Source organism: Polaromonas eurypsychrophila (assembly GCF_014641715.1).
Lineage (GTDB): Bacteria > Pseudomonadota > Gammaproteobacteria > Burkholderiales > Burkholderiaceae_C > Polaromonas > Polaromonas eurypsychrophila.
This window is the reverse complement of sequence record NZ_BMIG01000005.1, coordinates 225,105-276,392: the sequence shown is the minus strand read 5'-3', so window position 1 is coordinate 276,392 and position 51,288 is coordinate 225,105. Positions and strand designations below refer to the sequence as shown.

The 51,288-nt window shown below is 61.3% G+C and carries 46 protein-coding genes and 4 tRNA genes (1 of these 50 cut by a window edge); 31 read left to right on the top strand and 19 right to left on the bottom strand.

Annotated features, from left to right (window positions below; genetic code table 11):
- Nucleotides 1–187: 187 nt before the first annotated feature.
- Nucleotides 188–263: transfer RNA gene (locus tag IEX16_RS09605), tRNA-Thr, on the bottom strand.
- A 158-nt stretch (nt 264–421) separates the two neighbouring features.
- On the opposite strand from IEX16_RS09605, the gene IEX16_RS09600 reads away from it, so the two are divergent.
- From IEX16_RS09600 to IEX16_RS09585, 4 genes are read left to right on the top strand one after another with little or no spacing between them, the layout of a single operon-like run.
- Complete coding sequence (locus tag IEX16_RS09600; protein WP_188708179.1) at nt 422–1,873, top strand: phenylacetate--CoA ligase family protein; 1,452 nt, start codon at nt 422–424, stop codon at nt 1,871–1,873.
- A gap of 23 nt (nt 1,874–1,896) precedes the next feature.
- Nucleotides 1,897–2,751 (top strand): amidohydrolase family protein, encoded by an 855-nt coding sequence (locus IEX16_RS09595; protein ID WP_188708177.1) that lies wholly within the window; start codon nt 1,897–1,899, stop codon nt 2,749–2,751.
- Between the two features lie 45 nt (nt 2,752–2,796).
- Nucleotides 2,797–3,783 (top strand): Bug family tripartite tricarboxylate transporter substrate binding protein, encoded by a 987-nt coding sequence (locus IEX16_RS09590; protein ID WP_229676273.1) that lies wholly within the window; start codon nt 2,797–2,799, stop codon nt 3,781–3,783.
- A gap of 27 nt (nt 3,784–3,810) precedes the next feature.
- Complete coding sequence (locus IEX16_RS09585) at nt 3,811–4,725, top strand: LysR family transcriptional regulator (protein WP_188708175.1); 915 nt, start codon at nt 3,811–3,813, stop codon at nt 4,723–4,725.
- Between the two features lies 1 nt (nt 4,726).
- Here the strand turns inward: IEX16_RS09585 and IEX16_RS09580 are convergent, their stop codons facing one another.
- From IEX16_RS09580 to IEX16_RS09565, 4 genes are all read right to left on the bottom strand, one after another.
- Nucleotides 4,727–5,734 (bottom strand): class 1 fructose-bisphosphatase, encoded by a 1,008-nt coding sequence (locus tag IEX16_RS09580; protein ID WP_188708172.1) that lies wholly within the window; start codon nt 5,732–5,734, stop codon nt 4,727–4,729.
- Nucleotides 5,735–5,826: 92 nt separating this feature from the next.
- Nucleotides 5,827–8,547: an aminopeptidase N gene (gene pepN, locus IEX16_RS09575; RefSeq protein ID WP_373288309.1), complete on the bottom strand. Its 2,721-nt coding sequence runs from the start codon at nt 8,545–8,547 to the stop codon at nt 5,827–5,829.
- A gap of 66 nt (nt 8,548–8,613) precedes the next feature.
- Nucleotides 8,614–9,718, bottom strand: a protein-coding gene (gene prfB, locus IEX16_RS09570) for a peptide chain release factor 2 (protein ID WP_188708171.1) whose coding sequence is annotated in 2 segments (ribosomal slippage) — nt 8,614–9,636 and nt 9,638–9,718 — 1,104 coding nt in all. Because the reading frame shifts where the segments join, the coding sequence is not laid out codon by codon here.
- A 54-nt stretch (nt 9,719–9,772) separates the two neighbouring features.
- A complete protein-coding gene (locus IEX16_RS09565) occupies nt 9,773–10,822 on the bottom strand; it encodes a glycerophosphodiester phosphodiesterase (protein ID WP_229676272.1) in 1,050 nt (349 codons plus the stop codon).
- Between the two features lie 42 nt (nt 10,823–10,864).
- Between IEX16_RS09565 and IEX16_RS09560 the strand changes: the two genes are divergently transcribed.
- Entirely contained in the window at nt 10,865–11,215 is a 351-nt protein-coding gene (locus tag IEX16_RS09560; protein ID WP_188708169.1) for a DOPA 4,5-dioxygenase family protein, read from the top strand.
- Nucleotides 11,216–11,744: 529 nt separating this feature from the next.
- On the opposite strand, the gene IEX16_RS09555 is transcribed toward IEX16_RS09560, so the two are convergent.
- From IEX16_RS09555 to IEX16_RS09535, 5 genes are all read right to left on the bottom strand, one after another.
- Nucleotides 11,745–12,959 (bottom strand): hybrid sensor histidine kinase/response regulator, encoded by a 1,215-nt coding sequence (locus IEX16_RS09555; protein ID WP_188708167.1) that lies wholly within the window; start codon nt 12,957–12,959, stop codon nt 11,745–11,747.
- 237 nt (nt 12,960–13,196) lie between these two features.
- The gene (locus IEX16_RS09550) at nt 13,197–13,787 is read right to left on the bottom strand and encodes a chemotaxis protein CheB (RefSeq protein ID WP_188708165.1); all 591 of its coding nucleotides are present in this window, start codon (nt 13,785–13,787) and stop codon (nt 13,197–13,199) included.
- Nucleotides 13,788–13,792: 5 nt separating this feature from the next.
- Nucleotides 13,793–14,680 (bottom strand): CheR family methyltransferase, encoded by an 888-nt coding sequence (locus IEX16_RS09545; RefSeq protein WP_188708163.1) that lies wholly within the window; start codon nt 14,678–14,680, stop codon nt 13,793–13,795.
- 2 nt (nt 14,681–14,682) lie between these two features.
- Entirely contained in the window at nt 14,683–18,171 is a 3,489-nt protein-coding gene (locus IEX16_RS09540) for a response regulator (RefSeq protein ID WP_188708161.1), read from the bottom strand.
- Between the two features lie 76 nt (nt 18,172–18,247).
- Entirely contained in the window at nt 18,248–19,252 is a 1,005-nt protein-coding gene (locus IEX16_RS09535) for an alpha/beta fold hydrolase (RefSeq protein ID WP_188708160.1), read from the bottom strand.
- 85 nt (nt 19,253–19,337) lie between these two features.
- On the opposite strand from IEX16_RS09535, the gene IEX16_RS09530 reads away from it, so the two are divergent.
- A complete protein-coding gene (locus IEX16_RS09530) occupies nt 19,338–21,308 on the top strand; it encodes an acetate--CoA ligase (RefSeq protein ID WP_229676271.1) in 1,971 nt (656 codons plus the stop codon).
- Between the two features lie 500 nt (nt 21,309–21,808).
- Here IEX16_RS09530 and IEX16_RS09525 read toward each other — a convergent pair whose 3' ends face one another.
- Together IEX16_RS09525 and IEX16_RS09520 are read right to left on the bottom strand one after the other, a co-directional pair.
- A complete protein-coding gene (locus tag IEX16_RS09525) occupies nt 21,809–22,963 on the bottom strand; it encodes a sensor histidine kinase (RefSeq protein WP_188708156.1) in 1,155 nt (384 codons plus the stop codon).
- Nucleotides 22,964–23,187: 224 nt separating this feature from the next.
- Nucleotides 23,188–23,847: a YiaD family glycine zipper/OmpA-like lipoprotein gene (locus IEX16_RS09520; RefSeq protein ID WP_188708154.1), complete on the bottom strand. Its 660-nt coding sequence runs from the start codon at nt 23,845–23,847 to the stop codon at nt 23,188–23,190.
- A gap of 192 nt (nt 23,848–24,039) precedes the next feature.
- On the opposite strand from IEX16_RS09520, the gene IEX16_RS09515 reads away from it, so the two are divergent.
- From IEX16_RS09515 to plsY, 3 genes are all read left to right on the top strand, one after another.
- The gene (locus IEX16_RS09515) at nt 24,040–25,104 is read left to right on the top strand and encodes an aldo/keto reductase (protein ID WP_188708152.1); all 1,065 of its coding nucleotides are present in this window, start codon (nt 24,040–24,042) and stop codon (nt 25,102–25,104) included.
- Between the two features lie 106 nt (nt 25,105–25,210).
- Nucleotides 25,211–25,702: an aminoacyl-tRNA deacylase gene (locus IEX16_RS09510; protein WP_188708150.1), complete on the top strand. Its 492-nt coding sequence runs from the start codon at nt 25,211–25,213 to the stop codon at nt 25,700–25,702.
- Nucleotides 25,703–25,728: 26 nt separating this feature from the next.
- Entirely contained in the window at nt 25,729–26,361 is a 633-nt protein-coding gene (gene plsY / locus IEX16_RS09505) for a glycerol-3-phosphate 1-O-acyltransferase PlsY (RefSeq protein WP_188708148.1), read from the top strand.
- A 76-nt stretch (nt 26,362–26,437) separates the two neighbouring features.
- Here plsY and IEX16_RS09500 read toward each other — a convergent pair whose 3' ends face one another.
- Together IEX16_RS09500 and IEX16_RS09495 are read right to left on the bottom strand one after the other, a co-directional pair.
- Nucleotides 26,438–27,184, bottom strand: a complete 747-nt coding sequence (locus IEX16_RS09500) for a retropepsin-like aspartic protease family protein (protein WP_188708146.1) — start codon at nt 27,182–27,184, stop codon at nt 26,438–26,440.
- A gap of 2 nt (nt 27,185–27,186) precedes the next feature.
- Entirely contained in the window at nt 27,187–27,672 is a 486-nt protein-coding gene (locus tag IEX16_RS09495; RefSeq protein ID WP_188708144.1) for a YajQ family cyclic di-GMP-binding protein, read from the bottom strand.
- 53 nt (nt 27,673–27,725) lie between these two features.
- On the opposite strand from IEX16_RS09495, the gene murB reads away from it, so the two are divergent.
- The 7 genes from murB to IEX16_RS09465 all read left to right on the top strand — a co-directional run bounded on the left by murB (nt 27,726) and on the right by IEX16_RS09465 (nt 34,057).
- On the top strand, nt 27,726–28,778 hold the full coding sequence (gene murB, locus IEX16_RS09490) for a UDP-N-acetylmuramate dehydrogenase (protein ID WP_188708142.1): 1,053 nt from the start codon (nt 27,726–27,728) through the stop codon (nt 28,776–28,778).
- Between the two features lie 155 nt (nt 28,779–28,933).
- Nucleotides 28,934–30,091 (top strand): Fic family protein, encoded by a 1,158-nt coding sequence (locus tag IEX16_RS09485; protein ID WP_188708140.1) that lies wholly within the window; start codon nt 28,934–28,936, stop codon nt 30,089–30,091.
- Between the two features lie 69 nt (nt 30,092–30,160).
- Entirely contained in the window at nt 30,161–31,009 is an 849-nt protein-coding gene (rhuM, locus tag IEX16_RS20250; protein ID WP_268236609.1) for a RhuM family protein, read from the top strand.
- Nucleotides 31,010–31,034: 25 nt separating this feature from the next.
- Nucleotides 31,035–31,238, top strand: a complete 204-nt coding sequence (gene rhuM / locus IEX16_RS20245) for a RhuM family protein (protein WP_268236608.1) — start codon at nt 31,035–31,037, stop codon at nt 31,236–31,238.
- A gap of 95 nt (nt 31,239–31,333) precedes the next feature.
- Complete coding sequence (locus tag IEX16_RS09475; RefSeq protein ID WP_188708138.1) at nt 31,334–32,287, top strand: nuclease-related domain-containing protein; 954 nt, start codon at nt 31,334–31,336, stop codon at nt 32,285–32,287.
- A gap of 106 nt (nt 32,288–32,393) precedes the next feature.
- Complete coding sequence (locus IEX16_RS09470) at nt 32,394–32,951, top strand: hypothetical protein (RefSeq protein ID WP_229676270.1); 558 nt, start codon at nt 32,394–32,396, stop codon at nt 32,949–32,951.
- Nucleotides 32,948–34,057 (top strand): hypothetical protein, encoded by a 1,110-nt coding sequence (locus IEX16_RS09465; protein ID WP_188708136.1) that lies wholly within the window; start codon nt 32,948–32,950, stop codon nt 34,055–34,057. Before IEX16_RS09470 ends, IEX16_RS09465 begins: the two co-directional genes overlap by 4 nt.
- A gap of 152 nt (nt 34,058–34,209) precedes the next feature.
- Here the strand turns inward: IEX16_RS09465 and argG are convergent, their stop codons facing one another.
- Nucleotides 34,210–35,538, bottom strand: a complete 1,329-nt coding sequence (gene argG, locus IEX16_RS09460) for an argininosuccinate synthase (RefSeq protein WP_188708135.1) — start codon at nt 35,536–35,538, stop codon at nt 34,210–34,212.
- 168 nt (nt 35,539–35,706) lie between these two features.
- Complete coding sequence (ppnP, locus tag IEX16_RS09455) at nt 35,707–36,024, bottom strand: pyrimidine/purine nucleoside phosphorylase (protein ID WP_188708133.1); 318 nt, start codon at nt 36,022–36,024, stop codon at nt 35,707–35,709.
- Nucleotides 36,025–36,171: 147 nt separating this feature from the next.
- Between ppnP and IEX16_RS09450 the strand changes: the two genes are divergently transcribed.
- A complete protein-coding gene (locus IEX16_RS09450) occupies nt 36,172–36,747 on the top strand; it encodes an RNA polymerase sigma factor (RefSeq protein ID WP_188708131.1) in 576 nt (191 codons plus the stop codon).
- A gap of 70 nt (nt 36,748–36,817) precedes the next feature.
- Nucleotides 36,818–37,597, top strand: a complete 780-nt coding sequence (locus tag IEX16_RS09445; RefSeq protein ID WP_188708129.1) for an anti-sigma factor — start codon at nt 36,818–36,820, stop codon at nt 37,595–37,597.
- A gap of 88 nt (nt 37,598–37,685) precedes the next feature.
- On the opposite strand, the gene IEX16_RS09440 is transcribed toward IEX16_RS09445, so the two are convergent.
- Together IEX16_RS09440 and IEX16_RS09435 are read right to left on the bottom strand one after the other, a co-directional pair.
- A complete protein-coding gene (locus IEX16_RS09440; protein WP_188708127.1) occupies nt 37,686–38,477 on the bottom strand; it encodes a glycine zipper 2TM domain-containing protein in 792 nt (263 codons plus the stop codon).
- 160 nt (nt 38,478–38,637) lie between these two features.
- The gene (locus IEX16_RS09435; protein ID WP_188708126.1) at nt 38,638–38,985 is read right to left on the bottom strand and encodes an arsenate reductase; all 348 of its coding nucleotides are present in this window, start codon (nt 38,983–38,985) and stop codon (nt 38,638–38,640) included.
- A 160-nt stretch (nt 38,986–39,145) separates the two neighbouring features.
- On the opposite strand from IEX16_RS09435, the gene folC reads away from it, so the two are divergent.
- From folC to IEX16_RS09370, 13 genes are all read left to right on the top strand, one after another.
- Nucleotides 39,146–40,474: a bifunctional tetrahydrofolate synthase/dihydrofolate synthase gene (folC, locus tag IEX16_RS09430; protein ID WP_188708124.1), complete on the top strand. Its 1,329-nt coding sequence runs from the start codon at nt 39,146–39,148 to the stop codon at nt 40,472–40,474.
- Between the two features lie 17 nt (nt 40,475–40,491).
- Nucleotides 40,492–41,238, top strand: coding sequence for an SPOR domain-containing protein (locus IEX16_RS09425; protein ID WP_188708122.1), 747 nt, complete (start codon nt 40,492–40,494; stop codon nt 41,236–41,238).
- 13 nt (nt 41,239–41,251) lie between these two features.
- Nucleotides 41,252–41,737, top strand: a complete 486-nt coding sequence (locus tag IEX16_RS09420) for a CvpA family protein (RefSeq protein ID WP_188708121.1) — start codon at nt 41,252–41,254, stop codon at nt 41,735–41,737.
- A gap of 139 nt (nt 41,738–41,876) precedes the next feature.
- Entirely contained in the window at nt 41,877–43,394 is a 1,518-nt protein-coding gene (gene purF, locus IEX16_RS09415) for an amidophosphoribosyltransferase (protein WP_188708119.1), read from the top strand.
- Nucleotides 43,391–44,620 (top strand): O-succinylhomoserine sulfhydrylase, encoded by a 1,230-nt coding sequence (locus tag IEX16_RS09410; RefSeq protein ID WP_188708117.1) that lies wholly within the window; start codon nt 43,391–43,393, stop codon nt 44,618–44,620. Before purF ends, IEX16_RS09410 begins: the two co-directional genes overlap by 4 nt.
- Nucleotides 44,617–46,020, top strand: a complete 1,404-nt coding sequence (gene gltX, locus IEX16_RS09405; RefSeq protein WP_188708115.1) for a glutamate--tRNA ligase — start codon at nt 44,617–44,619, stop codon at nt 46,018–46,020. Before IEX16_RS09410 ends, gltX begins: the two co-directional genes overlap by 4 nt.
- Nucleotides 46,021–46,076: 56 nt before the next feature.
- Nucleotides 46,077–46,152: transfer RNA gene (locus IEX16_RS09400), tRNA-Ala, on the top strand.
- Nucleotides 46,153–46,236: 84 nt separating this feature from the next.
- A tRNA-Glu gene (locus IEX16_RS09395) sits at nt 46,237–46,312 on the top strand.
- A 76-nt stretch (nt 46,313–46,388) separates the two neighbouring features.
- Nucleotides 46,389–46,465, top strand: a tRNA-Asp gene (locus IEX16_RS09390).
- 296 nt (nt 46,466–46,761) lie between these two features.
- Complete coding sequence (locus IEX16_RS09385; protein WP_188708114.1) at nt 46,762–49,380, top strand: GAF domain-containing protein; 2,619 nt, start codon at nt 46,762–46,764, stop codon at nt 49,378–49,380.
- Nucleotides 49,377–50,000, top strand: a complete 624-nt coding sequence (locus IEX16_RS09380; RefSeq protein ID WP_188708112.1) for a response regulator — start codon at nt 49,377–49,379, stop codon at nt 49,998–50,000. The genes IEX16_RS09385 and IEX16_RS09380 overlap by 4 nt, the downstream gene beginning before the upstream one ends.
- A 113-nt stretch (nt 50,001–50,113) precedes the next feature.
- Nucleotides 50,114–50,623 (top strand): response regulator, encoded by a 510-nt coding sequence (locus IEX16_RS09375; RefSeq protein ID WP_188708111.1) that lies wholly within the window; start codon nt 50,114–50,116, stop codon nt 50,621–50,623.
- On the top strand, nt 50,616–50,810 hold the full coding sequence (locus IEX16_RS09370; RefSeq protein ID WP_188708109.1) for a hypothetical protein: 195 nt from the start codon (nt 50,616–50,618) through the stop codon (nt 50,808–50,810). Before IEX16_RS09375 ends, IEX16_RS09370 begins: the two co-directional genes overlap by 8 nt.
- A gap of 373 nt (nt 50,811–51,183) precedes the next feature.
- Here the strand turns inward: IEX16_RS09370 and IEX16_RS09365 are convergent, their stop codons facing one another.
- Nucleotides 51,184–51,288 carry the end of an ABC transporter ATP-binding protein gene (locus IEX16_RS09365; RefSeq protein ID WP_188708107.1) on the bottom strand. It continues 606 nt past the right edge of the window, so 105 of the gene's 711 nt are visible here — the last part of the coding sequence; the start codon falls outside the window, past its right edge; it ends in the stop codon at nt 51,184–51,186.

Here is a 51,288-nt window from a genome sequence, read left to right as displayed (position 1 = left end):
AGCAGCAAGACAGGAAGTCCGCATAATGGTCAGTCTATGGAGTGCGGGCAACAGGGGCAAGATCAAAGATCAGATGACGTCATCGAAAAAATGATTGCCAAAATCTGAGAGGCGCCACAATAGGAGCGGGTTACGCGTTAGTTAAATGAAAAAGCCCCCTAACCATGACAGCTAGGGGGCCTTCATTTGGTGCCGGAGAGATGAATCGAACACCCGACCTTCTCATTACGAATGAGCTGCTCTACCGACTGAGCTACACCGGCGAATCCTGACATACAGCCTACGAGTATAGCCGGGGCAAATTTGCAGTCGGCATGAGCAGGCAGGGCCTCATGAATCCTCTGCATATAGCTCCAAGCAATCCATCATCCACGCGGGGACGAGGACTCCTAGACTGAGGCATTCCATCAAGGATGCCCCGATGACACCTGATACCCAGCTCGCAGCGGCCCCGCCGCAGCAATTGTTGAAGACGGCCATTCCGCGCTATTACGAGTCGCTGGACTTTCCCGCGCTGTGGGACGAATTCCCGACTGCGCCCGACTATTTCGAGTCGACCTACCGGCTGCCGCCGGAAGGCATTGCCGCCCTGCAGGAGAAACGCCTGTTGCAGCAGGTAGCGCGTGGCTGGCAAATTCCGTTCTATCAGCGCCATTGGGGCGCGGGCGGGCTCAAGCCGGGCGACGTGTCTTGCCTGGCCGACCTGAAGGAGATACCGCCGTTTTCGGTGCACGACCTGCGCGAGAGCATTGAGCGCAATCCGCCCTGGGGTGACTTTCTGGGCATCGACCCGACGCGTGATGCGCCCATGCCCCTGGTGCTGCAGACCAGCGGCGGCACCACCGGCCTGCCGCGCGCCATGCTGTACACGCCGCGTGACCGCGAGGTGATGAACATCATCACCGGACGGCGCCTGTTCATGCAGGGGGTGCGGCCTTATGACCTGGTGCAGGTGGCTTTGTCCACAGGCCTGACCAATGGCGGCTTTCTCGCCCGTGAGGGCATCTGGAAGTACACCGGCGCGGTGCCGGTGATGACGGGTTCGGGCGCGCAGACGCCCACACGCCGGCAGGTGGAGATCCTGAAGGCGTGGAATGTGAATTTTCTGGTGGGTTTTTCGGCCTACCTGCGCAACATCGGGCTGGTGGCGCGTGACGACATGGGCATAGACCCGCGTTCGCTGGGCCTGCGCGGCCTGATTGCGCACCTGGGCATGGAAGACCGCGAAGCGCTCGAAGACCTGTGGGGCTGCGGCGTCTACGACACCTACGGCACCAACGAGTTCGGCTCCATTGCGTCCGATTGTGTCCACCGCACCGGCATGCATGTGTTCGAAGACGCCATGCATGTAGAGATTGTCGACCCCGAAACCGGCCAGGCGCGTGACAAGGGCGAACGCGGCGTCATGTACGTGACCAGCCTGTTCAAACATGCGGCGCCCATGATCCGTTTCAACAGCAACGACATTTCGTCCTGGGTGGAGGGCGCGCCCTGCGCCTGCGGCAGCCATCACCGGCGGCTCACCAAGCTGTTCGGACGCGCTGACAACATGGTCAAGCTGCGCGGCACCAACATCTTTCCGGAGGCAGTGGGCGCGCTGGTGGCCGAACACCCGGCGACCAATGGCGAATATGTCTGCATCCTGGAGCGTGATGCGGCGACGGGGCGTGAAGACATGCGGGTACGTTTCGAACTCAAGGACGCGAACCACCCCGCTACGCAGGTGGAGCAGGACCTGACGCTGCGCATCAAGGAAGCCTTGGGGGTCAAGCTGGTGCTGCAGGCCGCCGCACCCGGAGAACTCAGCCCTTTGACCGGACTCTCGTCCACGTCCAAGATCAAGCGACTCATCGACGCGCGCACCAAGGCGTGATCGCCTTGCCTACGGAGAACACTTTGAAAATCATCGACTGCCATTCGCACTGGGGCACCCAGCGCGGCTACATCTTCCGCACGCCCGAAGAACTCGCGCGCCAGGAGAAAATCTGGAAAACGCCGGTAAGTTATTTCACCGAGCAGGAACAGGCGGATTACTTCCGCGCGAACAATGTGCGGGCCGTCCTCGACCTGTCCATCACCAAGTTCATGGCAATCGACGAGATGCGTGCGTTGCATGACTACGCGATGGCGCAGCAGCGCCAGCACCCGGACGTAATCGCCGGCCACTGGCTGCAGTTCGACCCGCGCCGCGGCCAGGAGGCGATTGCCGAGTTCGAGCGCTGCCTGTCGGCCGGCGCCGGATTCGTGGGCATCGGTGTCAACGGCCAGGTCACGCGGGTGCCGGCCAGCGATCCGCTGTGGGACCCGTTCTACCAGCGTTCTGCCGATGCGGGCGTGCCGGTGATGATTCTCACCGGCCTGACCGGCATCGGGCAAGGCCTGCCGGGCGGCGCAGGCATCAAGCTGGACGACGGGCATCCGCGCCACATTGACGACGTCGCCTCGCGTTACCCGGATTTGCGCATTCTGGCTGCGCGGCCGGCTTACCCGTGGCAGGACGAAATGATCGCCATCCTGCTGCACAAGCCGAACGTGACCTACGAGTTGCACGGCTGGGGGCCGCGACAGTTCACACCGGCACTCAAAAAAGAAATCAGCGGCAGGCTGCAGGATCGCGTGATGTTCGGTTGCGACTTCCCGGTGCTGCGCTACGAAAAGGTGCTGGCCGACTGGCGCTCCGAGGGTTATTCCGACGCGGTGCTTCAGAAGGTGCTGCACGACAACGCACAGGCTTACCTCGGCCTTGGCTGAGGGGCTGCCCGGCCCCATTTTTCCAGAATCAACAGGAGACAAAACATGCCATCAAAACGATTTCTTCTCAAGTCAGCCACCGCCGTCGCCCTCTCTTCCATGCTTGCGCTGTCGGCGAGCGGCGCCGCTGCCCAGGAGCGCTTCCCCAGCAAACCGGTATCGCTGGTTGTGCCGTTTGCGGCCGGCGGCGCGACCGACGCCATTGCGCGGCTGATCGGGCAAAAGCTCGGCGAGCGCTGGGGGCAGCCGGTGGTGGTGGACAACCGTGCCGGCGCGACCGGCGCGATCGGGTCCACTTACGTCGCGCGTGCGCCGGCAGACGGCTACACCTTGCTGCTGGCCACGGCGTCCACCCATTCGGTAGCCCCGGCCGTCAATCCCAAACTCAGCTACAGCCAAAAGGACTTCAGCACGATTTCGCTAGTGGCCACCTTCCCCAACATGCTGGTGGTGCACCCGAGCGTGCCGGCACGCAACGTGGCGGAATTTGTCGCCCTGCTGAAGGCCGAACCGTCGAAGTACAACTTTGCGAGCACCGGCGCGGGCGGCTCCGTCCATCTGGCGGCCGAGCTGTTCAAGATCGCCACCGGGACCGAGATGGTGCATGTGCCGTTCAAGGGCAGCGGCGCTGCCTTGAGCGAGCTGCTGTCGGGTCGGGTACAGATCGCCTTCGACAACATCCCCGCGGTCTGGCCGCAGGTCCAGCAGGGCAAGCTGCGCGCGCTGGCCGTGACAGGGCTGGAGCGCAGCCCGGTCGCGCCCGAGGTTCCGACCCTGGCCGAAACCGTGCCGGGATTCAGCGCCACCACCTGGGTTGGGCTGATGGCACCGGCCGGTCTGCCGCCGGCCATCGCCGCGAAAATTGCCGCCGACACGCGCGAGGTCATGCAATTGCCGGAAGTGAAGAAAAAGCTGCTGGAGCAGGGTGCCAGCGCCGTAGGCAGCACGCCCGAGCAGTTCAGCCGCTTTGTCGCCGAGGACACCGACAAGTGGCGTAAAGTGGTGCGGGTGACCGGCTTCGTGATGGAGTAGGCGCCTCCTTTCACTTTTCCCCCGTGCATGGACCCTTCAGACACCCGCCGAATTGACCTGAACGGGCTGCAAGTCTTCGACATGGTCATGCGCGAGCGCAATGTCACCCGCGCGGCAGAGCGGCTTGCGCTGACCCAACCGGCCGTTAGCCACGCGCTGGCACGCCTGCGGCAGGTGTATGGCGATCCCCTGTTCGTGCGCAGCGCCGACGGCGTGCGTCCGACACCGCGGGCCGAGGGCCTGTGGCGCGAGGTCCGCGGCGCGCTGGAGGCGCTCAGGCGTGCCGTTGCGCCCGACTCTTTTAACGCTGCCAGCACGAGTTTTGGTATTTCGCTGGCGATCAACGACATGCTTGTGAACCTGCTCGTGCCGGACTGGTATGCGCATTTGCATGCGGCGGCGCCCGGCCTCACCCTGCGCCTGGTGACGCGTACGCTGGGCGACACGGAGTCGCGCCTCGCGCAGGGAACGCTGGACTTCGGCGTCGGCCTGTTCTACGCGCTACCGGAGCACTTCGGAAGGCGCGAGTTGTGGGCCGACCAGCATGTGTGTGTGTTCCGCAAAAAAAATCCTGTGGCGGCGCTGCCCTGGAACCTGGAGACCTTTTGTTCGGTAGCGCACATCGCCATATCGCCGGACGGTGAGGCTTTCACCTATGCCGACTCGGCCTTGCGCTATGCGGGCATCGAGCGCCGCGTCGGTCTCGTGGTCAGCCAGTTTTCCGCGGTGCCTGCCTTGCTGGCCCAGTGCGACCTGATGGCGTTGCTGCCGCGCCGCCTGGCGCTGGCTGCAGCACGGCAATACCAGCTCGAGGTGCGCGAGACGCCGTTCCCGCTGCAGCCCGTGAAGTACGAACTGATCTGGCACGAACGCAGCGAGCGGCTGGGCGCGCACATGTGGTTTCGCGACCACGTGGCGGCCAGACTGCGCTGGCCCGACTGATCTAGGCGCCGAGGTGGTAGCCGGTGACGCGTTCGACCTCGTTCTTCGAACCCAGGATCACACTCACGCGCTCGTGCAGCTTGCCGGGCTGGATGTCAAGGATGCGCTGCTTGCCGTTGGTGGCGGCGCCGCCGGCCTGCTCGATCAGCCAGCTCATGGGATTGGCTTCGTACATCAGGCGCAGCTTGCCAGCTTTTTCAGGCTCGCGTTTGTCCCAGGGGTACATGAAGATGCCGCCGCGGCAGAGAATGCGGTGCACGTCGGCGACCATGGCTGCGACCCAGCGCATGTTGAAGTCTTTGCCGCGCGGACCGTCCTTGCCGGCCAGCAGTTCGTCCACATAACGCTTGACCGGTTCGTCCCAATGCCGCATGTTGCTCATGTTGATGGCGAACTCTTTGGTGTCTTCGGGAATCTGCACGTTCTCTTCGATCAACACGAAGGAGCCCTGCTCGCGGTCTAGCGTGAACATCGCGACGCCGTCGCCGACGGTCAGCACCAGCGTGGTTTGCGGGCCGTAGATGCAGTAGCCTGCCGCCACCTGCTGGCGGCCTGCCTGTAGAAAATCGGACTCGTCCACACCGCGATCACCTTCGGGCATCTTCAACACGCTGAAGATGGTGCCGATGCTGACGTTGATGTCGATGTTGCTGGAGCCGTCGAGCGGGTCGAACAGCAACAGGTATTCACCTTGCGGATAGCGGTTGGGCACCACGTAAATGCCTTCCATCTCCTCGCTGGCCATGCCGGCCAGGTGGCCGCCCCATTCGTTGGCCTCTATTAGTACTTCGTTGGCAATGATGTCGAGCTTTTTCTGGATCTCGCCCTGCACGTTCTCGCTTTCGGCGCTGCCCATCACACTGCCGAGCGCGCCCTTGTTGACGGCCTGGCTGATGCTTTTGCAGGCGCGGGCGACCACTTCCAGCAGCAGGCGAAGCTGCGAAGGAATGTGACCGTCGATGCGCTGTTGCTCGACCAGGTAGCGCGTCAGTGAAACTTTGGAAGGCATGATGAAACTCCTCGGTTTGTCATCCCGGACTTGATCCGGGATCCAGGTTAGTGTGCCAGCATGGATTGCGGGTCGAGCCCGCAATGACATGTTTAATCGGCCAAAGCGCGCGAGACTACCTCGTGCGTGTCTTTGCTCAGATCGGATTTTGCAGCGACGCGGGCAATCGCTTCGCGGGCGGCGCTGCGGTAGGGTTCGGCCAGTTTGCTCCAGCGGTCGAGCGCGCGCGCCAGACGGGCAGCGACCTGCGGGTTGATCGCGTCGAGCTCAATCACGCGTTCGCTCCAGAACACATACCCAGCCGCATCGGCGCGGTGGAAGCCAGCCGGGTTGCCCTGGCAGAAGGTGCTGACGACGCTGCGCGCGCGGTTCGGATTGCGCAGACTGAAGTCGGCGTGTTTCATGAGTTGCTTGACGGCCGGCAGGATGTTGCCGCCGCGGTCTGGCGCCCCGGTCTGCAGGCTGAACCACTTGTCGATGACCAGCGCCTCGTCCTTGAACATAGCGTGGAAGCGGGGCAGGGCCTCGGCCGCGAGCGCGTGGCCACTGGAGACCAGCGCCGCCAGCGCGTTGAAGCGGTCGGTCATGTTGCCGGCGGCCTTGAAACGCTGGTAAGTCTTGCCGGGCCAGACCGAGTCGCCGCTCACCGTGGCGGCGATGCACAGATGTGTCAGCGCCATGCCCGCCAGTGCGCGCCGTCCCGAAGACAGTGGGTCGGGTGTGTAGGCGCCATTGTCCTGATGCGCTTCGTAAACCACCGCCCAGTCGTCGGCCAGCGCTGTGGCGAGTTGCGCGCGCATGGCTTCACGCACCGCGTGGATGCGCTGCGGGTCCACCACGTCAAGCTGTTCGGCGATATAGGTTTCGCCCGGCAGGGTCAGCACCAACTCTTTGAAGGCGGCGTCCAGCGCCGGGTCGCGCAGCACGCTGCGCATGGCTTGCACGTAAGCATCATTAAGCGGCTCAGCCCCTGCCGGGCAAGCGCTGGCAGCTATGGATTCAATAGCGCTTCGAACGGCCAGGCGTTGCCCGGCTTCCCAGCGGTTGAAGGGGTCGATGTCGTTGGCCAGTAGATGCAGCAGTTGTGCGTCGCTGTAGTCAAACTCCAGCACCACCGGCGCACTGAAGCCGCGCAGGATGGATGGCACCGGTTCAGCGTCGATATGGGTGAAGGTCAGCGTCTGGCCGGCCTCGGTCAGCACAAAGGTGCGTGGCGCGGCGACCGGGGCGGCTTCGCCAGCGAGCTGCAGCGGCAGGTCGGCGCCGTCGGCGTCCAGCAGGCCCAGGCCGACCGGGATCACAAAGGGTTCTTTGACTGCCTGACCAGCGGTCGATGCGCAGCTTTGCGAAAGCGTGAGTGTGTAGCTGCGTGCGGCGGCGTCGTACACACCCGTGCCGTGCACACGCGGCGTGCCGGCCTGGCTGTACCAGCGCTTGAACTGCGGCAACAGGCGCGCCAGGTCCGAGGCGGGGTTGGCGTCAGCAATCGCCTGCGCGAAGTCGTCGCAGGTCACGGCCTGGCCGTCGTGGCGCTCGAAGTAAAGCTTCATGCCCTTGGCGAAACCGTCGCGGCCCACAAGGGTCTGCATCATGCGCACCACTTCGGCGCCTTTTTCGTAGATGGTGACGGTGTAGAAGTTGCTGATCTCGATGTAGCTGTCGGGCCGCACCGGGTGCGCCATCGGGCCGGCGTCCTCAGGGAACTGCGCAGTGCGCAACACGCGTACGTCCTCGATGCGTTTGACGGCACGGGCCGAGGGCTCAAAGCACAGGTCCTGGCTGAACTCCTGGTCGCGGAAAACCGTCAGGCCTTCCTTCAGGCTTAATTGAAACCAGTCGCGGCAGGTGATGCGGTTGCCGGTCCAGTTGTGAAAGTACTCGTGGCCGACCACACTTTCGATGTTCGAATAGTCGGTGTCAGTCGCGGTCGCCTGGTTCGCCAGCACGTACTTGGTGTTGAAGATGTTCAGGCCCTTGTTTTCCATGGCGCCCATATTGAAGTCGCTGGTGGCCACAATCATGAAACGCTCCAGGTCCAGGCTCAGGCCGAAGCGGGCTTCGTCCCAGGCCACCGAATGCATCAGCGAGTTCATCGCGTGTTCGGTCTTGTCCAGGTCGCCGGGGCGCACATAGACCTGCAGCGTATGCTCCTTGCCGGCGCGCGAGGTAATGCGCTGCTCCCTGGAGACGAGCTGGCCGGCCACCAGCGCAAACAGATAGGCCGGCTTTTTGTGCGGGTCCACCCATTTGGCGAAGTGGCGGCCACCTTCGAGCTCACCCTGTTCGACCAGATTGCCATTAGACAGCAGCACCGGATACTTCGCCTTGTCGGCGCGCAGGGTGACGCTGTAGCTGGCCATCACGTCGGGACGGTCCAGGAAGTAGGTGATGCGGCGAAAGCCCTCGGCCTCGCACTGGGTGAAGAAAGAGTCGTTGCTGACGTACAGGCCCATCAGCTTGGTGTTTTTGACCGGCGCGCAGGTGGTGAAAATTTCCAGCTCGAAAGCCTCGGCGCCTTCCGGCAGGTTCTCCAGCACCAGTTGCTCGCCTTCCATGCGGAAAGAGGTGCCCTGGCCGTTGACCAGCACACGCGCGAGGTTGAGTTCCTCGCCGTCGAGCTTGAGCGGCTCCGCCGGCACGTCGGCATTGCGCCTCAGCGTCATCTTGTTGAGCACACGCGTCTTGGCCGGGTCCAGGTCAAACGACAGGTCGACGGTGTCGATCCAGTAGGCGGGTGCGATGTAGTCGGCGCGGTTGATCACCGCGGATTGGCCTTCACGCATCATGGCGGGTTCCTGGGGTTGAGTTGGCATGGCAGCACAGCCTGTGGCCTGTGGTGAATGGATTGCGGATCAAGACCGCAATGACAGTTTTTAAAGTCATACGCCCTGTTTCAACGAAGCTTCGATAAATTGATCAAGATCGCCGTCGAGCACTTTCTGGGTGGCCGAAGTTTCGTAGTTGGTGCGCAAATCCTTGATGCGGCTGTTGTCCAGCACATAGCTGCGGATCTGGTGGCCCCAGCCCACGTCGGTCTTGGTGTCTTCGAGTTTTTGCTGGGCTTCCTGTTGTTTGCGCAACTCGAAGTCGTACAGGCGCGAGCGCAGGCGTTTCCAGGCGACGTCGCGGTTGCTGTGCTGGCTCCGACCGTCCTGACACTGCACCACGATGCCGGTCGGGATGTGTGTCAGGCGCACGGCCGAGTCGGTCTTGTTGATGTGCTGGCCGCCAGCGCCGCTGGCGCGGAAGGTGTCGGTGCGCACGTCGGACGGGTTGATGTCGATCTCGATCGAGTCGTCGACCTCGGGATAAACAAACACCGAGGCAAACGAGGTGTGGCGCCCTCCGGAGGAGTCGAACGGCGACTTGCGAACCAGGCGGTGCACGCCGGTTTCGGTGCGCAGCAAACCGAAGGCATATTCGCCCTCGATCTTGATGGTCGCACCCTTGATCCCGGCGGTGTCGCCCGCGGTTTCGTCTTCAATCGTGGTCTTGAAACCTTTGCGCTCGGCGTACTTGAGGTACTGGCGCAGCAGCATGCTGGCCCAGTCGCAGGCTTCGGTGCCGCCGGCGCCGGCCTGGATGTCCAGGAAGGCGTTGAGCGGGTCGGCCGGGTTGTTGAACATCCGGCGGAACTCCATCTTCTCGACCTCGGTGGCCACATTCGCGGCCTCACCTTCGATGGAGGTCATGCCGGCTTCGTCGCCTTCGGCTTTGGACATCTCGAACAACTCGGAGTTGTCGGCCAGCTCGCCGGTCAGGCGGTTTATCACATGGACCACGTCTTCCAGCGATTTCTTTTCCTTGCCGAGTTCCTGCGCGCGTTTGGGGTTGTCCCAGACTTTCGGGTCTTCTAGCGCCGCGTTGACTTCGTTTAACTTACGTTCCTTGGCAGGATAGTCAAAGATACCCCCTGAGCTCGTTGACCCGGTTGCTGAGGTCGGCGAGCTGGTTGGCGATGGTATTGATGCGTTCTGCTTCCATGGGAAATCCTGTGTGGTCTGAGGTCAATCCAGCATTTTCTCATGCTCTGACCGCTCAGGGCTTCAAAGGCGCGGGCAGGGCTATTTGCCGCTGGTGCATCACTTCGCGCAGGCGGTCCGGGTAGTCGGTGATCAGGCCGTCCACGCCCCAGGCGATCAGGCGCTCCATGTCGGCCACCTGGTTGATGGTCCAGGGAATCACCTTCAGGCCAAGCGCCTGCGCCTGCTGCACCAGCGCCTGCGTGACCGCGCCGCCGTTGGGCGCCCAGACCGCGCCGCCGGCGGCCTTGACCATGGCCGGGACACCGGCATGTTCGGCGAGCTTGAAGCCGGCCGTCCAGGCGCCGCTGGCGATGTTGTTGCTGTTGGCCGTTTGAATGCTCAGGTAAACCGTGGGAATCGACGGTTCCAGCCGCTGCACGATTTGCAGCGTGCGCCAGTCGAAGCTCTGGATGCTCACGCGCTGCAGCATGCCGGCATCGCGCACGACCTTCAGCAGCGCTTCAGTCATCTGCTCGGGGCTGGCGGTGTCGCCCGGTTGCTCCGGGTTGATCTTGGTTTCAATGTTGAAGCGCATGCCGTTCCCGCCCAGAAGCTTCACGCGCTCAAACAGCGCAGCCAAAGTCGGGATGCGTGTGCCGTCCAGCGGCTGCTGGCTGCCGAAGGTGCTGGCGTAGGGCGTGCCGGGCTGGATGCGGCCCACATCGTAAGTCTGCAACTGCGCCAGACGCAGCGAGCGGATCAGCGGCCCTTTGCTTCCGATCAGCCACTGGCCCGCGGCATCGCGCGTGATCAGCGGGTTCAGGTGCAGGTCGTGCGCGATCACCACCACGCCATCGGCGCTCAGGCCCACGTCCAGCTCAAGCGTGCTGACGCCGATGGCCAGCGCCCGCTCAAAGGCCGGCAGGGTGTTTTCCGGCGCAAGGCCGCGGGCGCCGCGATGGCCTTGCAGGTCGAAAGCGGCGGCCGGTTGGGCGAACAGTGAGACTGTAGTCAGAATAACAAGCCAAATCGGCCTCCAACCCATATTCGGCGTGCGCACACAGCTATCAAAAAGTGAGCGAATAGCGGGCGAGTGGGGTGGCATGGCGGGGTGGGTGAGCATGGTCATCGCTGCATTTTGCCCCGCTGGCGTGACAATGGGGGCATGAATGCGCGCTACCCCGTCAACCAGCATGAGCTTTACCATGCGCACGTTTATTTCGACGCCGGCACAGTGGCGCAGGCACGCGCGCTGGTGGCGGCCGCGGGTGAACAATTCGGCCTGCAGGTCGGCCGCGTGCATGAAAAAGAAGTCGGCCCGCACCCGCGATGGAGCTGCCAGCTGACATTCGGCCGCACCGAATTCGATGCGGTGATTCCCTGGCTGGACCACCATCGCGGCAGCCTCGATGTGTTTGTGCACGGTGTCAGCGGCGACGACCTGGCCGACCACACCACCCATGCCTACTGGCTGGGGCGCTCCTGGCCGCTGAAGTTGGCCATGTTCGGGGGCTAAGGGGGATCTTGTTTTTTCCTCATGCTTTGAGGTATGCCAGCAAGCCGGGTCTCGCCCCGGCGGGCGAATTACTTTTCTTTGCGTCGCCAAAGAAACCTAAGGAAAAGAAAGGCGACCCGATGGTCTGGGTCCCTTCGCTTCGCTGCGGGCAACCTGCGGTGCTCGCTGAAAACGGGTCGAGCTCGAACTCGCTGCGCTCAGACAATCGCTCGCCCTGATCCGTTTTCGGCTGTGCTCCTCGGCCCAGCCCGACGGGTGGTGGAGAAAAAACAGAGAAGGCAAATACCAATACCGAACTCAAATCCGGAGCAGAAGAAGCGTGCAGCGCTTCTTCTGCGGGAATCCCAACAGACCGTCATGTATGCACGCGAGCGCAGCGCACGCGGCCACATGAGGTCCCCCTCCATCGCCCAGCGGGGCGAGGGAGGGGCTAGGGGTGGGAGTGGGGAGTCAGGTAGTGCTGTCTTCTGCATGAACGGGTGCCGGGGCCTGCCAAGGCCTGCTGGCCGGGGCGGCGGGACGAAATCCGTCAGTCTGCGGCCAGCGCCGGCTCGACAGGCGGCTGCAGCGGCAGGGTGATGCTGAAAACAGAACCTTCGCCGGGCTTGCTTTGCACGCTGATGCTGCCGCCGTGCGCTTCTACCAGTTGCCGGGTGATGTACAGACCCAGGCCCAGACCCCCGATGCCGTCATTGCCGGTCACCCGCTCGAACTGCTCGAAAATGCGCTGCTGCGCTGCCTCCGGGATGCCCATGCCCTGGTCGCACACGTCCATCCGCACGCTGCCCGGCAGCGCGTGCAAGCTGACTTTCACCGGTTTGCCCCTGCCGTAACGCAAGGCGTTGGTCAGCAGGTTGATGGCGACCTGCTCAATCCGGAAGGCGTCCCACAGGCCTGTGACCGGCGGGTGTGCCTGCAGGGTGATGGTGGTGCCTGCGTCGGCAGCCTGGTTGGACAAGTTGTCCACCACCCTGGCCAGCAGCCCGGTCAGCTCGACCTGAACCGGGCGAATCGACAACCGGTTGCTGCGAATCCGCGAGGCGTCCAGCATGTCGTCAATCAGCCGCACCATGCTCTGTATCTGCCGTTGGTCCTTGGCGACCATGGTATGCAGGTAGGGGGTGTCAAAAATTTGCTCCTGGCCTCTTGCCAGCTGCATCTTGCGCAACTGCGTCTCCAGAAACATGGTGTTCAGCGGTGTGCGCAGCTCATGGGCGGCCATGGACATGAAGTCGTCCCGCATGCGCAAGGCCTTGCGCAGCTCGCCTTCGGTGGCCTGCAGTTGCGCCAGCAGGATTTGTTGTTCGTGGCGGCTTTTCTCAAGCGCCTGAACCTGCCTGCGGACTTCGCGACGCTGGCAATAAAGCTCGACAAAAACGCTGACCTTGCCCCTGACCGCAGCTATATCCAGCGGCTTGTACAAAAAGTCGACGGCACCAGTTTCGTAGCCGGTAAAGGCGTAGTTGGATTCCTTGCCCGCAGCGCTGACAAAAATGATGGGAATCTGGCGGGTTTTTTCCGTGCTGCGCATCAGCTTGGCCAGTTCAAACCCGTTCATGCCCGGCATCTGCACGTCCAGAATCGCCAGCGCGAACTCATGCTCAAGCAGCAAATTAAGGGCATCTTCACCGCGTGATGCCTGGAAGATGGTGCGATCGTCCTGGCGGATCAGCGCATTCAGGGCCAGCAGGTTCTCGGCCAGGTCATCGACGATCAGAATGCGCGTGGTATTTTCTTCAGACATGAGCCGTGGGTCAGTGGGCGCGGACTGGCGCAGAGGTATCTCCAAGTGTAAAGCCGGCTCCGGCTGTACGTGGGTAGTCGTGGCATCAAAACTGGCCAATCTCATGGAAGCTGCGTGACCCGTGGGCTCAAAATTCGGATAATAAAGTGCATGAAATATGTGCCTTAAAGGGTGCAAGCTGGCGGATGGCCCGTCTGTGCGGTGGCACACATAACGGGTTGTGGTGGATGACGGTTGTCAAGCCCGGTCAAGTTTAAGCAGAAAATCCCGGATGCCGGCCAGCTTGAGGATGAAATCGGGCGCCTGCCTGAAAATCGCCGCCTCAGGCATGGTGGGCACCTCCGCTTCGACGGGGTCCTGCACGACAGTCAGGCCGCCTTGTTGCTTGATACGCGCCATGCCGGCAGCACCATCCTCGTTGGCGCCCGTCAGCAAAATACCCGCAAGCGCCGCGCCATATGCATCGGCTGCGGACTCCATCAGAATATCGACTGAAGGGCGTGAGAAATGCAGGGCTTCTTCACAGCTAAGTGAAAAAGTACGGTCCATTTCAACTGACAGGTGATAACCGGGGCCCGCAAAATACAGTGTGGCGGGTGCAATGCTTTCTTTATCCGCAGCCTGGCGCACTGCAATCGGTAGCCGGTATTGAAAAATCTCGGCCAACTGGCTGTCGCGGTCTTCCGGCAGATGCAACACAACGATCACGGGCAGGCCAAAGCTGCGCGGCAAATCGGTCAACAAAGCCAGCAAGGCATGTACCCCTCCGGCAGAAGCGCCGATGACGACGGCTTCAATGGCCGGCCTTTTTTTTGCTGTGGCTTTCATGGCGTTCAGGCAGGCAACGCCTTGAGTTTGCGAAAAATCCGGGCGGACTTGTCCAACACCTCAAAATGGTCCACATACCCCGAGAAATCGATGCTCTCCTTGATGCCCAGGCCCATGAAACCCCGATGGCTCAGCGACTCATGAAACAGACCGAGGACGCGGTTCTGCAAAGGCTTGTTGAAATAGATCAGAACATTGCGGCAGAGCACCAGTTGCGTTTCTGAAAAGACGCTGTCGGTGGCCAGGCTGTGATCAGAGAAGGTGACGTTGGTGCGCAGGGTCGGGTCAAAAATGGCGGCTTCGTAAGCAGCCCTGTAATAGTCAGAAAAGGCCTGTTTGCCCCCGGCTTGCTGGTAGTTGACTGTGTGGCCCTTGATGCTGGCCAAGGTAAATATGCCGCGTCTGGCCTTTTCCAGTGCCACCGGATTGATGTCTGTGGCGTAGATCAGTGATTTCTCCAGCAGGCCTTCCTCGCGCAGCAAAATTGCCAGTGAATAGACCTCTTCACCCGTGCTGCAACCGGCCACCCAGATTTTGAGGGAGGGGTAGGTGTGCAGTACTGGCAAGACCTGCTGGCGGAGCGCCAGAAAAAAAACCGGGTCGCGAAACATCTCGCTGACCGGAATCGTCAGGTACTGCAACAGCTCCACGAATAACGTGGCGTCCTTCAGCATCAGGGCCTGCAACGCGCCAACGGTCGGGCACTCAAAGTGGGCCATGGCCTGCAGAATGCGGCGCTTTTGTGATGCGCCGGAATAATTCCTGAAATCGTAGCTGTACGTGTTGTAGATCGCTTCCACCAGCGAATCCAGTTCAAATTCGCTGACGCTTGCCCCCGCGTGCGGTAGTGCGCCCGCGCGCGCCGCTCCTGTCGAGACGCTTCTTCCAGGCATGCTCAAACGCGTTCCACGTTCGGGATCCAGACACGCAGCAGTGAAAACAGGCGGTCCAGATCAATTGGCTTGGCAAGGTAGTCGTTAGCGCCGGCTTTCAGGCACGACTCCTGGTCGTCTTTCATGGCTTTGGCGGTGACGGCAATGATGGGCAGTTTCTGGAAACGCGGGTCCTGGCGGATACGGCGTGTGGCTTCCAGGCCGTCCATGCCGGGCATCATGACGTCCATCAACACCAGGTCGATGCTCTCGACTTCATTGAGTTTGCTGATCGCCTCAAAGCCATTGCGGCCGATTTCGACCAATATGCCCTTTTGCTCCAGCGCACTGGTCAGCGCAAAAATGTTACGCACGTCGTCGTCCACCAGCAAGACGCGGCGGCCTTCAAACACCTTGTCCCGGCTGCGCACGGCCTTGAGCATGACCTGGCGGTCCGCCGACAGGTCGGCTTCCACCTTGTGCAGAAACAGGGTCACCTCATCGAGCAGGCGCTCGGGCGAGCGGGCTCCCTTGATGATGATGGAGCGTGAGTACTTCAACAGGTCGGCTTCCTCCTGGCGGGTCAGGTTGCGCCCGGTGTAAACAATCACCGGGGGGAAGGACGAAATTTCTTCGGTGGCCATGCGCTGCAGTAACTCATAACCCTGGATGTCGGGAAGTTTCAGGTCAATGATCATGCAGTCGTAAATCGTGTTTGACAGAAGTACCAGTGCTTCCTCGCCGGTTTCCACAGCCGTGATCTCCACGTCGTCGTCGCCGATCAGGCTGGTTACGCTGGCCCGTTGCAAGGCGTCGTCTTCCACCAGCAGCACACGTTTGACCTTCTGGGTAAGTTTGTCTTCCAGCTTTTTGAAAACTGCCTTGAGTTGCTCGCGTGTGGTGGGTTTGATGGTGTAACCGATGGCGCCCATCTGAAGGGCGGGCTCGCGTGGTTCTTCACCCGACACCACATGCACCGGCAAATGGCGCGTCAACGGGTTGTGTTTGAGCTGCTCCAGCACCGACAGGCCGTTGCGGTCGGGCAGGCCCATGTCGAGCAGAATGGCGGCCGGCAAAAACTGCGAGGCCAGCGCGATGCCGTGTTCAGCGCCATGTGCGACCAGACAGTCGTAACCCAGCTCGTGGGCCAGGTCGTAGAGGATTTGTGCAAAAGCAGGATCGTCCTCGATCACCAGCACCAGCCGGCTGGTCAGCGGCTTGTGTCTGTCATCGGCGAACACCGGCACGGGCGCTGTTGCCTCCAGGGCTGCGACTGTGCTGGAGAGGGCGCTGGCTACGGGCAGCATGGCTGCCGGTGTGGGACGTGCGCCTGGAGGGCTGACCGGCAGAGACGGCTGCAGCTGGGCGGGTGTCCAGACGGTGGGGAGCCGCAGCGTGAAGCAGCTGCCATTGCCTTCACGGCTCTCCAGCGTGATGGCGCCTCCGAGCAAACTGCTGAGGTCGCGCGAAATCGCCAGTCCCAGACCGGTTCCGCCATAACGACGGCTGGTCGTGCCGTCGGCCTGGTGGAAGGCGTCGAAAATAACGCCATGCTGATCGGGGCGAATGCCTATGCCCGAGTCCTGCACCGCAAAAGCTATCTGCCCATCGGCCTGTTGTGACACGGTGAGGCTGACCTTGCCTGCGTCGGTGAACTTGATGGCATTGGACAGCAGGTTTTTCAGGATCTGCTCCACGCGCTGTCGATCGGTGACCAGCGTGACGGGCGTGCCGTGACTGATATTGATTTCGAACTTCAACTGCTTCTGATTGGCCATGGGCTCGAAGGTGTTCTTCAGCGAGTTCACCAGATTGCCCAGCACAATGTCTTCGGGTGTCAATTCCAGCTTGCCGGCCTCAACCTTGGAGATGTCGAGAATGTCATTGATCAGGTTCAGCAGATCGTTGCCGGCGGAGTAGATCGACTGTGAAAACCGGACCTGCTCATCATTGAGGTTGCCCTTGGGGTTGTCTGCCAGCAGCTTGGCCAGAATCAGCGAGCTGTTTAGCGGTGTGCGCAACTCATGCGACATGTTGGCCAAAAACTCCGACTTGTAGCGGCTGGCCCGGCTGAGTTCTTCGGCGCGTTCCTCCAGCAGGGTCTGCGCCTGGTTGAGGGCACCATTCTTCTGGTCGAGTGACAGAGCCACTTCTGACAACTGCTCGTTGGTCTGCTCCAGCTCGGCCTGCTGGTTTTCCAGATTGACCTGGTATTCCTTGAGCACGCGTGACTTTTCTTCCAGCTCGTCGTTGACGCTGCGCAGCTCTTCCTGCTGCGACTGCAGGTCTTCATTGAGTCGCTGGCTTTCGGTCAACACGTCTTGCAGCCGCCGGCGGTACAGCGCCGCGTGGATGGAGTTGCCGATGTTGTTGGCAATCATGTTGACAAACTCCAGGTCGCGCGCACCGAGCGCGCGCAGAAAACCAAGCTCGACCACGCCATTGACCTGGCCGTCGTTGTGTACCGGGATCAGCAACACATGGCGCGGTGAGCCCTTGCCCAGGCCGGAGACAATTTTGAGGTAATTTTCGGGCAGGTCGTCGAGTTGCATGACCTGGTTTGAAAGTGCCGCCTGACCGACCATGCCTTCGGCGCTGTAAAAGGTGTGGCCCTTGGCTTCGTCTTCTGCGCTAAAGCCGTAACCGGCCACGCGCCGCAGGTCGCCATTGTCTTCACGCACATACAGGGCCGCTATGGCAATGTCCAGATACCGTGCCACAAACTCCAGCACGCTACGGCCCAATGATTCCAGTGCCTGCTGCCCGATGGTGTGTTCGGCCAGCTGCCGCTGGCCGGTGCGGAGCCACAGCTGCTGATCCAGCAGCAGCGCGGTGGCGGCCTGTTTTTTTTCCGCCGCGCCGTACGAGTCTGACAAACGTTGCAACTCGCGATGCCCCAGCAGCGCCAGCAGCCCGCTCATGCCCAGGCTGAACAGCAGGTAGGCCGCCATGCCCCAGGCGGTGCTGTTGCTTGCCTGCGCGTTGCGCTCTTGCAGCAGACGCTCTTCAAGGCTGATGAAGTCGGCGAACTCGCGCTGAATTTCATCGTTCAGGCTTTTTCCGCCAGCGGCGCGGACCGGCGACTGGTAGTCCAGGCCCTTGCGCCGCAAATCCACAATATTTTGCGCAAACTCGTTCCATTGGGTTTGCAAGGCGGCAATGCGCCTGAGCCGGTTGACCTGGGGCTGGTTGTTGCGCACCAGCTCGGCCAGCGAGGCGGTTTCTGCGGCAAGACGCGGCTTACCGATCTCAAGTGTCTGCAGCAGGGGCTCTTCACCCGTGATCAGGTAGCCGTACATGCTGGCTTCCATGTCGGCGCCCAGCTTGGCGATCTGGTTTGCCTTGCTGACGGCACGCTCGGCCAGGTCAACGCCGCCCAGCATTGACAGCAGGTAGAAGGTGAGACTGACAAAAATGGCGGCACTGAGGGTACCCACTGCCAGCGGCAGGCTGACGTTGCGCGTCAGGGTGCGGCGCAGGTTGTCCTGCGGAATATGGACTGGCTCGGTCATCGTGGTCCCCCGCGCCGAGCGCTGCAAAGCGTCAAGTATGCGCCCAAAGCCCTGTCCTGGGTGCGCGCTGGCGCACTTAGCGTAGAAAACCCTCTATCAAGCGTGCCAGTTGTTCCGGCTGGTCATGGTGCAGCATATGGCCGGCATCCGCAATCACGGCGGTGCTGACCTGCGGCACGGATTTCAGGCGTTCCCGGTATTCGGCCAGCGTGTATTTGCCCTGCCACCATTTGCCCAGGGAGTCGTCCGAGGCTTCAATCGCCAGTGTGGGCGCGCTGATGCGCTGGTAAATCTCCAGCACTTCATCCACGCGGTAAAGCTGGGCGTTGACGATTTTGTGGGCCGCATCGCCCAGGATGTTCCACTGGCCCTCGTCGTCAGGGGCCGCCCAGTGGCGCGCCAGCCAGTTGGCCTTGTCGGGGCTCAAGCGCGGGTTTGTGCGCATCAGGCGCCGGGCTACGCCAGCCGCGTCCTGGTAAGGCTTGAGCGCCATCTCGCCCTTGTGCAGGCTTTTGAGATCGTCCATCCATTTGGCGAAACGGCCAGGGGCCTGAGCGGGTCGGGTGGCCGGCATGCCGAAACCTTCAAGGTTGACCAGCTTGCGGATGCGGGCCGGGCGCACGCCGGCGTACAGCATGGCGACATTGCCGCCCATGCTGTGGCCGACCAGATCGACAGGCTGGTCGGCCGCGTAATGGTCGAGCAAAAAATCAAGATCGGCCAGGTAATCGGGAAACCAGAAATTGTCTGCACCCAGGGTGCCAGTTTGCCCATACCCCCGCCAGTCGGGGGCAATGATGCTGCGACCCAGCACGAAGGTATCGGACAGCGCGTCCACCACAAACTGCCAGGACGCAGCCACGTCCATCCAGCCATGCACCAAGACAAGTGGTACCCCCACGTTCCCCACTGCGTGTGCCTCCGGTGATTCACTGCCCCTTTGCCCGATAGGAGGGGCTGGCCTTGCTTGGGGCGGCCGGGCGCTGGCGGCCGCGGCGTCAGCCTGCCAGATGCGCACGTGGTAATCGATGCCGCGTATAGGGACTAACTCGCTGCGGGAGATGCGCTTTTCTTTGTACATTGGGGTGATGATAAAGAGACTTGCAGCGCCCCACAGTCAAGGCAGGGACATCGCAGCCGCGCTGCCCCCCGATCATTACGCTGCCATGCACAGCGCTTTCCGCTGGCAGGTCGATGCCTACTTCAACATTGCCGAGGTTTGCTGTCGGCGCTGGGCGCGGGCCGATGGCGTCAGAGATGCTATCAAAAGAGTAGCTATCCACGTCCACCAACCGGGGGCTGAGACCACTTTTTATACATATTTTCAGCTCCAGCAGGCGGCCGATGCGCTCAGCCATGCGCTGGTGCAGTCAGGCGTGAAACGCGGCGACCGGGTCGCCATCGTGATGCCGCAGCGTTTTGAAACTGCCGTCGCCTACATGGCGGTGTTCCAGATGGGCGCCGTGGCCATGCCGCTGTCCATGCTGTTCGGACCCGAGGCGCTGGAATACCGGCTGCAGGACAGCGACGCGGTGCTGGCTATTTGCGATGAGAGTTCTATGGCCAACATCCAGGCGGTGCGCAGCCGCTGCCCGGCCCTGCGTGCGGTGATGGCTGCCGGCGCAGCCGGCGGGCAGGGCGACCTCGATTACCCGGAACCGGCCCCCACGCTTGTCGCTTCGCGTACTTCGCTGCCCCCCGAGGGGGCTGTTCCACCTAGGGGCGGCCCGTCGGTGGAACCGCGCTGGCCCGCCTTCACACCGGTTAGGACACGCGCCGACGATGCGGCCATATTGATCTACACCAGCGGCACCACCGGACCGCCCAAGGGCGCACTGCTTGCGCACCGCGCGCTGGTCGGCAACCTGCCGGGGTTTGTTTGCAGCCAGAACTGGTTCGGCTTCAACCCGTACGAGAACCACCAGACTACCTCCCCCGGCGGGGGGAGGGCCGGGGAGGGGGCGAACACAAAAAGGGCGAAGCCCAGCAAGGGTGACCAGAACACGGCAGTGTTCTGGTCACCCGCAGACTGGGCCTGGACCGGCGGGCTGATGGACGCCCTGCTGCCCACGCTGTATTTCGGCCGTCCTATCGTCGCTTTCAACGGACGCTTCAGCCCCGAACTGGCTTTCGGACTGATGGCTGCACAGGGCGTGACGCACACCTTTTTATTCCCGACCGCGCTCAAGGCCATGATGAAGGCCTTCCCGCAGCCGCGAAGGCATTTCAAGCTCAAACTGCAGGCCATGATGAGCGCCGGCGAGGCGGTCGGCGACGCGGTGTTCTGGTACTGCCGGGACGAACTGGGGGTGGTGGTCAACGAGATGTTCGGCCAGACCGAGATCAATTACATCGTCGGAAATTGCAGTATGAACCGCTCCCCGCCGGAGGCAACTACTGGCGCCGCAGCGCAGGGCCGCCCCAAGCAAGGCACGGCCCCCTCGGGGGGCAGCGCCTTAAACGAAGTGAAAAGCGTGGGGGCTGTCGGATGGCCGGCCCGGCCCGGCAGCATGGGCAAGGGCTATCCCGGCCACCGCGTGGCGGTGATTGACGAAGACGGGAATGAATGCCCGGTCGGCGTGCCGGGCGACGTGTCGGTGAACCGCTATGACATCCATGGCGATCCGGACCCGATTTTTTTTCTTGGCTACTGGAATAAAGACGCGGCCACGCAGGCCAAGTTCACCGGTGACTGGTGCCGCACCGGCGACCTCGCCACGCGTGATGCCGACGGCTACCTGTGGTACCAGGGGCGTGCCGACGATGTGTTCAAGGCGGCCGGTTATCGCATCGGCCCCGGTGAAATCGAAAATTGCCTGGTCAAACACCCGGCGGTGGCGAATGCGGCCGTGGTGCCCAAGCCCGACCGCGAGCGCGGCGCGCTGGTCAAGGCCTATGTCGTGCTTGCTCCTGATTTCATAGCTGCTCGTGTCCGACAGTCAGGGGCTGAGGGTCAGTTTGATGCAGAACTGATAGCACAACTGCAAAACCATGTGAGGGGATTGCTGGCACCTTACGAGTACCCCAAGGAGATTGAGTTCATAGACTCCTTGCCCATGACCACCACCGGCAAGGTGCAGCGGCGCGTGCTCAGGCTGCAGGAAGAAGAGCGCTTCCGTAAAGCAAGCGCCGGGTGAATCCTTTCCCGTCTTGACTCCGTCGGCTGGGGTCTGCCAGCAGGCCGGGTCTCGCCCCGCCGGGCGACTCACTTTCTCTTGCGTCGCCAAGAGAAAGTAAGCAAAGAGAAGGCGACCGATGGTCCGGGTCCCTCCGCTTCGCTGCGGGCAACCTGCGGTGCTCGCCGAAAACGGGGTCGAGCTCGAACTCGCCTTCGGCTCAAACAATCGCTCGTCCTGATCCGTTTTCGGCTGTGCTCCTCGGCCCAGCCAGACGGGTGGGGGATAAACCAATGCGGGGACAAAATCCGGAGTCCTTGAAGCGCGCAGCGCTTCAAGGACGGGAATCCCAAGGAACGGTCATGTTTGCACGCGAGCGCAGCACACGCCGCCACATGAAGCCCCCCTCCATCGCTCAGCGGGGCGAGGGAGGGGCTAGGGGTGGGAGTGGGGAGTCAGACCTACTGCAGCGAGCAGACCGCAGGCGCAGCGTGATGCAAGCACCAGCCACAGGGGTGTACTCAACTCACATTACGCGGCGCCGGCACAGCCGGCGCCGAACGCGGCAGGCGGACCGTGAAGCTGGTGCCGCCAGCCGTACTGGAGGCAAGGTCCAGGGTTCCACCGTGAGCGCGGACAATCTCCTGACAGATAAACAGGCCCAGGCCCAGGCCGGAGCTTTCGCGGCGCTCGCCCTGGCCGTGCCCCAGGCCGCGAACAAGCGGCATGAAAATCCGTTTCTGTTCCTGGGGCGGAATCGGTGTGCCCAGGTTGTGCACGGAAAAGGCCACGTCTTCAGAGTTTTCCCACAGGCGAACCGTTATTGGTTCGTCGGCCGCACCATGGGTGAGGGCGTTGGTCAGCAGGTTGGACAGCAGCTGCCCCATACGGCCCTCGTCCCAGAAGCCCTCGAAGTTGCCGGCGCTTTCCAGACGCAGCAGGCTGCGCGGATAACGCACGCGGGTCTCTGCCAGCACCTTGGCAAACTGGCTGGCCAGGTCGCCGGGCACCGGCTTGATTGGCATCATGCCCTCTGACTGCACGCGTGTGAAATCCACCACATGTTCGATCACGCTGTTGATGCGCACCACGCTGTTGATGATGGTTTCCGCCGCGCTGGCGGCCAGCTTGCCAGAGCGCACCAGGTACTGCGCCGACATGGAGATGGTGCCTAGCGGGTTGCGGATGTCGTGACCGAGGATGCCGATGAACAGCTCGGTGGATTTACGGGTCTGGTCGGTGTAGCGGGCCACCGATTCGGCGATTGCCTGATCCATGGCTTCATGGAAGCGGACAAGGTCTTCCATGTCGCGCGGCTGGTCCCGCCCGCCGCCTGCGGCCAGCCACAGCCGGACCACACTGGTGCGGAATGCCCGATATTCAGTGATCATGGCGTCGATAGCGAACCCCGAGACCATGCGGGTGTCGGCATGGGTGCCGGCGGCCGCCTCCAGGTCTTCCGGGGCACTTTCGTTTGCGGGTTTGGGGGTGTCTGCATTTGCCCCGGCCGGTGGGCGGTCGAGCTCGTCGGCAATCGCCGCGAGGATTTCACCGGCATGATCCCGCAAAGTGGCATGGTCCAGCATGCCGCCATCCTGCACCAGGGTGGCGGCAAAGGCGTCCCAGGCTGCAAGAATTTCCTGCGCGTTGATACGCAGGTGGGTTGAAAGTCGCATGGTGAACCTTTGTTGAAGAACGTCCCGGCATGGGGGGGGGGCGCCTGACCGGCAGAAACCAGAAACCAGAAACCAGAAACAAAAAGCTAAAAAACCCCCCGGTTGCCCGGAGGGTTTGTCGTCAGTGTCCCCGGGACGTCGAGTCGGCGATCACGTCGCCCAGTGCGACGCCAATCGTTGTTGGCGCCGGTTTGCAGCGGGGGTGTCTGGACGCGAGTGTTCGATCAGCGGGCCGCAGCCTGAACCGGCTCAGCCACATAAATTTCCACGCGGCGATTTTTGTCGCGACCCTGAGCGGTGTTGTTGTCGGCCAGAGGCTGGCGTGAGCCGGCGCCATCAGTGCCGATGCGGTTGGCGGCGACGCCGCGCGATACCAGATAGTTACGGGTGCTGTTGGCACGATCCATGGACAGCGGGTTATTGATGGCATCACTGCCAGTGTTGTCCGTGTGACCGATGATGGTTACGGTGGTCACCGGGTTCTGGTTCAGGCTGCCCGCGAACTGGTTCAAGATGGGCGCGAAACTGGAGTTGATCTCAGAGCGGCCGGTCGCAAACGAGATGTCCGAAGGAATGTCCAGCTTAAGGCGGTTGTCGGAGGTCTGGGTCACGGCCACGCCGGTACCGACCGTGGCTTGTTCCATGGCAGCTTTTTGTTGCTGCATGCGCTGCGACCACAGATAACCCCCACCCGCGCCCACAGCGCCGCCAAGCACTGCGCCAGTGGCTGCACCTTTGGAGCCGCCGGTTGCCGCGCCGAGGACTGCGCCTGCGACGGCACCGATGCCGGCGCCCTTGGCTGTGCCTTGCTGGGTTTCGTTCATGTTGGCGCAACCGCTCAAAAAGAGGGCAGCGCAAGTCAGTGAGGTGAGGGCGAGTTTCATGTAATTTCTCCTGGGAAGTTTTTGTGCAAGCACGCGAACCACGGCTTGGTAATCCGATGTTAGTGCGAATTGTCATCTGTATTTGTAAGTAAAATGCCCGACAAGCTGAGCGCCAACCGCGTGTCCGGCCAGGCTTTAAACTTATGCCGGTGCGCCCTGCGCTTTTTCTTCAACCTGTCTTTAAGTGAACCCATGAACAAAGTCCAACTTGGCAGCAGCGACCTGCAGGTCACCTCTATTTGTCTGGGCACCATGACCTTTGGCGAGCAGGTCAATGAAGCCACCGCACACGCCATTCTTGACCGCTCGCTGGAGCGCGGTGTCAACTTTCTTGACACGGCGGAAATGTACTCGGTACCGGCCCGCGCTGAAACCTTTGGCGCGACTGAAACGATCATTGGCAACTGGTTGTCCAGCCGGCCCGGTGCGCGCAGCAAGATGGTAGTGGCGACCAAGGTCGCCGGCCCGGCACGCGGCATGGACTGGGTACGCAAGGGCAATCCGGACCTGACGGCCAAAGACATCGTGCAGGCCTGTGAGGACAGCCTCAAGCGCCTGCAGACCGATGTGATTGACCTGTACCAGATCCACTGGCCGGCGCGCAACGTCCCGGCTTTCGGTCTTGTTTATTTCGACCCGGCCAAAGACAAACCGGTCACCAGCATTCACCACCAGCTTGAAGCCTTGAGTGGTCTGGTCAAGGCCGGCAAGGTGCGCGCCATCGGCCTGTCCAATGAAACGCCTTACGGCGTGCACGAGTTTGTGCGGCTGGCCGACCAGCATGGGCTGGCGAAAATCGCGACGGTGCAAAACCCGTTCTGCCTGATCAACCGCACGGTGGAAAACGGGCTGGATGAAAGCATGCACCGGCTTGGCGTGTCGCTGCTGGCTTACTCGCCGCTGGGCTTTGGGCTGCTGACCGGTAAATACGACAACAGCGGGACCAGCGGTCCGGATGCACCGGCGAACGGGCGCATCGCCAGATACGAATCGGTACGCAAGCAGCGCTGGGGCCGACCCGAGGCCCTCGCCGCCGCGCGCCGCTACAACGCGCTGGCACGCGAGCATGGTTTGTCGCCGGTACAACTGGCGCTGGCCTTCTGTTACGGCAAATGGCAGGTCGCCAGCACCATCATCGGTGTGACCTCGGTCGCGCAGCTCGACGACAACCTCGATGCCTGGGGCACCAAGCTGTCGCCCGAACTGCTGACCTCCATCGACGCGATCCGCTGGGACGCGCGGGACCCCGCGCTCTGAATATGGTTTCCCCCCGAAGCGCCTTTGGCGCCTCCCCCCAAAGGGGGACGCCATCTGCGGCCCGGCGAAGCCGTCTCCGCGCTGGCATTTGAACGGAAGTACCGCAGTGAGCAAAAAAGATCACGTGTCGGAGACACCAGCCACGCAGTTGCTCAAGGCCAACAAGGTGGCTTTCACCGAGCACCCTTATGAGTATTTGGAGCACGGCGGCGCGCAGCACAGTGCCGAGGTGCTGGGGTTTGATCCCTTCACCGTCGTCAAGACCCTGGTGATGCAGGACCAGGATGCCAAACCGCTGCTGGTGCTGATGCACGGCAACCGCAAGGTGTCGACGAAAAACCTGGCGCGCCAGATTGGCGCCAAGTCGGTGGAGCCTTGCAAGCCCGAGGTGGCGAATCGGCACAGCGGTTACCTGGTCGGCGGGACCTCACCCTTCGGCACGCGCAAAGTCATGCCGGTGTATATCGAGGAAAGCATTTTGGCTTTGCCTGAAATCGCCATCAACGGCGGCCGGCGCGGCTACCTTGTGGGACTGGACCCGGAGGTGTGTGTCGCGCTGCTGGGTGCAAAATCCGTCAACTGCGCGCTCGAAGACTGACGTCATAACAATATCCGGAGAACCCCATGGACTACCTTCCTTCCGCCCTCGCCGTCGTGGCGGCCTACCTGATGGGTTCGCTGTCATTCGCGGTGATCGTCAGCAAGTTGATGGGCCTGAACGATCCGCGCAGCTACGGCAGCAAGAATCCGGGTGCGACCAATGTGCTGCGTTCCGGCAACAAAGCAGCGGCCGTTGCCACCTTGCTGCTGGACGGCCTCAAGGGCTGGCTGCCGATGGCGCTGGTGACCTGGTTCGGCCGGGATTACGGCTTGCGGGAGGGCACTTTGGCGGCCGTTGGGCTGGCCGCTTTCCTCGGTCACCTGTACCCGGTGTTTTTCAAATTCGAGGGCGGCAAGGGGGTGGCCACCGCAGCGGGCGTGTTGTTTGGTGTGCACTGGGTGCTCGGGCTGGCCACGCTGGCGACCTGGGTCATCGTCGCTTTCTTTTCGCGCTACTCGTCGCTGGCCTCGCTGGCCTGCGCGCTGTTTGCGCCCTGGTATTACATGATCGGTGACCGCAGCTTCTGGTACATGGACAAAACCATGGCGCTGGCAATATTTGTGATGAGTGCCTGTCTTGCTTACCGGCACAAGGAAAACATCAACAAGCTGCTCAGAGGCGAGGAATCGAAGCTGGGCAGCAAGGCCAAACGCTGAGTTTGGGCCAGGTCAAGCTCAAGAACTGCCCGTGTCCGGATGAGCGCGTGCCGCAGGGGGCTTGTGCAGCGCTTCCCTAATAACGCCTGACCAGAATCATCTGCTCGTTCTCGCGCAGCATCTGAAAGCGTGTCAGAAAGCTGTTGCCCAGCAGCATGAACGGCATGGGTTGGGGTGACACCACGGCATCAACGTCAAAGACCTCGACATCACCGATCCGTACCGAGTTGAGTTTCACGCGGTAACCCTGGGTGATGCCGTTGGCAGTGGTCATGCGTACGGGGTCCCCGTCTTTGTACTGGATGCCGGTGCGTTCAGCGTCCGCCGCGCTCATGGCGATGCTGGTGGCGCCGGTGTCCACCATGAACTGCACCGCGCGGCCGTTGATCTGGCCGGCCGTCATGAAATGCCCGCCGCTGCCCGCGTTCAGTACGATGCGGTTGCCCTTGCCCGCTCCGCCGCCGGTCCCCCCACCCGCACCCACGCTGACCGGCGCATCACCGACCCGCAGCGTGAGGCGCTTGCCATTGAGTTCCAGCACCGCCTGGTCGCCAGAGGCGGAAATCACCTTGACATTCATGTGCGTGTCGCCGGCCGCCACCGACTTGGGCGGCGCGCTATTGACGACCAGCAGCGCCTTGCTGCCCAGGATGCCGGCGAGCGCAACGCTTTGGGCGTAAGCCAGACCAGGCAGCAAGCAGGCCAGCGCCAACAGCAACAGGCCGAGTTGCACACGAACGGCCGCCGCGCCGGGCCGCCCCAAGCAAGGCCAGCCCCCCAGGGGGGCAGCGAAGCTCACGCAGTGGCGAGCGTGGGGGCTCATGTCTAGTCTCTGAAGTTGTTGAAACTCAGCGGCATGTCGGGCAACTCGGCCTTGATCATGGCCATGGCCTCCTGCAGGTCGTCGCGGTTTTTGCCGGTGACCCGCACCGCGTCGCCCTGGATCGAGGCCTGCACCTTGACCTTGCTGCCCTTGATCAACTGCGATATTTTCTTGGCCTGTTCGGTCTCGATGCCGTTGCGCACCTTGGTGATTTGCTTAACCTTGTCACCGCCGATCTTTTCGACCTTGCCGGCGTCGAAAAAGCGCACATCGACGCCGCTCTTGGTGGCCTTGTTGCGCAGGATGTCGGTGATCTGGTCAATCTGGAAATCGCTGTCGCCGATCAGCGTGATTTCCTTGTCCTTGAGCTCGATGGCTGCCGCCGTACCCTTGAAGTCAAAACGTGTGCCGATTTCCTTGGCGGTGTTTTCAACCGAGTTCTTGACCTTGACCAGGTCGGCTTCGAGGACGGTGTCAAAAGAGGGCATGGTTTTTCAGCGGTTTGACCGGCTTGCAGCAGGCCGGGTGAGACAATCCTGCGATGTTAGTCGAGAAAAACGTCCCCCTCCAGTTTTCCAACACCTTTGGCATCATGGCCAAGGCCTTGAGCCTGGTGCGTATCAGCAGCGAGCAGGATGTGGCCGCCGTGCTGGCCGACCCGGCGCTGCGGGATGCGCCCAAGTTTGTGCTGGGCGGCGGCAGCAACATCGTGATCACCGGCGACGTCAAGCCGCTGGTGCTCAAGGTCGAGATCAAGGGCAAAAAGCTGCTTGGCGAGACCGCCAAAGCCTGGATCGTCGAGGCCGGCGCCGGCGAAAGCTGGCACGACATCGTGGACTGGACCGTGCACCAGGGCTATCCGGGGCTGGAAAACCTGGCGTTGATTCCGGGCACCGTCGGTGGCTCGCCGGTGCAAAACATAGGCGCTTACGGCGTGGAACTGCAGGACCGCTTCGACTCGCTCGATGCGGTGGACCTGACGACAGGCAAAGCCTTCACGCTGGGCGCCGCGCAATGCGCTTTCGGCTACCGCGACTCGGTGTTCAAACACAGCAGCACGGGCCCCAACGGCCTGGGTCTGGCCGGCAAGGCGTTGATCACGCGGGTGCGTTTTGCACTGCCCAAGGCCTGGAAGCCGGTGCTCGGTTACGCCGATCTCGAGAAAAAAATGGCCCAGACGCCTGGCGTCCAACCCGACGCCTTGCAGATTTATGACTGGGTCTGCGAGATACGCCGCACCAAGCTGCCCGATCCGGCGGTGATTGGCAATGCCGGCAGCTTTTTCAAGAACCCCACGGTGTCGCCCGAGCAGTGCGCCGACATCATCCAGCGCGAGCCAAAAATCGTGCATTACCAGCTCGATGACGGCTCGGTGAAGCTGGCCGCAGGCTGGCTGATCGACGCCTGCGGCTGGAAGGGTAAAAGCATTGGCAATGCCGGCGTTTACGAACGCCAGGCGCTGGTGCTGGTCAACCGGGGCGGCAGCGCCGACCCGGTGACCGGCGGCGAAGTCATGACCCTGGCCAAGGCGATACAGACCAGTGTTTACGAGCGGTTTGGCATCTTGCTGGAGCCCGAGCCGGTGGTGGTTTAAGGCATGACGCGGCTGTGCCGGTGTTTGCGCGTGAGGTGGGGAAGTTATTTTTTTTTCCGGGCATCTGCGCTCTGTAAAGCCTGCTTTCATACTTGCGCTTCGTATTAAAGATTGGTTTAATTTGATCTCATCAAATTAAAGAACTCTTTCAAATCATGCGCAGCACCGGTACCTACGCCGCCTCCACCACCTTGGGCGAGTCCGTGCAGGCGTTTGTGCCGCACGCACTGCCGCCCGCCAAGCCAGCGCTAGCGCCCGAGTCCTTTGTGGAGGCCAACCGTGCGGCCGAGCTGGCGCTGGCGCGGTTGTCGGGCGTTGCCGGGCTGGTGCCGTCGGTGGACTGGCTGCTCTACAGCGCCATTCGCAAAGAGGCGCTGCTCACCTCGCAGATTGAAGGCACCCAGGCCACGCTGGCAGATTTGTTTGACGAAGAAGCCGGCTTTGCGGTGAACAACACCGACGATGTGGAAGAAGTCACCAACTACCTGCGTGCCTTCCGGCTGGTGCAGTCGCAACTGCGTGACCCGGCTGGCCTGCCCTTGAGCGTGCGTTTGCTGTGTGACGCCCACCGGCTGTTGCTGGATGGCGCGCGGGGCAACGGCAAGCAGCCTGGCGAGTTGCGCCGCTCGCAAAACTGGATTGGTGGGACGCGGCCGGGTAATGCGGTGTTTGTGCCGCCACCGCCTGAGCGGGTGCCTGCCTTGCTGGCAGATCTGGAGCGTTTCATACACAACACAGACAATGGCTCGCAGCCCTTGCCGCCGCTGGTGAAAACGGCACTGGTCCATCTGCAGTTTGAGACGATTCACCCATTTCTGGATGGCAATGGCCGTATTGGGCGCCTGTTGATTGCCGCGCTGCTGGAGCATTGGGGCTTGCTGCCTGAGCCTTTGATGTACCTTAGCGGCTACCTGAAGCAACACCAGTTCGAGTATTACCGCCGCCTTTCCAACGTGCGTACCGAAGGCGACTGGGAGGGCTGGGTGGCGTTTTTCCTTGAAGGCGTAGCCACGGCAGCCCACGATGCCGAACGCAACATCGTGGCCATTGCCACGCTGTTGGCAACAGACCGCCGCAGCTTGTTGGCGGCGCCCAAGGCAGGGCCCAGCAGCTACCGTTTGTTTGAAATGCTGCCCATGATGCCGCGCTTCACCATCGACCAGGTGCGCCAGAAGCTGGCCACCAGCTTCCCCACCGCCACGGCAGCCGTCAAAGTGCTGGAAGATTTGGGTATCGTCACGGAGCTGACCGGGCAGAAAAAAAACCGCAGCTACAGTTACGCTGCGTACATTGCGCTGCTGAGTGCTGTATAAAATAACAGCAAACAGAATGAGGGCTGAAATCGTGCCATCGCTGACCGGAAACTTTGCTTTGCCACGCATATGACCAAACGCAAGTCCCAGGCACCGACGACCAAGACCGATGTTTCGATCGTCCGCTCTTCGGCTGCGGAGTACCTGACCTTTGTTGCGGCCACCGGTAACGGCAGCAATAGTGTCGAAATGCGTTACGAGAATGAAAACCTCTGGCTCACGCAAAAGATGATGGCCACGGTCTACGATGTATCGGTACCAGCCATCAGCCAACATTTGAAGCGCATCTATGCGGATAACGAGTTAGAGCGCGAGGCAACTGTTAAGCAGTACTTAATGGTTCAAACCGAGGGTGACCGCGAGGTCCAGCGCAAGGTGGATCATTACAGCCTGCAGGCCATCATTGCCGTCGGTTTCAAGATTGAGAACGAGCGCGCAGTGCAATTCCGCAAATGGGCCAACCAGATCGTGAAGGACTACACGATCCAAGGCTGGGTCATGGATGTGGATCGCCTGAAGAGTGCCGGCAGCGTGCTGACTGAAGAATTCTTTGAGCGGCAGTTGGAAAAGATCCGGGAAATCCGGCTCACTGAGCGCAAGTTCTACCAGAAGATCACGGACATCTACTCCACGGCACTGGATTACGACACCACTGCCACTGCCACGGCCACCAAACGCTTCTTTGCCGCTGTGCAAAACAAACTGCATTACGCTATCCACGGGCAGACGGCGGCAGAGGTGATCGTGGACCGGGCGAACCACCAGAAGGAAAACATGGGCCTGACCCACTGGGAAGGCGCGCCCCACGGCAAGGTCCACAAATATGACGTTTCCGTCGCCAAGAATTACCTATCGGAGTTCGAGATGGCGCAGATGCAGCGCATCGTGTCGGCCTACCTGGATATGGCTGAACTGTAAGCCATGCGCCGTATCCCCATGACCAATGCAAGATTGGGAGGAGCGCCTGGCCCGCTTCCTGCAACTGTGGGATCGAGAAATCCTGCAGGATGCCGGTAAGGTATCAGCAGAAATCGCCAAGGCCCATGCGGAAAGCGAGTTTGAGAAATACCGCATCGTGCAAGACCGCTTGTTTGAGAGCGACTTTGACCGCATGGTTAAGCAGCTCCCCCGCGCGTCGGGCGATTGAACTGCAGAGATTGATGTGTCCATGCGCCCACGGGCGTTGTGGCCATGCCCCTCGGGTAAAGTCCAGCCATAAGAATTCCGAAGGGGGAGGGGAGCATGCTCATCAAATCAGCCGACGACAAGTCCAGGCGCCTGGCTTTGCTGCAAGACCTGCAAAAGTCCCCCCTGCTGGACACCCGGCAGAAAGAGTGGCTGCGCGTTGAACTGCGCAACCTGACCGCCGGCATCAAGGGCGAACGAGAAGCCGCCTTCCACCTCGACGGCCACTACAAGGATGGGCAAAACAATGTCCTGCTGCACGACCTGCGGTTCCAGGTCGATGGTGAGGTGGCCCAAATTGATCATTTGGTCATCAACCGCACCGGCTACATGGTGCTGATCGAAACCAAAAATTATTCGGGCGACCTTGAAGTCAACGCCCATGGCGAGTTCACCGTGCGCTATGGCAAGGAGCGCTACGGCATTCCCTCCCCCTATGAGCAAAGCCGCCGCCACGCGCGCATCCTGGGCAAACTTCTGGAACGGCTGGAAATCGGCACTCGCACCGACAAGCTGCCCGAGTTCCATAACGTGGTGCTGATGCACCCGCAAGCCATCATTCAGCGGCCAGACGCCAAGGCGTTGGACACCAGCTTTCTGATCAAGGCAGACCAGTTCCGCGCCTGGCATGAAAAGCTGGTGGACGGCTTCAGCACGGGCGGCGTGTTCAAGGCCATCTTCAACATACGCAGCCCCGACACCATCAAGGCATGGGGCGAAAAGCTCAAGCGCCAGCACCGCCCGCAAGACCTGCTGGACCTGCCAGACTTCATGCAGCCCAAACCTCAACCGGCCAAGGCTGTGATGGAGCCTAGGCCTCCAGCGCCAGTATTTGCTGCAGCACCCGCCACCCCAGCACCCGCACAGGCCGACGCCTCATTGGCCAAAAAGCTGATCTGCGCCCATTGCCGTGAGAAGATCAGCTACCCCGAAGGCAAGTTCTGCTGGAACAACGCCAAGCGTTTTGGCGGGTTGCAGTATTGCCGGGAGCATCAGAATAGTTTCACTTGACTGATACTGCTGCACGGTTCAGCAAACTTCCCACAGAGGCAGTGAAGAAATTGGAGAGATCGGCTACTGATCCAATGCGCGAGACAAATGAAGGAGGAGCGGCTTTATGGCGTCTGAGATTTCTAAAAATGGGTTGCGTCTTGAAAAGTTACATGAGCGGCATCCTGGATTGACCGCTTCGCTTGCCGGGACTTTTTCGGAAGCTGCATCGGTATGCCTTGATAGGCACCATTCCTCGCCCATTGAAATGTCGGTTGCATGCAGCACAGGTCTGGCGAATTGCAATGTCGAATTCACTAAGCCTGACGAAAGGACGCGAAACGCTTGGGCAAACGAGATTGATACAACTGAAGCAGGCGCTTATGGCGTTTGTTTGGCTGCGGTTGAAGTTCGCGAGGGGTTGGTTGCAGTTCGGCGTGCGGAAACTTTGACTGGGGCGGACTGGTATGTTGCGCCTGCAAATACGGAGTTGGAAGACTTAGAAACCTGCTTTCGCTTGGAAGTGTCTGGCGTCGATTCTGGAGGGCGTACAGTCGTGGACGCTCGACTAAAGCAAAAGATAGAACAAACGCGACGTGGGGCGAGCAACTTGCCAGCAATTGCGTCAGTTGTCGGCTTTAAGGAATTGGTGATAGCGATTCAGAAAGTGAGTGAAGGCAAATGAGCTGGGCTCTGTTTCACACAGAAAGTGAAAGACTTGCGATTGACGCACAGTTGGAGCTAAGGGCTGGCAACTTTGATCGCGCAAACGAGCTATATAAGGGAGCTGCTGTTGCTGAGCGCAAAGCGCTGGACCAGCTTGATGCGTCAAAGCTGAGAACAAGGGGGATCACTGCGGTTAGTGCTGTATCGCTTTGGTACAAGGCGGGAGAGTACGCTGTAGCCGAGCAGCTCGCTCACTCAATGCTTGCCGATTCGTTGTTACCTGAATTTTCGCGCGAGGAACTCAGAAACTTGGTTCAAGCAATATGGACAGAAAGTTCCAAGAGAAAAGCGAACGTCGCATTTGTCCCTGGACAGGTCATGGTTTCGGTCAAGGGTGGAGAGGTGGTAACGGGTGGGGCTCCGCTCGACTTAATCGTTGACAAAGTCCAAACGATTCAATCGATGTTCTATAGGACGATTGAGTATCTTCAGGGTGTAGACCATCGAAGGGCCGGTCCACCATCGAGAGAATTGCAAGAATCGTGTCGCCCTTGGTTGTTTCAGTCAGCGCCAGGGAGTTATCAGTTTTCTGTAGCAATACAGAAGCCCAAACAAGATGACTTCTTTAAAGAAAATGTCGAGCCGCGGCGCATTGCGCAGCACTTTCTTGAAATCGTTAGTGCCTCCACATTTGAGGATGGTGCTGCATTAGAAAGCCTTGTGTCAGATAAAGCGTATCGAGCCACATTTCTAAAGCTTGCTCGCAATCTAGCCCCCACCGGTAAAACTTTTGAACGGATTGAATTGCGTGGCTCGGGTGAAGTAAAACCAGTCTGTCTTGATACTGGAACGCGCTCAAGTATCAATGCCCAACTACGACAAGAAAGACCTCAGTCGCCTGAAGTAGATAAGAGTCCGGAAGAATTGCGAGGTACTTTGCGCGCAGTGCATTTGGACAAAGATTGGTTAGACATCGTTGTAGACGGCGTTTCACTTCATATTGAGGGGCTCCAAGATGCTGTCGATGATGTTATTGGTCCCATGGTGAATCGCTCTGTTCTAGTTAAGGTGATTCGGTTGAACGGGAAGAAACTAAAGTTTGTCGACATCGAGCTGGCAGATTGACAGACCTTCGCGTCGATGTTGCTGGCCGCTTATTGGGCCCATGTCTTTGCACGCAAATGGCTTGTTTACTGTTGGAGTATTGAGAGACAGTGATTCGATAAAAAGACAAAGCCCGCAAAAGCGGGCTTTGTCTTTGGGGCTTCAACCGATGCCTACTTGCCCAGCTTCAAAAAGTCATCCCCCTTGCCCAACTCCAGCATCCCAGCATTGGAATAGATACCCAGCTTGGCGCGCGTGTCCGTGATGTCCAGATTGCGCATAGTCAGTTGCCCAATGCGGTCCAGTGGCGAGAACGGGGCGTCTTCCACCTTTTCCATGCTCAGGCGCTCAGGTGCGTAGGTCAGGTTGGGCGATTCGGTATTCAAGAGCGAGTAGTCGTTGCCGCGGCGCAGTTCGATAGTGACTTCGCCGGTGATGGCGCTGGCGATCCAGCGTTGGGCTGTTTCGCGCAGCATGATGGCCTGGCTGTCGAACCAGCGGCCCTGGTACAGCAGGCGGCCCAGCTTGCGGCCGTTGTCGCGGTATTGCTCGATGGTGTCTTCGTTGTGGATGCCGGTGATCAGGCGCTCGTAGGCGATGAACAGTAGCGCCAGGCCCGGGGCTTCGTAGATGCCGCGGCTTTTCGCTTCGATGATGCGGTTTTCGATCTGGTCGCTCATGCCCAGGCCGTGGCGGCCGCCGATTTCGTTGGCCTTGAGGATCAGGCTCACCAGGTCCGGGTAGTGCACGCCGTTTAGGGCCACGGGGCGGCCTTCTTCAAAGGTCACGCTCACTTCTTCGGCCTTGACCACGCAGTCGTCTTTCCAGAACGGCACGCCCATGATGGGGTTAACGATCTTGATGCCGCTGTTGAGGTTTTCCAGGTCTTTGGCTTCGTGCGTCGCGCCCAGCATGTTGCTGTCGGTGCTGTAGGCCTTCTCGGCGCTCATCTTGTAGCCAAAGCCGTTCGCGGTCATGAAGGCGCTCATCTCGGAGCGCCCACCCAGTTCGTCGATGAACTGCTGGTCCAGCCAGGGTTTGTAGATCTTCAGCGCGGGGTTGGTCAGCAGGCCGTAACGATAAAAGCGCTCGATGTCGTTGCCCTTGTAGGTGCTGCCGTCGCCCCAGATGTTGACGTCGTCTTCCTTCATGGCGCTGACCAGCATGGTGCCGGTCACGGCGCGGCCCAGCGGCGTGGTGTTGAAGTAGGTGGAGCCCGCGGTGGTGATGTGGAAGGCGCCGGCCTGCAGAGCGGCCAGGCCTTCAGCAGCCAGTTGTGGGCGGCAATCGATCAGGCGGGCCTTGATGGCGCCGTATTCCATGGCCTTGCGCGGGATCTCGTCGTAATCGGCCTCGTCGGGCTGGCCCAGGTTGGCGGTATAGGCGTAGGGCAGGGCACCCTTTTGTTTCATCCACAAGAGCGCGGCGCTGGTGTCGAGGCCGCCGGAGAAGGCGATGCCGACCTTTTGGCCGGCGGGGATGTTTTGCAGGATGGTGGCCATGTTTTTCTCAGTGGAATAAATCTTGTGGAGCTTTTGAAAATTCGATGAGCGGGATGCAGTGCAAGGCGTACGGAACGGAGGACACCGGAATGCACTCAAGGTGCATGAGGATTCCGAGTACCGCACAACGCGGCAATGCGCCCGGTCATTGGATTTTCGGAAAGCTCCTCAGCCGAAGTGGCAGATGTAGTGGTAAGCCTCACCGACCCGTATATCGAAACTTGAGTTGCCCGGCACGCTGAATTTTTCACCAGGCGAAGACCTCACCCAGGCGTCGCTGCCGGCTAGTTTGTATTCACAGGCGCCGGCTACACATTCCATGATCTCGGGTGCACCGGTATTGAAGGTCAGGGTGGAAGGCAGCACCACGCCGACAGATTTTTTTGTGCCGTCGGCAAAAGTGATGCCGTGGCTCACACATTTTCCATCGAAATACACGTTGGCTTGGGTGGTGACGCTGATGTTGTCGATTTTTTCGGTAGTCATGGTGTTCTGGAAAAGGACGGGTGAGCCAGCAAGAGGGCCCGGCGTGCAAAACCATCGATTTTAGGTCAGCCTGGCCTCCCCGGGCGCTGCCGGCCTGAATCCATTGACCCGTTTCGGGCGTATAGGGAATGCAGGACAATGGCGTCCATGAATGCAGAAAGCCCGGATACCCAATTGATCGCGCTCATTGATCGCGTTGCCCAGACCGACGAATCGGCGCTCAGAGAGCTTTACGAGTTGACCTCGTCCAAGCTTTATGGCGTGGCGGTGAGAGTGGTCACCAACCGAAGCTGGGCCGAGGACGTGTTGCAGGAAGCATTCATCAACATCTGGCGTATTGCAGGCGACTACAAGGCCAGCCTGTCGCCGCCCATGGCCTGGATGTGCCTGATCGTGCGCAGCCGGGGGCTGGATTTTCTGCGTCGTCGCACCTCCGAACGGGCCGATGCGTCGCTGGAGCTGGACGATGTGATGGCCGAGACGGTGGAAGGCAATTCCCCGAATCCGATGGATACGGCGCTGGCCAGTGAGCAGGCCTGGGCGCTGCACCAGTGCCTGAGCCAGCTGGACAACAAGCAGCGTGAGGTGGTGAGTCTGGCCTACATGCGGGACCTGAGCCACGGCGAACTGGCCGAGCAGCTCAAGCTGCCGCTGGGCACGGTGAAGACCTGGATTCGCCGCGGGCTGGAGCAATTGCGGGGCTGCATGTCGCGGTTTGTATGAGTCACCGCATGAATTTGATTGGGTTTGTTCCCGCCAATGGTGTCGGGAAACTTCTGGAAGAAGGTAAGGTATGAATATCACGCGCAACCCCTCGCTGGTCGAGCAGTTGGCGGCCAGCTACGCGCTGGGTACGCTGCGCGGCGGTGCCCGTCGCCGCTTTGAGGCGCTGGCGCGCACCCATGCACCGGTGCGCGCCGCCGCGCTGATCTGGCAAGGCCGCATGGCTTCGGTGGCCGAGCTGCAGCCGCAGACCGCGCCCAGTCCGGCGGTCTGGAAGCGCATTGAAAATCTTGTCAACGCTGAAAAAGAGTCCAGGGCCATGCTGGCCGCACGGCGGGCACCTGCCGCTGTATCGGACGGTGGCTGGTGGGCCAGCCTCGGTTTGTGGCGTGGCGCCACAGCCGCCGGCGCCATGGCTGCCGTGGTGGCGGTGGTGACTGGTCTGAACCTGAACACGGCGCTGAACGGTCAGGTGCAGGAACTCAGCGCCCGTCTGGCCGCCACGCCCGAGATCCAGTACGTGGCCGTGCTGGCCGACGACAAGTCCGCGCCTTCGGTGCTGGTGACGTACGACCCCAAACACAGCCAGTTGCAGCTCAAACATGTGGGCCAGTTCCACCCTGCGCCAGACAAGTCGCTTCAGTTGTGGGCGCTGCCGCAGGGCGGCGGTGCCAAGTCGCTGGGCGTGCTCGGAGACGGTGCGGTGGTGCGCCTGCCGGCCGGCAATGATGCTGTGAACAAGGTGCCGGCGCTGGCCATCAGCCTGGAGCCCAAAGGTGGCGTTCCTGCGGGCAGCGGGCCCAGCGGGCCGGTGCTGTTCAAAGGCGCGCTGCTCCAGACCACGCTTTAAGAGCGCGGGCATGCGGCTGGCGCCGTTGACGCCGCTAACAAAAAAAGGGCTGCAGGATGCAGCCCTTTTTTACGCGAGTTCGCAGCGCTTAACGCCAGTGGCGGTGCCCATGTCCGTGCCCACCACGGCTGTAGCCGAAATTAAGCGACAGGCCAATCGGCGGGTAATAAGGCCGCGAGTAATAACCGGGGTAAGCCCCCACCGGTGCTTGCTGCACATACACCGGCTGGCTGTAAACCGGTTGTGAATACACCGGTTGTGAATACACCGGCTGTGAATACACCGGCTGTGAATACACCGGCTGTGAATACACCGGCTGGGTATACACAGGCTGTCCATACATGGGCTGGGCCTGCTGGGGTTGGGCGTAACCGCGCTGCACCGACGCCTGTGGCGAGGGCAGGGCACCGACCGGTGTCACCTGCAAGCGCACATACAGGCCGGGATCGCTGGGCATCTGGATGTTGTACTGCTTGTCGGCGTATTCGTAGACCACGTTGTAGTGTGTGGTGCGGTTTTCATAACTGGTCTGGATGCCGCATTGCTGCACGTTTTGCACCTGGGTGCGGTTGCCTTCGATGTTGTTGCCGACCATCGCGCCGCCCACCAGGCCAATCATGGTTGCCAGTGCGCGGCCGCCACCGTCACCGATGGCATTGCCCATGGCGCCACCAGCCAAGGCGCCCATCACCGCACCGGCGCCGGAGCCCGGCGACTGCGTGACCATGGGCTGCGTGGTGCAGACCTGCTGCGGCACGCCGACCTGCTGCACCACCGGCGTGCTGGAGAGCACCCGTGCCAGGATATCCATGGCCGACGCATTCACGGCAAACAGGCTGGAGGCTGCGGCAACCGTCGATAACAAAAGTATTTTTTTCATGATTCACATCCTTTTCAGCCCGCTGAAATGCCGTGAAGGCGGGCCAAATAAACAGCTTCCAGTTTAATGATTCAGAGCGCTTTTGGTGCACACAAGTTCAGGTAAATCACTGTAAAGCTGGCCGACAGTTTTACAAACCCCTTCGGCCCCCCCCACATGCTCAGGCCAGCGCCCCCCAGGCTGTCGGCTCGAAGCCCACCGTGATTTGCCCGCCCGGCCACTCGACCACCGGACGTTTGATCACACTGGCGTGGGCTTGCATCACGGTCAGTGCGCCGGCGGCGTCCGTGGCGCTGGCCTGCTCGCCGGGGTCCAGCTTGCGCCAGGTGGTGCCCTGGCGGTTCAGCAGCTTGTGCCAGCCGACCGCCTGTTCCCAGATTCGCAGTCTTGCCGCCGGGATTCCCAGCTTCTTGAAATCATGGAATTCATGGGCCAGACCTTGGGTAGCCAGCCAGGCGCGGGCCTTTTTGACGGTGTCGCAGTTGGAAATGCCGTAAACGGTGATCATGCGACAATTTTCGCATGATTTGTGTATCAAATCGGGCCTCAGCCCATGGCGAGCGGGCGCAAGCAGCTATTAATTCAATAGCAAAACAAGTCGTGGAGGCAAGAGTTACAGGCTGACGCAGAGGCGGTGCCGGGGCGCCAGCGGCGACAATAGTGCCTCTATGGACAAGCTCACTACCCTGGACGACTGGCTCGCTTACTGCGAGCGCCTGCACCCCACCGCAATTGACCTCGGCCTGGACCGGGTTCGCGGTGTGGCCCACGGGATGGGCCTGGCTTTTGACTGCCCGGTCATCACCGTGGCCGGCACCAATGGCAAAGGATCGAGCTGCGCCATGCTTGAGGCCATCCTCGGGCAGGCCGGTTACCGAACCGGGGTCTACACCTCCCCGCACCTGGTGCATTTCGAGGAACGCTGCCGGGTCCGCGGCGAGATGGTGCAGGGGCAAGCGTTGCTGCCGCACTTCGAACGCGTCGAGGCGCTGCGTGGCAACACCTCGCTGACCTATTTCGAGTTCACCATGCTGGCCATCTTCAGCCTGCTGGCCGAGGCGAAGCTGGACGTTGTGATCCTGGAGGTCGGTGTGGGCGGGCGGCTCGATTCGGTCAACATCATCGATACCGACTGCGCCCTGATCACCAGCATCGATATCGACCACACCGAACTGCTGGGTGTCGACCGCGAAGCCATTGGCTTCGAGAAGGCCGGCATCATGCGCGCCGGCAAGCCGGTGGTGGTCGGCGACCCGGTTCCGCCGCAAAGCGTGCTGGACCATGCTGTCGAAGTGGGCGCTGACCTGTGGCGGCTGGGCCGTGACTTCAATTTTTCCGGCGACAAGCTGCAGTGGGCCTGGGCTGGCCGCGGCCGTAGGTATGCCGGCCTGGCCTATCCGGCCTTGCGTGGCGCCAACCAGCTGGTCAACGCCGCCGGCGTGCTGGCGGCCCTGACGGCGCTGCGCGACCGGCTGCCGGTGACGGCGCAGGCGGTGCGCAATGGGCTGGGCATGGTCGAGCTGCCGGGTCGCTTTCAGATCATCTCCGGCCAGCCGACGCTGGTGCTGGATGTGGCGCACAACCCGCACTCGGTCGCGGCGCTGGCCGAAAACCTCGACGCCATGGGTTTTTACCCCTGCACCCATGCGGTTTTCGGCGCCATGGCCGACAAGGACCTGGCGGCCATGCTGCAGCGTGTCGGGCCCATGGTGGATCGCTGGTATTTCAGCGATCTGCCGACGCCGCGCGCGGCCAGCGGTGCCGGTTTGATGGCTCGCTGGCAGGCCGGTAACCGGCGCCCGGACGCCAGCGCACAGGTGTTCGCCACCCCGGTCCAGGCCCTGCAGGCGGCGGTGGCCGCCGCAGACCCCGCTGATAGAATTGTGGTGTTCGGATCGTTCTATACGGTGGGGGCTGTGTTGAAAGAGGGTCTGCCCCGTCTTTTTGCCCCGCACGCCATGCCAGGGCGTCCCGCGCCATCATCAACCGATACCTAACGGACACCGCCACCAACATGCCGTTTTTCAACTTTCGCCGGGGCTCATCCACCACCGCTGCCGGGGCGGCCGGTCCCGCCGAGAGTGTCGAGGCCATGCGCAAACGCGCCAAGCACCGACTGATCGGTGCCGTGGTGCTGGTATTGATCGGTGTAGTCGGTTTCCCGCTGTTGTTCGACACCCAGCCGCGGCCTGTGGCGGTCGACATCGCGATTGAAATCCCCGGCAAAAATACTGTCAAGCCGTTGGTGATGCCGGCGCCCGCGCCCAAGGTCGCAGCCAGTGCGCCTGCCGCCGCCAGCGAAAAAGTGGCGGTGCCGTCCAGCCTTGCGCCGCGTGAAGAAATCGTATCGGAAAAGCCTGCAGCCCTTGTCCCGCCTGTCCAGAGCGCTATTAAAACAGAAGCAAAACCAGAGCCCAAAGTGGCCGCCAAGCCGGCTGCGACCAGTGACGAGGCGGCGCGTGCCAAGGCCTTGCTCGAAGGCAAGCCGGTGGCGCCCGCGCCAGCCGCCAAGGTGGCCAACGCCGAGACCGAAGGCCGGCTGGTGGTGCAGGTGGGTGCGTTTGCCGATGACGACAAGGCGCGCGAAGTGCGACAGAAGCTCGAAAGGGCGGGGCTGAAAACCTATACCCAGGTGGCCGATACCAAGGACGGCAAGCGCATCCGGGTACGGGTCGGGCCGTTTGCCACCAGGGCGGACGCCGACAAGGCGGCCAGCAAGATCAAGGGGCTTGATTTGCCAGCGGCCATCCTGACTTTATAAGTACTAGCGCGCCGTGGCCGTTGTCGATCTGGCTTTTCTGGGGGTGCTGGCGCTTTCGCTGCTGATAGGCGCCTGGCGCGGCCTGGTGTACGAGGTGTTGTCGGTGCTGGGTTGGGCACTGTCGTTTTATCTGGCGCAGTGGGTTGCGCCCGAAGTGGCGCTGCTGCTGCCTTTGCAAAGCGCCTCGGAGCCGGTGCGTTATGCGGCGGCTTTTGTGCTGGTTTTTATTGGGGCCGTGTTTGCGGCGGGCCTGGTGGCGGTGTTGATAAAGAAGCTGGTGGACGCCATCGGTCTGCGGCCGGTGGACCGCACACTAGGCGCAGCTTTCGGCCTGGTGCGCGGCGTGATTTTGCTGCTGGCGGTGACGGTGGTCATCAACATGACCGCCTTCAAAAGCGCCGTGTGGTGGCAGGAGTCGCGTGGCGCCGAGGTACTGACCGTTGCACTCAAGGGACTCAAGCCGGTGCTGCCCGAACAGTTCGGAAAGTACCTGGATTGATGGGCCCCGACGCTTGTCACTGCGTGCGCCTTCGCCGGTGCGCTGCCCCTGGCACCGGGTTCCGGGGCTGTGCTTGCTTGGGGCGGTCCTGCGCGGCGCACTTCGTGTCGATCGATTTTATGAACGAAAGTAGATACATATGTGCGGAATAGTCGGTGTTGTCAGCAACGCCCCGGTGAACCAGCTGATTTATGACGGCCTGCTGCTGCTGCAGCATCGCGGGCAGGACGCCGCGGGCATCGTCACGCAGCAGGGCCGCAAGTTTTTCATGCACAAGGCCAAAGGCATGGTGCGCGACGTGTTTCGTACCCGCAACATGCGCGCGCTGCCCGGCACCGTGGGTCTGGGTCAGGTACGTTACCCGACCGCAGGCAATGCCTACAGTGAGGACGAAGCCCAGCCTTTCTACGTGAATGCGCCGTTTGGCCTGGTGCTGTCGCACAACGGCAACCTGACCAACGCTGCTGAACTCAAGGCCGAGCTGTTCACCACCGACCACCGCCACATCAACACCGACAGCGACTCCGAGGTGCTGCTCAACGTGCTGGCGCACGAGCTCGAAAAAACCACCCGCGGCCTGCCGCTGACACCCGCCGACGTGTTCGCCGCGGTGCGCGGTGTGCACAAGCGTGTTAAGGGTTCTTACGCGGTGGTGGCGCTGGTCGCCGGCCACGGCCTGCTGGCCTTTCGTGATCCCTTCGGCATCCGCCCGCTGTGCCTGGGCCGCGGCCAGAACGACAGCGGCAACACCGTGATGGTGGCCAGCGAGTCGGTCGCCCTCGAAGGCACCTCGCACCAGTTTGTGCGCGACATCGCACCCGGCGAAGCCGTGTTTGTCGACCTCGAAGGCACGGTGCACGCCGAGCAATGCGCTGTCAACGCCCAGCTCAAGCCCTGTATCTTTGAATTTGTCTACCTCGCGCGGCCGGATTCGGTGCTCGACGGCATCTCGGTCTACCAGGCGCGGCTGAACCTCGGCGAAACGCTGGCCAAACGCGTGGTCTCGACCGTGCCGCCCAACGAGATCGACGTGATCATCCCGATCCCCGAGTCCAGCCGACCCAGTGCCACGCAGCTTGCGCACTTGCTGGGTATCCCCTACCGCGAAGGTTTTGTGAAGAACCGTTATGTCGGCCGCACCTTCATCATGCCGGGCCAGGGTGTGCGCAAAAAATCCGTGCGCCAAAAACTCAATGTGATTGCCAGCGAGTTCAAGGGCCGCAACGTGCTGCTGGTGGATGATTCCATCGTGCGCGGCACGACCAGCCGCGAAATTGTGCAGATGGCGCGAGACGCCGGCGCCAAAAAAGTCTACCTGGCCAGCGCCGCGCCGCCGGTGCGTTACCCCAATGTCTACGGCATCGACATGCCGACCGCCGACGAACTGGTTGCGCATGACCGCACAGTCGAGGAAATTCGCGTGGCGATTGGCTGCGACGCGTTGATTTACCAGGACGTGGAGGGCATGAAACGCGCCATCGGCTCGCTCAATAAAAACCTCGACGGCTTCGACGCTTCCTGCTTTGACGGCGTCTACATCACCGGGGACATCACGCCCGAAAGCATCGCCAAAATGAACGCCGGTCGCGTTGACAGCAGCGAAGAGAACGAGGTTGATGTGTCGCGCCTGGCCCTGCCCAACCCGCAGGAGGCATGAACGTGAGCGAGCGGAAACTTCCTGACAATTTGCATCGCGACACGCTGGCCGTGCGCGTCGCGCTGGATCGCAGCCAGCATGGCGAAAACTCCGAGGCGTTGTACCTGAGCAGTGGCTTTGTGCAGCCTGATGCCGAGACCTCGGCGCGGCGTTTTTCTGGCACCGAGGAGGGCTTCACCTACGGCCGCACCTCGAATCCCACGGTCACGAGTTTTGAGCGCCGCCTTGCAGCCATGGAAGGCACCGAGGCCGCGATAGGCGCGTCCACCGGCATGGGCGCCATTCTCATGATGTGTATGGGCCTGCTCAAGGCTGGCGACCATGTGGTGTGTTCACGCTCCATGTTCGGCTCGACGATTGCGCTGATCGGCCGCGAGTTCGGCAAGTTCGGCGTCGAGACCACCTTTGTGTCGCAAACCGACGTGGCCGAATGGAAGGCCGCGCTGCGCCCGACCACCAAACTACTGTTTGCCGAGACGCCGACCAATCCGCTGACCGAAGTGTGCGACATCGCCGCGCTGGCCGACCTCGCGCATGGTGTCGGTGCACTGCTGGCCGTGGACAACTGCTTTTGTTCGCCGGCGCTGCAGCGGCCCACCGAGTTTGGCGCCGACCTGGTCATGCATTCGGGCACCAAGTACCTGGACGGCCAAGGCCGGGTCATGGCCGGCGCCTTGTGCGGCCCGAAAAAACTGATCGTCGATGTGTTCGGCCCGGTGGTGCGTACCGCCGGCATGACCCTGGCACCCTTCAATGCCTGGGTCGTGCTCAAGGGGCTGGAAACCCTGGGCATTCGTATGCAGGCGCAGTCCGCCAACGCGCTGGCTGTGGCAAAGTGGCTCGAGCAGCAGCCGCAGGTGGCCCGTGTTTATTACCCCGGCCTCGAGTCGCACCCGCAGCATGATCTGGCGATGCGCCAGCAGTCCGGTCTGGGCGGCGCGGTGCTGTCCTTCGACCTGCGCGGCGACGACGTCGCGACAGCGCGCAAGAACGCGTTCCATGTGATCGACAGCACGCAGGTCATCAGCATCGCCACCAACTTGGGCGATACCAAAACCATCATCAGCCACCCCGGCACCACCTCGCACGGGCGCCTGAGCGAAGAGCAGCGCCAGGCCGCCGGCATCAGCCAGGGCCTGATCCGGCTGGCGGTCGGGCTGGACCACATCGACGACATCAAGGCCGACCTTTCTCGTGGCCTTGGTGGCCTGGACACCCTGGCATGACCCTCAAAACCCGCACCCGCTTCGCCCCTTCCCCCACCGGCTTCATCCACCTCGGCAACATCCGCTCGGCGCTGTACCCGTGGGCGTTTGCACGTTCCACCGGCGGCGACTTCATTCTGCGCATTGAGGACACCGATGTCGAGCGTTCATCGCAGGAAGCCGTCGATGTGATCATCGAAGGCATGCGCTGGCTGGGACTGGACTACGACGAAGGCCCGGTCTACCAGATGCAGCGCATGGCGCGTTACAAGGCGGTGCTCGCACAAATGGTGGCTGACGGCCTGGTCTATCCCTGTTACATGAGCGTGGCTGAACTCGATGCGCTCCGCGAGCAACAGATGGCCAACAAGCAGAAGCCGCGTTATGACGGCACCTGGCGGCCCGAACCCGGCAAGACCTTGCCTTCCGTGCCCGAAGGTGTGCTGCCAGTGTTGCGCTTCAAGAACCCGCAGGGCGGCGCCGTGGTCTGGGACGACAAGGTCAAGGGCCGCATCGAGATCAGCAACGACGAACTCGACGACCTGGTAATCGCGCGGCCCGACGGCACGCCGACCTACAACTTCTGCGTCGTGGTCGACGACATGGACATGGGCATCACGCATGTGATCCGCGGCGACGACCACGTCAACAACACGCCACGTCAGATCAACATCTTCCGTGCGCTGGGCAAGGACGTGCCGGTGTATGCGCACCTGCCGACCGTGCTCAACGAGCAGGGCGAGAAGATGAGCAAACGCAACGGCGCCAAAGCCGTCACGCAGTACGCCAAAGAAGGTTACCTTCCCGACGCCATGGTCAACTACCTGGCGCGCCTGGGTTGGAGCCACGGCGACGATGAAATTTTCAGCCGCGAACAATTCCTGCAGTGGTTCAACCTTGATCACCTTGGCAAGAGCGCTGCGCAATTTGACGAGGCCAAGCTGCGCTGGGTGAACGCCCAGCATCTCAAGGCTATGCCCGACGAGAAGCTGGCCGAACATGTCGTGCCCTTCCTTGACGAGCGCACTTTGGCCGGTCTCGATGTACCGCGCCGTGTGGCGGCCTGTGCGCTGCTCAAAGACCGCTGCAGCACGCTGGTCGAGTTGGCCGAGTGGATGGCTGTGCTGGTCAACGAAGTGCCAGTGGCCGCCGAAGAGATCCAGGCACATGCGCCCGTCGAGATTCATCCTGCGTTGGCCAGGCTGGCCGAGTTGCTGCAGGGCGCCGAGTGGAGCAAGCCGGCAATTGCCGCCGTCATCAAGCAGGTGCTGGCAGAGACCGGCCTAAAGATGCCGCAACTGGCGATGCCGGTGCGTGTGCTGGTGGCCGGGCGCACGCAAACCCCGTCGCTGGATGCGCTTTTGTCCCTGATGGACAGGGCCAAGGTGATTTCGCGTTTGAAGCGTTTGAATAGCGCCTGAATTTCGGGCTATAATTCAAGGCTCGACAGTTGCAGGGAAACCTGCTCGGTTGATACGGGGGTATAGCTCAGCTGGGAGAGCGCTTGCATGGCATGCAAGAGGTCATCGGTTCGATCCCGTTTACCTCCACCATTCAATTGTCGAAAAAGTTTTCAGATTTTTTTCGGCAGGTCTTTGTTCAACGCAAAAACCTGCTGCCGGAAGTTCCAAGGTTAAGACCCTATCGTCTAGAGGCCTAGGACACCACCCTTTCACGGTGGCTACAGGGGTTCGAATCCCCTTAGGGTCGCCAGCATTCTTCACACCCGTGTGAGGCGCAAGGCACAAGTCGTTAGCACTTGGCTCGCAAGAGCAAACGCTATCTACCAGGAGCGGTAGTTCAGTTGGTTAGAATACCGGCCTGTCACGCCGGGGGTCGCGGGTTCGAGTCCCGTCCGCTCCGCCAAATCTTCAAAAGGCCCGAGAAATCGGGCCTTTTGTCTTTCAAGGCCATTTTCGGGTGAGCCATTGCAGTGGGCTATTCAAGGACCACCACAATGCGCCTTCCGGCCTGTATCCGTCGTTCTCGCCACGGTATTTACTATTTCCGCGTCGTCTTTCCCAATGGCTTTGCGCTTCAGATGGAGTGGACGACCCGAGATCAAGATGTCGCTCAAAACGCGGGATTAGCGTCGAGCATTGGTCCGTGCCCGCGATTTGGCCATAGCGGCCCATAAAAGCTTCGAGTACGCTTACGGGGCTATGAGTGCAAAACCGTTCAATCCCAATGACCAAAGCACTTGGCCCTCGGCCGAGGACATCCGCAAGTTTGAAAAGACCATTGTTGGTGAAGTGGACTCGCCAAGCCTCACCGCCCAGCCCATCCTCTATAAGCAAGGGGATCCCTCAAGCACGTTCATCGCCTTTGGCCGGGACGATGCTCAGCCCGGCGCCGGAGACACAGCCCATGCATCGGATGAGCCATTCCGTGCGCTGTTCGAATCGATCGACGAAGGCGTCGCGACCATTGAAGTGCTGTTCGATGAGAACGGCCATGCGATCGATTACCGCTATCTGGCTGTCAATCGTGCCCATCAGGCTATGAGCGGCCTCGGGAGCGAGGTGGTCGGCAAGCGCATCAGCGAGGTGATGCCCGACATCGACCCTTCCGTGATTCAGCGAATAGGTAAAGTTGCCTTTAGCGGTGAGCCGTCGCGTTTTGAGGACTTCATTCCCTCCTTCGACCGTTGGTTTGAGGTTTACCTGTCCCCATTCGGACACCGGGGGAGCCGGACGATCGTTGCGGTTTTCAGGGACATCACCGAGCGCAAGCGCCGCGAGCGCCTGCAAGTATTTCTGCTCACACTGAGCGATGCACTCAGGCCGCTTGCCGACCCACAGGCCATTCAAGTACTTGCTGCCAATCTCCTGGGTGAGCATCTGCAGGTCAATCAGGCCAGTTACGGCGAAGTGCTTGGCGAGTACGTCCATATCTCGCACTCGTATGCCAAGGGGTTGCCGCCGCTGGTCGGCTCGTTTCGCTCCGAGGATTACGGCAAACGCCTGGCTGACGGTTATCGTGCTGGAAAGCTGCAGGTCTCTGCAGACATAACGAGCGATCCGCTTTTCGAAGAACACGAGCGGAAAGCAATGGCCGCCGCAAACGTCGGCGCGTATATCGCGGTGCCGCTGTTTAAGGCAGGCATTTGGGTCGGGTTGCTGTCGGTGCTGAGTGTCCTGCCGCGCATCTGGGCGTCGACGGAAGTCGAAGCGGTGCAGGAGGTCGCCGAGCGCACCTGGGTGGCGGTTGAACGAACCCGCGCTGAGCGGGCGTTGAGCCGGTCCGAAGAAAAGTACCGCTCACTGTTCGAGTCGATCGACGAGGGCGTCTCGACAATCGAGGTTTTGTTCGACGAGCAGGACAAGGCGATCGACTACAAGGTCCTTGAGATCAATGCTTCACACGAGGCGATGAGCGGCATGGGGCGCGAAATTATTGGCAAGCGCGGTCGCGAGCTCATACCGGCTCTCGAGCAGAGGGTAATAGAACGGCTAGAGCAGGTGGTCCTTACCGGCCAGCCAATCCGTTTTCAGGACTATGTTAGTGGGCTGGACCGCTGGTTCGACGTCTACCTGGCGCGGGACGGTGGCAACGGCAGCCGCAGGGTCGTTTCGGTTTTTAACAACATCACGGAGCGCAAGCGCCGCGAGCGCCACGCCGCCTTCCTGGACAAGCTGTCCCAGACGTCGACCTTACTCAAAAGTCCCGACGAGGTCGTCCGTGCCACCGGCGAGGCGCTCGGCGCCTACCTGGATGTCAGCTCCTATCATGTCATCGGCGTGAAGCTCGACCCGGGGGAAGAGCCGGCTGAAGCGCGCTTCACCGCGCTTGCTAGTTGGGAGCGGGAGGGGTTCTTCGTCCCCAGCGGCGCATACCGGGCGGGCGACTACCTGAGCGAGGAGTTCCTGCGTGCTGCCAGCGCGGGCGAGTCCGTCGTCGTTCGCGACACGGACACCGACCCTCGAACGGACAAGGAGGCGTACCGCGCCGTCGGTATGCGCGCGTTCATCGCCGCTCCAATTCTCAAGGACGACGCGTGGCCGGGCCTTATCTCCGTTGGCGCCCCCAGGGTGCGCGACTGGCGGCCCGACGAAGTCACCCTCATCGTGGAGGTGGCCCACCGGGTCTTCCCCGTGTTTGAGCGCGCCCGCGCCGAGGAGGCGCTGCGCCACAGCGCGGAGCGGACCCGTGAACTACAGCGGCGACTTACGGAAATGGAGGAGAACGAGCGGCGAGCGCTCCACCGGGAACTGCACGACCGGATCGGCCAGGATCTCGCCACCGCCAAGCTAAACATTGAACTGGCCAGGGCTCTCCCGTCTGCCGAAATTGACAATCGGCTTGGAATGGCGCTGGAACTTCTGCAAAGTGCAATCGCGACCTCGCGCAATATCATGGCCGAGTTGCGGCCTCCCGGTCTTGACGATCATGGGTTGGGAGTCGCGATCAGGATATTGGCGGGATCGCTTGAAGACCGCTTTCCGATAGCGGTAAGCGTACGTGACGTCGATATCGAGCTGCGGCTGCCTCCTCTGATCGAGGCCGCACTGTTCCGCATTGCGCAGGAAGCAGTCAACAATCTGACCAAGTACGCCAACGCGCGAGCGGTGGAGATCTCTTTTGTCCAGGAAGCGCAGGAGGTTCGCTTGATGATCGCCGACGACGGTTGCGGCTTTGACACTACCCAGTTGCCGGAGTCGGGCAGCTATGGACTTCAGATCATGCGTGAGCGCGCCGAGGCCGTGGATGCGAAGCTGAAAGTAGACTCAGCTCTGGGTCGCGGCACGCGCATCATGGCAGTTCTGGAGCGCACAACATGACTAGGGTTCTGCTCGTCGACGACCACGCCATGATGCGGGAGGGCCTTTCGGTGCTGCTCACGGGCGCCGGAATGGAGATCGTCGGATCTGTTGGAAACGGGCACGACGCGGTGCGCGTAGCAAGTGTCACGTTGCCCGACGTGGTTGTCATGGATCTATCCATGCCGGAGATGAACGGCATAGAAGCTACGCGTGAGATCTGCATGCGCACGCCCGCAACGCAGGTGGTGGTGCTCTCGATGCACTCGAACCGGGAACACGTCTATCAGGCACTGAACGCCGGCGCCACCGGTTATGTCCTGAAGGATGCAGCAAGTGCCGAACTCGTCAAGGCTATACGGGCCGTTTGCGCGGGAAGACGCTATGTGAGTCCCGCCATCGGAGCACTATCAGCGTCTTCGGGCCAGCGCGGCCCACTTGACAGCCTTTCAGCGCGCGAGGGTCAGGTGCTCCAGCTTGTGGTTGAAGGCCGGACCAGCGCCGAGATCGCGCAAGCAATCCATTTGTCCAAAACAAGCGTCGATACGTACCGGAGCAGGCTGATGAAAAAGCTTGGCGTCTCCGATGTGGCTTCGCTGGTCAAGCTTGCTGTTCAACACGGGCTGACACCACCCGGTTAACCGAGCTGTCCGACAAACGCTACAGACCGAACTCCGTCTGTCTGGTTTGCGCGACATACAGGCTGATGCGATGCAGGGATAGTCAATATCCCAGAGTCAGCCAAGGAAACGCCATGAGCCAACCAGGAAGTGTCCGACGTGAGGCGGCGGTGCTGATCGTAGAGGATCACGCGCCGATGCGCGAAGCGATACGCGTGTGCATCGAGCGCTTTTATCCTGGCCTTTCAGTCATCGAAGCGCCAGATGGCGCCACCGCTTTGAGGTATGTTGAAGCGCATTGCCCATCGATTGTCTTCATGGACATCAACCTACCCGATGCCAACGGACTCGATCTCACGCGTGAGATTCTGAAGAAGTGGCCTCGTACGTTTGTTGCGGCCATTTCGATTGATACGAGTGCGGACCTCCCTGAACAAGTACGGGCGGCGGGTGCGGTGGAATTCATCGCCAAGGACAAGCTTTTCGAGAGGCTTTTGCCCCTGGTTGGCGCGGCTGTCACGCTGAGGAACTGGATGGAAGATCTTGAGTGTCAATCCGCGATAACGGACGGATCGCCCCATTATGGGGGACACCACGCAGAGCATTTGTTGGAGACCGGTGCTCTACGGGTCGGTCATGAATGACGTGTCCGAGTCCAGCGAACAAGCTCGTGACCAGATGCTTCGCCTTATTTCTGAGTCGATGGAAGTACGGATGCAAAGCCTCGAGGAGCTCCGTCGGCTGCAATCAACGATGAAAGCGATCCAACAGCTCCGTGCTGGTAGCTGGCCCGGCCGTTACGCTGACAAGCGCGATGAACAGCTTCTCTGATCCCATGATCACGGCCGAATTGCTGGGGCACGCGAGCATCAGCACCACTCGCATCTATGACCGGCGCGGCTCCCGGCCGGAAGATTCGCCACGTTCAAGGTGGCGTACAACTGATCAGCTTGGCCGGTTTGAAGGACTGAGCACATTGCTGACATAACCCCCTGACAAGGTCATCGAGCGCTACAAAGTCACTGCCCAACATTGAGCGCGGCTTCAAGGTCGTGAAGTCTGAACTGGAGATTGGATCGGTCTACCACCGCTTGACAGAGCGGCATACTCTGATTCCTGCGAGGAGTAACAGGTCCTCGTTTCGTAGGGGTGAATGCGGCCAGCCAAAAGCGGAGAATCGTCAACAGCCGTCATCGTCTGGCGATTAAACCCCTAGATATCGGTGAAGTGTTGCCGCGTCACTGGTGAGGTCGCTGGCTGATCCGTGGTGCACCACAGCACCGGTTTCCAATATGTAAACCGAGTCAAC

Bases quoted from the DNA above. Each gene is read 5' to 3' on its own strand.
- IEX16_RS09475 (WP_188708138.1), top strand. From the start codon at position 31,334: ATGCTCATCAAATCAGCCGACGACAAGTCCAGGCGCCTGGCTTTGCTG.
- ppnP (WP_188708133.1), bottom strand. From the start codon at position 36,024: ATGACTACCGAAAAAATCGACAACATCAGCGTCACCACCCAAGCCAAC.
- IEX16_RS09555 (WP_188708167.1), bottom strand. From the start codon at position 12,959: ATGTCTGAAGAAAATACCACGCGCATTCTGATCGTCGATGACCTGGCC.
- rhuM (WP_268236608.1), top strand. From the start codon at position 31,035: ATGCAAGATTGGGAGGAGCGCCTGGCCCGCTTCCTGCAACTGTGGGAT.
- IEX16_RS09580 (WP_188708172.1), bottom strand. From the start codon at position 5,734: ATGCCTTCCAAAGTTTCACTGACGCGCTACCTGGTCGAGCAACAGCGC.
- gltX (WP_188708115.1), top strand. From the start codon at position 44,617: ATGACCCTCAAAACCCGCACCCGCTTCGCCCCTTCCCCCACCGGCTTC.
- IEX16_RS09495 (WP_188708144.1), bottom strand. From the start codon at position 27,672: ATGCCCTCTTTTGACACCGTCCTCGAAGCCGACCTGGTCAAGGTCAAG.
- IEX16_RS09375 (WP_188708111.1), top strand. From the start codon at position 50,114: ATGAGCCAACCAGGAAGTGTCCGACGTGAGGCGGCGGTGCTGATCGTA.
- IEX16_RS09515 (WP_188708152.1), top strand. From the start codon at position 24,040: ATGAACAAAGTCCAACTTGGCAGCAGCGACCTGCAGGTCACCTCTATT.
- plsY (WP_188708148.1), top strand. From the start codon at position 25,729: ATGGACTACCTTCCTTCCGCCCTCGCCGTCGTGGCGGCCTACCTGATG.
- IEX16_RS09585 (WP_188708175.1), top strand. From the start codon at position 3,811: ATGGACCCTTCAGACACCCGCCGAATTGACCTGAACGGGCTGCAAGTC.
- IEX16_RS09380 (WP_188708112.1), top strand. From the start codon at position 49,377: ATGACTAGGGTTCTGCTCGTCGACGACCACGCCATGATGCGGGAGGGC.
- IEX16_RS09540 (WP_188708161.1), bottom strand. From the start codon at position 18,171: ATGACCGAGCCAGTCCATATTCCGCAGGACAACCTGCGCCGCACCCTG.
- IEX16_RS09550 (WP_188708165.1), bottom strand. From the start codon at position 13,787: ATGAAAGCCACAGCAAAAAAAAGGCCGGCCATTGAAGCCGTCGTCATC.
- IEX16_RS09410 (WP_188708117.1), top strand. From the start codon at position 43,391: ATGAACGTGAGCGAGCGGAAACTTCCTGACAATTTGCATCGCGACACG.
- purF (WP_188708119.1), top strand. From the start codon at position 41,877: ATGTGCGGAATAGTCGGTGTTGTCAGCAACGCCCCGGTGAACCAGCTG.
- IEX16_RS09450 (WP_188708131.1), top strand. From the start codon at position 36,172: ATGAATGCAGAAAGCCCGGATACCCAATTGATCGCGCTCATTGATCGC.
- IEX16_RS09525 (WP_188708156.1), bottom strand. From the start codon at position 22,963: ATGCGACTTTCAACCCACCTGCGTATCAACGCGCAGGAAATTCTTGCA.
- IEX16_RS09465 (WP_188708136.1), top strand. From the start codon at position 32,948: ATGAGCTGGGCTCTGTTTCACACAGAAAGTGAAAGACTTGCGATTGAC.
- IEX16_RS09385 (WP_188708114.1), top strand. From the start codon at position 46,762: ATGAGTGCAAAACCGTTCAATCCCAATGACCAAAGCACTTGGCCCTCG.
- IEX16_RS09370 (WP_188708109.1), top strand. From the start codon at position 50,616: ATGAATGACGTGTCCGAGTCCAGCGAACAAGCTCGTGACCAGATGCTT.
- IEX16_RS09470 (WP_229676270.1), top strand. From the start codon at position 32,394: ATGGCGTCTGAGATTTCTAAAAATGGGTTGCGTCTTGAAAAGTTACAT.
- IEX16_RS09560 (WP_188708169.1), top strand. From the start codon at position 10,865: ATGAATGCGCGCTACCCCGTCAACCAGCATGAGCTTTACCATGCGCAC.
- IEX16_RS09435 (WP_188708126.1), bottom strand. From the start codon at position 38,985: ATGATCACCGTTTACGGCATTTCCAACTGCGACACCGTCAAAAAGGCC.
- IEX16_RS09600 (WP_188708179.1), top strand. From the start codon at position 422: ATGACACCTGATACCCAGCTCGCAGCGGCCCCGCCGCAGCAATTGTTG.
- murB (WP_188708142.1), top strand. From the start codon at position 27,726: ATGTTAGTCGAGAAAAACGTCCCCCTCCAGTTTTCCAACACCTTTGGC.
- IEX16_RS09445 (WP_188708129.1), top strand. From the start codon at position 36,818: ATGAATATCACGCGCAACCCCTCGCTGGTCGAGCAGTTGGCGGCCAGC.
- pepN (WP_373288309.1), bottom strand. From the start codon at position 8,547: ATGCCAACTCAACCCCAGGAACCCGCCATGATGCGTGAAGGCCAATCC.
- IEX16_RS09530 (WP_229676271.1), top strand. From the start codon at position 19,338: ATGCACAGCGCTTTCCGCTGGCAGGTCGATGCCTACTTCAACATTGCC.
- IEX16_RS09485 (WP_188708140.1), top strand. From the start codon at position 28,934: ATGCGCAGCACCGGTACCTACGCCGCCTCCACCACCTTGGGCGAGTCC.
- IEX16_RS09590 (WP_229676273.1), top strand. From the start codon at position 2,797: ATGCCATCAAAACGATTTCTTCTCAAGTCAGCCACCGCCGTCGCCCTC.
- IEX16_RS09425 (WP_188708122.1), top strand. From the start codon at position 40,492: ATGCCGTTTTTCAACTTTCGCCGGGGCTCATCCACCACCGCTGCCGGG.
- IEX16_RS09440 (WP_188708127.1), bottom strand. From the start codon at position 38,477: ATGAAAAAAATACTTTTGTTATCGACGGTTGCCGCAGCCTCCAGCCTG.
- argG (WP_188708135.1), bottom strand. From the start codon at position 35,538: ATGGCCACCATCCTGCAAAACATCCCCGCCGGCCAAAAGGTCGGCATC.
- IEX16_RS09565 (WP_229676272.1), bottom strand. From the start codon at position 10,822: ATGCTCACCCACCCCGCCATGCCACCCCACTCGCCCGCTATTCGCTCA.
- IEX16_RS09500 (WP_188708146.1), bottom strand. From the start codon at position 27,184: ATGAGCCCCCACGCTCGCCACTGCGTGAGCTTCGCTGCCCCCCTGGGG.
- folC (WP_188708124.1), top strand. From the start codon at position 39,146: ATGGACAAGCTCACTACCCTGGACGACTGGCTCGCTTACTGCGAGCGC.
- IEX16_RS09545 (WP_188708163.1), bottom strand. From the start codon at position 14,680: ATGCCTGGAAGAAGCGTCTCGACAGGAGCGGCGCGCGCGGGCGCACTA.
- IEX16_RS09520 (WP_188708154.1), bottom strand. From the start codon at position 23,847: ATGAAACTCGCCCTCACCTCACTGACTTGCGCTGCCCTCTTTTTGAGC.
- rhuM (WP_268236609.1), top strand. From the start codon at position 30,161: ATGACCAAACGCAAGTCCCAGGCACCGACGACCAAGACCGATGTTTCG.
- IEX16_RS09535 (WP_188708160.1), bottom strand. From the start codon at position 19,252: ATGTACAAAGAAAAGCGCATCTCCCGCAGCGAGTTAGTCCCTATACGC.